The sequence below is a fragment of the Kitasatospora misakiensis genome (assembly GCF_042656005.1).
GTDB lineage: Bacteria > Actinomycetota > Actinomycetes > Streptomycetales > Streptomycetaceae > Kitasatospora > Kitasatospora misakiensis.
Genome location: NZ_JBHSOF010000013.1, coordinates 1 through 55,889, shown reverse-complemented (window position 1 = coordinate 55,889; position 55,889 = coordinate 1). Strand labels below are relative to the sequence as shown.

51 protein-coding genes and 1 pseudogene are annotated in these 55,889 nt (G+C 75.4%); 33 read left to right on the top strand and 19 right to left on the bottom strand.

Annotated elements, in window-relative coordinates; genetic code table 11:
- The first annotated feature begins 94 nt into the window (after positions 1-94).
- Complete coding sequence (locus ACFP3U_RS12985) at positions 95-784, top strand: polysaccharide deacetylase family protein (protein WP_380225598.1); 690 nt, start codon at positions 95-97, stop codon at positions 782-784.
- A 56-nt stretch (positions 785-840) separates the two neighbouring features.
- Here the strand turns inward: ACFP3U_RS12985 and ACFP3U_RS12980 are convergent, their stop codons facing one another.
- From ACFP3U_RS12980 to ACFP3U_RS12965, 4 genes are all read right to left on the bottom strand, one after another.
- Positions 841-2,322 carry a hypothetical protein gene (locus tag ACFP3U_RS12980; RefSeq protein WP_380225597.1) on the bottom strand — a complete coding sequence of 494 codons (1,482 nt, stop codon included), beginning with the start codon at positions 2,320-2,322 and terminating at the stop codon, positions 841-843.
- A 38-nt stretch (positions 2,323-2,360) separates the two neighbouring features.
- A complete protein-coding gene (locus ACFP3U_RS12975) occupies positions 2,361-4,397 on the bottom strand; it encodes a hypothetical protein (RefSeq protein WP_380225596.1) in 2,037 nt (678 codons plus the stop codon).
- A 354-nt stretch (positions 4,398-4,751) separates the two neighbouring features.
- Positions 4,752-5,879, bottom strand: coding sequence for a nucleotide disphospho-sugar-binding domain-containing protein (locus ACFP3U_RS12970; protein ID WP_380225595.1), 1,128 nt, complete (start codon positions 5,877-5,879; stop codon positions 4,752-4,754).
- Positions 5,880-6,450: 571 nt separating this feature from the next.
- Complete coding sequence (locus ACFP3U_RS12965) at positions 6,451-7,266, bottom strand: LysR family transcriptional regulator (protein WP_380225594.1); 816 nt, start codon at positions 7,264-7,266, stop codon at positions 6,451-6,453.
- A gap of 169 nt (positions 7,267-7,435) precedes the next feature.
- Between ACFP3U_RS12965 and ACFP3U_RS12960 the strand changes: the two genes are divergently transcribed.
- Together ACFP3U_RS12960 and ACFP3U_RS12955 are read left to right on the top strand one after the other, a co-directional pair.
- On the top strand, positions 7,436-8,131 hold the full coding sequence (locus ACFP3U_RS12960; RefSeq protein ID WP_380225593.1) for an SDR family NAD(P)-dependent oxidoreductase: 696 nt from the start codon (positions 7,436-7,438) through the stop codon (positions 8,129-8,131).
- Positions 8,132-8,253: 122 nt separating this feature from the next.
- Entirely contained in the window at positions 8,254-8,673 is a 420-nt protein-coding gene (locus ACFP3U_RS12955) for a cold-shock protein (RefSeq protein ID WP_380225592.1), read from the top strand.
- Between the two features lie 64 nt (positions 8,674-8,737).
- Here the strand turns inward: ACFP3U_RS12955 and ACFP3U_RS12950 are convergent, their stop codons facing one another.
- Positions 8,738-9,643 (bottom strand): haloalkane dehalogenase, encoded by a 906-nt coding sequence (locus ACFP3U_RS12950; protein WP_380225591.1) that lies wholly within the window; start codon positions 9,641-9,643, stop codon positions 8,738-8,740.
- Between the two features lie 153 nt (positions 9,644-9,796).
- Between ACFP3U_RS12950 and ACFP3U_RS12945 the strand changes: the two genes are divergently transcribed.
- From ACFP3U_RS12945 to ACFP3U_RS12930, 4 genes are all read left to right on the top strand, one after another.
- A complete protein-coding gene (locus ACFP3U_RS12945; RefSeq protein WP_380225681.1) occupies positions 9,797-10,246 on the top strand; it encodes a MarR family winged helix-turn-helix transcriptional regulator in 450 nt (149 codons plus the stop codon).
- A gap of 191 nt (positions 10,247-10,437) precedes the next feature.
- A complete protein-coding gene (locus ACFP3U_RS12940; RefSeq protein WP_380225590.1) occupies positions 10,438-10,857 on the top strand; it encodes a serine integrase family protein in 420 nt (139 codons plus the stop codon).
- Positions 10,858-10,991: 134 nt separating this feature from the next.
- Positions 10,992-13,976 (top strand): ATP-binding protein, encoded by a 2,985-nt coding sequence (locus ACFP3U_RS12935; RefSeq protein ID WP_380225589.1) that lies wholly within the window; start codon positions 10,992-10,994, stop codon positions 13,974-13,976.
- Positions 13,977-14,131: 155 nt separating this feature from the next.
- Positions 14,132-14,320, top strand: a complete 189-nt coding sequence (locus ACFP3U_RS12930) for a hypothetical protein (protein ID WP_380225588.1) — start codon at positions 14,132-14,134, stop codon at positions 14,318-14,320.
- Positions 14,321-14,337: 17 nt separating this feature from the next.
- Here the strand turns inward: ACFP3U_RS12930 and ACFP3U_RS12925 are convergent.
- The 3 genes and pseudogenes from ACFP3U_RS12925 to ACFP3U_RS12915 form a co-directional block, all read right to left on the bottom strand.
- Positions 14,338-14,472 (bottom strand): annotated as a pseudogene (locus ACFP3U_RS12925) (dehydrogenase); the annotation flags it as partial.
- 8 nt (positions 14,473-14,480) lie between these two features.
- Complete coding sequence (locus tag ACFP3U_RS12920; RefSeq protein ID WP_380225587.1) at positions 14,481-15,353, bottom strand: MurR/RpiR family transcriptional regulator; 873 nt, start codon at positions 15,351-15,353, stop codon at positions 14,481-14,483.
- A 129-nt stretch (positions 15,354-15,482) separates the two neighbouring features.
- On the bottom strand, positions 15,483-16,928 hold the full coding sequence (locus ACFP3U_RS12915; RefSeq protein WP_380225586.1) for an aromatic amino acid ammonia-lyase: 1,446 nt from the start codon (positions 16,926-16,928) through the stop codon (positions 15,483-15,485).
- Positions 16,929-17,105: 177 nt separating this feature from the next.
- Here ACFP3U_RS12915 and ACFP3U_RS12910 point away from each other — a divergent pair, with 177 nt between their 5' ends.
- The 14 genes from ACFP3U_RS12910 (at position 17,106) to ACFP3U_RS12845 (ending at position 29,125) form a co-directional block, all read left to right on the top strand.
- Positions 17,106-18,251 (top strand): ABC transporter ATP-binding protein, encoded by a 1,146-nt coding sequence (locus ACFP3U_RS12910; RefSeq protein WP_380225679.1) that lies wholly within the window; start codon positions 17,106-17,108, stop codon positions 18,249-18,251.
- The gene (locus ACFP3U_RS12905; protein ID WP_380225585.1) at positions 18,248-18,901 is read left to right on the top strand and encodes an ABC transporter permease; all 654 of its coding nucleotides are present in this window, start codon (positions 18,248-18,250) and stop codon (positions 18,899-18,901) included. Before ACFP3U_RS12910 ends, ACFP3U_RS12905 begins: the two co-directional genes overlap by 4 nt.
- 7 nt (positions 18,902-18,908) lie before the next feature.
- A complete protein-coding gene (locus tag ACFP3U_RS12900; protein WP_380225584.1) occupies positions 18,909-19,583 on the top strand; it encodes an ABC transporter permease in 675 nt (224 codons plus the stop codon).
- Positions 19,584-19,633: 50 nt separating this feature from the next.
- Positions 19,634-20,584: an ABC transporter substrate-binding protein gene (locus ACFP3U_RS12895; RefSeq protein ID WP_380225583.1), complete on the top strand. Its 951-nt coding sequence runs from the start codon at positions 19,634-19,636 to the stop codon at positions 20,582-20,584.
- Between the two features lie 143 nt (positions 20,585-20,727).
- Complete coding sequence (locus ACFP3U_RS12890) at positions 20,728-21,399, top strand: hypothetical protein (protein ID WP_380225582.1); 672 nt, start codon at positions 20,728-20,730, stop codon at positions 21,397-21,399.
- 119 nt (positions 21,400-21,518) lie between these two features.
- Positions 21,519-21,965 carry a PIN domain-containing protein gene (locus ACFP3U_RS12885; protein ID WP_380225581.1) on the top strand — a complete coding sequence of 149 codons (447 nt, stop codon included), beginning with the start codon at positions 21,519-21,521 and terminating at the stop codon, positions 21,963-21,965.
- 522 nt (positions 21,966-22,487) lie between these two features.
- Complete coding sequence (locus tag ACFP3U_RS12880) at positions 22,488-24,230, top strand: ATP-binding protein (RefSeq protein ID WP_380225580.1); 1,743 nt, start codon at positions 22,488-22,490, stop codon at positions 24,228-24,230.
- Positions 24,227-24,634, top strand: coding sequence for a roadblock/LC7 domain-containing protein (locus tag ACFP3U_RS12875; RefSeq protein WP_380225579.1), 408 nt, complete (start codon positions 24,227-24,229; stop codon positions 24,632-24,634). Before ACFP3U_RS12880 ends, ACFP3U_RS12875 begins: the two co-directional genes overlap by 4 nt.
- Positions 24,631-24,990 (top strand): DUF742 domain-containing protein, encoded by a 360-nt coding sequence (locus ACFP3U_RS12870; RefSeq protein ID WP_380225577.1) that lies wholly within the window; start codon positions 24,631-24,633, stop codon positions 24,988-24,990. The genes ACFP3U_RS12875 and ACFP3U_RS12870 overlap by 4 nt, the downstream gene beginning before the upstream one ends.
- Positions 24,971-25,591, top strand: coding sequence for a GTP-binding protein (locus ACFP3U_RS12865; RefSeq protein ID WP_380225576.1), 621 nt, complete (start codon positions 24,971-24,973; stop codon positions 25,589-25,591). The genes ACFP3U_RS12870 and ACFP3U_RS12865 overlap by 20 nt, the downstream gene beginning before the upstream one ends.
- Before the next feature lie 66 nt (positions 25,592-25,657).
- Entirely contained in the window at positions 25,658-27,229 is a 1,572-nt protein-coding gene (locus ACFP3U_RS12860) for a cytochrome P450 (protein WP_380225575.1), read from the top strand.
- Between the two features lie 134 nt (positions 27,230-27,363).
- On the top strand, positions 27,364-28,008 hold the full coding sequence (locus ACFP3U_RS12855; protein ID WP_380225573.1) for a dihydrofolate reductase family protein: 645 nt from the start codon (positions 27,364-27,366) through the stop codon (positions 28,006-28,008).
- 168 nt (positions 28,009-28,176) lie between these two features.
- Complete coding sequence (locus ACFP3U_RS12850; protein WP_380225571.1) at positions 28,177-28,452, top strand: SCO2583/SCO2584 N-terminal domain-containing protein; 276 nt, start codon at positions 28,177-28,179, stop codon at positions 28,450-28,452.
- A 199-nt stretch (positions 28,453-28,651) separates the two neighbouring features.
- Positions 28,652-29,125 carry a hypothetical protein gene (locus tag ACFP3U_RS12845; RefSeq protein ID WP_380225570.1) on the top strand — a complete coding sequence of 158 codons (474 nt, stop codon included), beginning with the start codon at positions 28,652-28,654 and terminating at the stop codon, positions 29,123-29,125.
- A gap of 66 nt (positions 29,126-29,191) precedes the next feature.
- On the opposite strand, the gene ACFP3U_RS12840 is transcribed toward ACFP3U_RS12845, so the two are convergent.
- Positions 29,192-29,737 carry a hypothetical protein gene (locus ACFP3U_RS12840; protein ID WP_380225569.1) on the bottom strand — a complete coding sequence of 182 codons (546 nt, stop codon included), beginning with the start codon at positions 29,735-29,737 and terminating at the stop codon, positions 29,192-29,194.
- A 178-nt stretch (positions 29,738-29,915) separates the two neighbouring features.
- Here ACFP3U_RS12840 and ACFP3U_RS12835 point away from each other — a divergent pair, with 178 nt between their 5' ends.
- The 3 genes from ACFP3U_RS12835 to ACFP3U_RS37140 all read left to right on the top strand — a co-directional run bounded on the left by ACFP3U_RS12835 (position 29,916) and on the right by ACFP3U_RS37140 (position 33,658).
- Positions 29,916-32,795 (top strand): AfsR/SARP family transcriptional regulator, encoded by a 2,880-nt coding sequence (locus ACFP3U_RS12835; protein WP_380225567.1) that lies wholly within the window; start codon positions 29,916-29,918, stop codon positions 32,793-32,795.
- A gap of 142 nt (positions 32,796-32,937) precedes the next feature.
- Positions 32,938-33,504: a hypothetical protein gene (locus tag ACFP3U_RS12830; RefSeq protein ID WP_380225566.1), complete on the top strand. Its 567-nt coding sequence runs from the start codon at positions 32,938-32,940 to the stop codon at positions 33,502-33,504.
- Between the two features lie 79 nt (positions 33,505-33,583).
- Complete coding sequence (locus tag ACFP3U_RS37140; RefSeq protein WP_464332458.1) at positions 33,584-33,658, top strand: hypothetical protein; 75 nt, start codon at positions 33,584-33,586, stop codon at positions 33,656-33,658.
- A gap of 120 nt (positions 33,659-33,778) precedes the next feature.
- Here ACFP3U_RS37140 and ACFP3U_RS12825 read toward each other — a convergent pair whose 3' ends face one another.
- The 7 genes from ACFP3U_RS12825 to ACFP3U_RS12795 all read right to left on the bottom strand — a co-directional run bounded on the left by ACFP3U_RS12825 (position 33,779) and on the right by ACFP3U_RS12795 (position 43,656).
- Positions 33,779-34,417 carry a GNAT family N-acetyltransferase gene (locus tag ACFP3U_RS12825; protein WP_380225565.1) on the bottom strand — a complete coding sequence of 213 codons (639 nt, stop codon included), beginning with the start codon at positions 34,415-34,417 and terminating at the stop codon, positions 33,779-33,781.
- A 90-nt stretch (positions 34,418-34,507) separates the two neighbouring features.
- Complete coding sequence (locus tag ACFP3U_RS12820; RefSeq protein WP_380225564.1) at positions 34,508-35,011, bottom strand: pyridoxamine 5'-phosphate oxidase family protein; 504 nt, start codon at positions 35,009-35,011, stop codon at positions 34,508-34,510.
- Positions 35,012-35,129: 118 nt separating this feature from the next.
- Positions 35,130-35,564 carry an ATP-binding protein gene (locus ACFP3U_RS12815; protein ID WP_380225563.1) on the bottom strand — a complete coding sequence of 145 codons (435 nt, stop codon included), beginning with the start codon at positions 35,562-35,564 and terminating at the stop codon, positions 35,130-35,132.
- A 122-nt stretch (positions 35,565-35,686) separates the two neighbouring features.
- Complete coding sequence (locus tag ACFP3U_RS12810; protein WP_380225562.1) at positions 35,687-36,262, bottom strand: hypothetical protein; 576 nt, start codon at positions 36,260-36,262, stop codon at positions 35,687-35,689.
- A 126-nt stretch (positions 36,263-36,388) separates the two neighbouring features.
- On the bottom strand, positions 36,389-37,162 hold the full coding sequence (locus ACFP3U_RS12805; protein ID WP_380225561.1) for an SDR family oxidoreductase: 774 nt from the start codon (positions 37,160-37,162) through the stop codon (positions 36,389-36,391).
- Between the two features lie 90 nt (positions 37,163-37,252).
- Positions 37,253-39,715 (bottom strand): SpoIIE family protein phosphatase, encoded by a 2,463-nt coding sequence (locus ACFP3U_RS12800; RefSeq protein WP_380225560.1) that lies wholly within the window; start codon positions 39,713-39,715, stop codon positions 37,253-37,255.
- On the bottom strand, positions 39,712-43,656 hold the full coding sequence (locus tag ACFP3U_RS12795) for a HAMP domain-containing protein (RefSeq protein WP_380225559.1): 3,945 nt from the start codon (positions 43,654-43,656) through the stop codon (positions 39,712-39,714). The genes ACFP3U_RS12800 and ACFP3U_RS12795 overlap by 4 nt, the downstream gene beginning before the upstream one ends.
- A 254-nt stretch (positions 43,657-43,910) precedes the next feature.
- On the opposite strand from ACFP3U_RS12795, the gene ACFP3U_RS12790 reads away from it, so the two are divergent.
- Positions 43,911-44,234, top strand: coding sequence for a plasmid stabilization protein (locus ACFP3U_RS12790; RefSeq protein WP_380225558.1), 324 nt, complete (start codon positions 43,911-43,913; stop codon positions 44,232-44,234).
- Positions 44,235-44,345: 111 nt separating this feature from the next.
- Complete coding sequence (locus tag ACFP3U_RS12785) at positions 44,346-44,507, top strand: hypothetical protein (RefSeq protein WP_380225557.1); 162 nt, start codon at positions 44,346-44,348, stop codon at positions 44,505-44,507.
- Between the two features lie 96 nt (positions 44,508-44,603).
- On the opposite strand, the gene ACFP3U_RS12780 is transcribed toward ACFP3U_RS12785, so the two are convergent.
- Positions 44,604-45,071 (bottom strand): ATP-binding protein, encoded by a 468-nt coding sequence (locus ACFP3U_RS12780; protein ID WP_380225556.1) that lies wholly within the window; start codon positions 45,069-45,071, stop codon positions 44,604-44,606.
- Positions 45,071-45,598 (bottom strand): STAS domain-containing protein, encoded by a 528-nt coding sequence (locus tag ACFP3U_RS12775; RefSeq protein ID WP_380225555.1) that lies wholly within the window; start codon positions 45,596-45,598, stop codon positions 45,071-45,073. Before ACFP3U_RS12775 ends, ACFP3U_RS12780 begins: the two co-directional genes overlap by 1 nt.
- A gap of 279 nt (positions 45,599-45,877) precedes the next feature.
- Between ACFP3U_RS12775 and ACFP3U_RS12770 the strand changes: the two genes are divergently transcribed.
- The 7 genes from ACFP3U_RS12770 to ACFP3U_RS12740 all read left to right on the top strand — a co-directional run bounded on the left by ACFP3U_RS12770 (position 45,878) and on the right by ACFP3U_RS12740 (position 54,291).
- Positions 45,878-46,408: a DUF6328 family protein gene (locus tag ACFP3U_RS12770; protein ID WP_380225554.1), complete on the top strand. Its 531-nt coding sequence runs from the start codon at positions 45,878-45,880 to the stop codon at positions 46,406-46,408.
- A gap of 59 nt (positions 46,409-46,467) precedes the next feature.
- Positions 46,468-47,499: an SDR family oxidoreductase gene (locus ACFP3U_RS12765; protein ID WP_380225553.1), complete on the top strand. Its 1,032-nt coding sequence runs from the start codon at positions 46,468-46,470 to the stop codon at positions 47,497-47,499.
- Positions 47,496-48,629: a carboxylate-amine ligase gene (locus tag ACFP3U_RS12760; RefSeq protein ID WP_380225552.1), complete on the top strand. Its 1,134-nt coding sequence runs from the start codon at positions 47,496-47,498 to the stop codon at positions 48,627-48,629. The genes ACFP3U_RS12765 and ACFP3U_RS12760 overlap by 4 nt, the downstream gene beginning before the upstream one ends.
- 231 nt (positions 48,630-48,860) lie before the next feature.
- Complete coding sequence (locus ACFP3U_RS12755; protein ID WP_380225551.1) at positions 48,861-49,466, top strand: VOC family protein; 606 nt, start codon at positions 48,861-48,863, stop codon at positions 49,464-49,466.
- Between the two features lie 39 nt (positions 49,467-49,505).
- Entirely contained in the window at positions 49,506-50,171 is a 666-nt protein-coding gene (locus tag ACFP3U_RS12750; protein ID WP_380225550.1) for an ATP-binding protein, read from the top strand.
- Positions 50,172-50,238: 67 nt separating this feature from the next.
- Entirely contained in the window at positions 50,239-53,013 is a 2,775-nt protein-coding gene (locus ACFP3U_RS12745; protein WP_380225549.1) for an ATP-binding protein, read from the top strand.
- Positions 53,014-53,205: 192 nt separating this feature from the next.
- A complete protein-coding gene (locus tag ACFP3U_RS12740; protein ID WP_380225548.1) occupies positions 53,206-54,291 on the top strand; it encodes an alpha/beta fold hydrolase in 1,086 nt (361 codons plus the stop codon).
- Between the two features lie 26 nt (positions 54,292-54,317).
- Here ACFP3U_RS12740 and ACFP3U_RS12735 read toward each other — a convergent pair.
- The coding region (locus ACFP3U_RS12735; RefSeq protein ID WP_380225547.1) for a LuxR C-terminal-related transcriptional regulator at positions 54,318-55,889 on the bottom strand (1,572 nt) is incomplete at its 5' end.

Sequence of the window (55,889 nt, the reverse complement as noted above, 5' to 3'; positions counted from 1 at the left end):
CGGTACGGGGGCGGACCGCTTACATTGGACGGAGGGCCGGGGAAGGGGGGCGGGCACCGGGTTCGTTCCGGTTCCGCGGCCGTTGGGAGGACCCGTGACTTCGCCCCGTGCAACGGACCGGCCCCGGAGGCGCCGCGCCGCCCGTCTCGCGATCGGCACCCTGGTGGCGGCCGCCACCGCCGTCGTCGCCCTGCCCGCCGTCCCCGCCCAGGCGGCCGCGAGCAAGGTCGTCTACCTCACCTTCGACGACGGCCCGAGCCCCCGGTACACCCCTCAGGTCCTGTCGGTGCTCTCCCAGTTCGGGGTGCGCGCCACCTTCTTCGAGATCGGCCAGAACGTCGCCGCCAACCCCGCCGTCACCCGCCGGGTGCACGAGCAGGGCCACAGCGTGCAGAACCACAGCTGGTCCCACCCCGACCTGCGGTCCCTCTCCAAGTCCGCCTTCGACTCCCAGGTGACGGCCACCGACGCGCGCATCCGCGCCCAGACCGGCACCACGCCGCGCTGCCTGCGCCCGCCGTACGGCGGGGTGAACGCGGCCGTGCGCTCCGGCGCGGCCCGGCTCGGCAAGAGCGTCCAGATGTGGAGCGTGGACCCGCAGGACTGGGCCAGGCCCGGCCGGACCGCCATCGAGCGCCGGGTCCTCGACCGGGTCGCCCCGGGCTCCGTCGTCCTGCTGCACGACGGCGGCGGCGACCGCAGCCAGACGGTGGCCGCCCTGCCCGGCATCCTGCGCACCCTCAAGGCCCGCGGCTACAGCTTCGCCCTGCTCCCCTGCCGCTGACCCGCGCCGCTCCTTCGGATCACGCCGGCCACCGGACGTGATCCGAAGGAGCGGGCCTACGCGCCGATGGAGCAGTTGATGTCGGGGGCGTGGCCGAGCGGCCAGGCGACGGCGTCCAGGACGGCGTTGCGGGAGTCGGGGTCGAGGTGGACGACGGGTACGGCCTTGTTGTGCGGGTTCCCGTTGCTGTCGAGACAGATCCAGCCGCTCGCGCCGTCCACTCGGATGTCGTTGTGCAGACGGCGCCAGCTCAGGGCGACCTCCCGCAGCCCGGGCATCCTCCCGGAGCTGTCGGTCTCCAGCCGGATCCCGGCGACGGCGGTGGACACCGCGTCGTAGGTGATGATCACCCGGCCGTCGCGCAGGCTGGCGGGCCCGATCCGCTCGGGCTGCTTGGTGGCCTCTTCGGTGAGCCGGCCGGCGAGGTCGGCCATGGCCTCCTTCGAGCCTCCGGTGCTCGCGGTGCTCTGCGGGCCCCAGGCGTCGGGGTGGGCGAGCGCCGTGTAGCGCACGGTGGTCCCGCCGTTCCACTTGAGGGACTCCCACTCCTTCTCGAACTTCTGGTCGACCATCAGTGTCGAGGCGTGCGAGCCGGTGATGACCGTGTACGGCTTGTCGCACTTCCGGTTGGCCAGCGCGACGAGGAACAGCCGCAGCTGGACCGGGCGTCCGGCGAAGAAGAGAGTCCGTGCGGGGGAGTTGCAGATTCCCGGCACCATCCGCTGGAACTCCCCGCCGAGGTTGCCCTCCTGGTTGAAGTCCTCCGGGGACTCGAAGGACTCCGGCTTGTGGGGCGCTCCCTTGGTGAGCCTGGCGAAGGCCTCCCGCAGTGTGGAGATGTAGTTGTCGTTCTTGCGGGTGTCCTCGATCACCAGGCTCTCGGCGGGCTTGATGTCGGCCCCGTAGAAGGTGAGGGCGTTGGCCTGGTCGGTGTTGCTGGGGGCGACCCGGGCCAGACCGGGGAAGCCGTCCGGTTCGGCGGTGGTGTTGGCGATGTCGTCCGCGGTCATCGGGCCCGCGACGACCGGTATGCCGAGCTTCGCGGTCAGGTGACCGACGGCGTCCTTCGCGTTGGTGATGCTGATGTTGATGCCCGTGACCGCCCGCAGGTTCTCCTTGCCCTTGGCGGACCGCGCCAGCTGGTCCGCGACCCGCCTCCACTGCCCGTACCCCTTGCCCGGGTTGGCGAGTACCAGCCGGACCGGTGGCTGGTGGCCGCTGTCGAGGTTGGCCCGGTGCTGTGCCAGGTAGGCGCCCTGGACCTGCTCGACCATCTCGCGCCGCTCGGCCTGCGCGTCCGAGACCAGCGGGATCATCAGGGCGACGGTGACCGGGTTCTTCCCGGCGACACTGTCGTTCTCCTCCTTGATGCGCGCGGTCACCGGCCCCAGGTCGTCGGTGAAGACGTAGGAGCCGTCCGTCACGCCGACGCACTCGTGCTGCACCCTCGTCACGCCGTCGGCGCAACTGTCGTCCGTCCAGACAAGGTAGCCGAAGTAGCCCGTGGTGCTCAGGACGGCGACCGCCAGCAGAAGCACCAGGGCACGGTTCAGGGGTCCTGGGGGCAGAGGCAGTTTCACGGTCGGGAGTCTCCTCGGATCGGAAGGTGGGGAGCCTGGTACCAGCGGTCCCGCAGGAGGTCGGGCCAGGTCTCGTGTGCCCGGAAGAACACCGCCTGGTCGGCGGCCCCGGTGTGCTGGGCGAGGGTGAGCAGCTGCAGGCGGACGGCGTCGATCGGCTCCCGGGCGGGCACCGCGAGCGGGTGCGACTGCACCCACAGGTTGCGCACCAGGAGGTCGACCGCCCGGTGCACCGGGTCGTTGCCGCCCTCGCAGGCCGGGCAGGGCTCGTTCGGCCCGGCGGCGGACGGCAGGGGCCGCGGCGGGTGCGGCGCCGTGCAGACCAGGTTCACCGAGGCGAGCCAGTCGGCGGCGCTCCGCTGGGCCAGCCGCTGGTGGAGGGTGCGGACCACGGCTCCGGTGTCGAGCACGGCGAGGGCGTGGTGCAGGGCCTGGTCGGGCAGCCCGGTGGCGTCCGGCGCGTACCGCGCGCGCAGCGTCCCGTGGAGGTGGCGCCAGGTCCGCATGTCGGCCTCCCGGCCGAGCCGGACGGCCAGGTGGTGGCCGAGCAGCGCGCGCAGGGTCGGGTCCTTCACGAACGGCCCGTCGAAGCCCTGGCCCGCTCCGCCACCGCCGCCGCCCCAGTGGTTGCGTTCGAGCAGCCGCTTGACCTCCTGGACGCCCAGCGTGCCGGGGTCGCCGGGCGGGTAGTTCTCGCCGAGCAGGTCGGCGGCCTCGTCGTCGAGGGCCGGGGAGAAGTGGGCGAGGCGGTCCAGGTTGAGGCTGTCGGGGACCAGGACCCGGAGCAGCCGCTCGTGGACGGCCGTGCCGGGCGCGTCGTGGGCCGGGAGGTCGAGCAGGAAGCGTGGGTCGGCGTTGTCGCCCTGGAGCAGGGCCAGCCTCCCGGCCTGCACCAGGGCGTGGGCGATCCCGGCCCGGCCGGCGCTGAGCCGGTGGATCACCCGGGCGGTGCCGGGCGGCGGGTGCTCCGTGCCGAACATCCGGTTGACCTCGCCCAGGTCGAGCCGGGACAGCGGCAGCCGGAGGATCCAGCCGGCCGCCGTCGCCGGCGGGCCCGGCCGCCAGAACGGGCCCGCGGCGCGGCGGGTCGACGGCGCGACACTCTCGGGGTCGGCGGCGGGCGACTCCTCGGCCAGGAGCGTGGTGACCACGCCGGGCCGCCGCCCGTCCGGCTCCTCGTGCCAGACCCGCGCCAGCGTCCGCAGCACCGGCCCGCCCAGCGGGGTGTGGGCGTTGTCGAGCAGCAGCAGGGGGCGCGGCAGCCGGTTCAGCCGGCGCGTCAGGGTGTAGTGGGCGTCGATGTCCGCCAGCAGGGCCGCCATCAGATGGCCCTCGGCGACCTCCCGGTCGTCGGGGTCGCCGCGGAAGAGCCGGGCGAGTTCGGTCAGCCGGACGTGCGCGTCGTCCTGGCCGGTGAGGGGCCGGGCGGCCCACCAGCGCAGGCCGTGGTTGTGCGCGAGGGGGCCGAGCAGGTCCGGGCCGACGACGTCGACGAGCCGCGCGACCAGTTCGTTCGCCCCGGCCCCCGGCCCCGGCGCGGCGCCCCGCCCCGCTTCGGCCTCCCTGGTCCACCGGGTCACCCGGTCCTGGCGCTCCCGGCCCGCGGGCAGACTCTCCCGGAGCAGGCTCTCCAGGCGCCGGGCGGCCGCGTCCAGTTCGCCGGCGCCCGGGGACTGCCAGCCGGTGACCGCGAGCAGGCCCTGGGTGAGCCGGGGGAAGGCGATGCCCTTGCCGAACTCCTTCGCCCGGCGGCTCAGCTCGTGGCGCAGGTGGAAGAGCAGGTCCGAGGCGTGCGAGGCGTTGCGCCGGGCGGGGTTCTCGTCGTCGGCGGCGAGGGCGAGCTCCGGGCGGCCGAAGTCGGCGCGGCCGAGGTCCGCCAGCGCCCGGGGCAGGTACGCCGCGTACCGCGCGTCCAGGGCCTCCAGGAGGGCGGTCCGGCCGCTGAGCCGCCCGCCCGAGCAGGCGATCAGCAGCGGGGTGCCGTTCGGGACGGGCAGGCGCCTCGTCCTGAGGCGCGGTGCCTCGCCGCTCACTTCCAGGCCGACGAGTGAAGGTACGACCGTCTCGAAAACCGCTGCACGCCCGTGCAGAACCACTGCGACCCCCCAGCCGTGCGGCGAGGCCGTACCTCACCGTGAGCATGGAGGATAGGCGACCGCGCGCGTCCCGTGCAGGGGTACCCCGAACAACACGCCGCCGGTTTTCGAAAGATCCGAATGATCGTCAACTCACCGTGCGTCCACGTCCTTTCGCGTCGGGTGGCACGCAGGTCCACCCCGCCGCCCCACGCCGGGGTGGCGGCGGCGGGGTGGGGACGAACCGTGGGTGGTTGTGTCCGGCCGGCGGTGCTTGCGGTCGGCGGTGCTTGCGGTCAGCGGTGCTTGGGCTCAGCGGTGCGCGGCGACGAGGGCCTCGATGTCGGGGACGACGGCCGCCGGGGTCGGCAGGGCGTCGTTCTCGGCGCGCAGCCGGGCGGCGCCCTCGCGCAGCGCGGGGTCGGCGACGAGCCGGGTGAGCAGCGCCGCGTCGACGTCCGCGGAGGAGGACCGCAGCGCCGCCCCCGCGGCGGTCAGGGCGTCGGCCACCGCGAAGTTGTCGGCGCCCTGGGGCAGCAGCAGCTGGGGCACGCCGGCCTGCAGTCCGGTGAGCGCGCTGCCGGAGCCGCCGTGGTGCACCACCGCGTCGCACACCCTCAGCAGCTCCGCGAGCGGCACCCAGGGCAGCGGGCGGACGTTCTCCGGCAGGGTGCCCAGGTGGCCGAGGTCCGCGTCGCCGACGGCGAGCAGGAACTCGGCGTCGACCTCACCGGCGGACTCGATCAGCGGGGTGATGGCGCCCACGCCGTCGGTCCCGGTGAGCACCGTGCCCAGGGTCACGACGACCCGCGGCCGGTGGCCCCGGTGCAGCAGCTCGGCGGGGACCACCCCGCCGCCGTTGTACGGGACGTACCGCATCCGCACGCCGCCCTGGTCACCGCCGAGCGAGGCCGGGACGATGTTCAGCGGGGTGGTCTCGGCCGGTCCGGCCACGTCGTGCTTCTCGTAGACGTCGGCGAAGTGGACGGCCATCCGGGCGGCCATGTCGAGGCCGGAGCTGAGGCCGAAGTTCTGCAGCGCGGCGGGGATTCCGAGCTTGGCCGCGACCAACTGGGCGGAGGCCAGGCAGCAGTCGTGGACGAGGAGGTCGGTGCCCCAGCCCTCGGCCACGGCCAGCAGGTCGTCCGTGGTGGAGCGCGAGGCGAGGGAGAAGGCCGCCGCGGCCATCTCGATGATCTCGTCCTGGGTCAGGTCCGGCTGGGCGTAGGTCGCCCGGGTGCCGGCGACCTCCTCGAAGGCCTCCCGCACGGGCCGTCCGTCGCCGATCTCGACGATCGGGAACCCGGCCTGCCGAATCTGGTCGAACGGGCGCGGGCTGGCGAACAGCACCTCGTGCCCGGCGGCCCGCAGGGCCTGGGCGGTCGGCACCATCGGGAACAGGTGGCTCGACGCGGCCGGGCCGGTGAAGAGTATGCGCACAGTGGTCTCCTGATCGTTCTCGGGTGGGTCGTCGCCGGATCGCGCACGAGCGATCCGGGTCCCACACACGTCAACTGACGAACAGTCACTTGTCATTCCACGAAGCATCCGCCGTTGGACGCTCCGGTGTCCGGCCCGGGCCCACCGGGCGTACGCGACGGGCCGCGGGGCGACGCCCGGTGCTGCGGCGGGGTGGCAGCCGGCAGCAGGCGGGCCCGGAGGGGCGGCGCGCCGCTATCTGCCGCGGCGCGGCGGGGCGGCGTCCGGCAGTCGGGCGAAGAAGGTGTTCGGCACGGTGCGTCCTCCCACGGCGGTGTCGCGTCCCGCGCGCGGTCGCGCGGCGGGAGGAACGCACCGGACACCCTGGGAGGGAAATACTGGCCGTCGGCTTCCGGCCGACAGCGCCCGGACTACCGACCGGGCTGCGCTTTCGCGCGTTCCGGCGTCGATGCTACGACGAACAGGCCGTCCGCGCACGGTTTTTCGGCGGCGTCCTCGATCGGCCGTCCCGATCGGCCGCCCTGGCCAGCCGCCCCGCCGGCTCGGGCACCGGGTCGAGCACCGGGTCCGATCAGGCGTCCGGCCGGCAGAGCACGGCGGCGGCGATCTCCAGGAAGTCCGCGACCGGGCCCGGGCCGTGGCTCTCCGGCGCCGCCAGGCACGTCCCGACCGGCGGGAAGTCGGTGACGGGCAGGTAGACCAGGTCGGGGCGGGCGTACAGCCGGCTGATGCTGAGCGGCAGGAGCGCGACGCCCTGGCCGGAGGCGATCAGCTCGAACTTCTCGTCCAGCGAGGCCGTCCGCCGCTTCCGGCCGTCGAGGACCGGCTCGCCGTCGAGGTCGGCCATGACGAGCGCGCGCCGGCCCGCCAGCGGGTGGCTCGCCGGCAGGCAGGCGACCTTGGTCTCGTGCCCGACCGGGACGGTGTGCAGCCCCGTGTCGTCGAACGGGTGCCGGAGGAACCCGACGTGCGCCCGGCCCTCCCGCAGCGGCGCGTCCCGCTCCGGCCACGGCAGCGGGAGGACGTCGACCGTCACCTCCGGGTGGCTCGCCGTGAAGGCCCGGATCGCCTCCGCGACGTGCAGGCCGGCCGAGAAGCCGACGACGAGCCGCTGCCCGGGCCGGCCGGCCTCCCGTACGCGGCGCACCGCGCCCGCCACCGTCGCGGTGATCCCGCGCGCCTCCTCGTACAGCTGCCGCCCGGCGGGGGTCAGCTCGACGCTGCGCGTCGTCCGGGTGAACAGCGGGCAGCCCAACTCCTGCTCGAACGCGCGGATCTGGCGGCTGAGCACGGGTTGGGCGATGAACAGCGCCTCGGCCGCCCGGCCGAAGTGCCGGTGCTCGGCCACCGCGACGAAGTACCGGAGCTTTCGCAGGTCCAGATCCATGCCCGCACGGTATCAATGCGCCCGAAAGGGTATTGGACGCCCCGCTCGGGGAGCTCGGAGACTTTCCCCGTGATCGCGCCCGCCGGCCACGTCGATGCGGGCGCCCCGGGACCGCGTCCCGCTCCCGATCCATGAACACCATGAACACCAGGAACAGGACACCCCACCCATGCGTGACACCCGCAGGACCGCCCTCGTCGTCGGCGCCTCCCGGACCCTCGGTCTCGGGATCGCCGCCGAGTACCTCCGCCGCGACTGGGACGTCATCGGCACGGTGCGCGGCAGCCGGCCCACCGCCCTGCACGACCTGCTCGACAAGGCCGAGGGCCGGCTGACCGTCGAGTCGCTGGAGATGACCGACCCCGCCGAGCTCTCGGCGCTCCGCGACCGGCTGGCCGGCCGCACCCTCGACCTGCTCTTCGTCAACGCCGCGATCACCCGTGGCGACCTGCCCATCGGCGAGGTGCCGACGGAGATGTTCACCGAGGTCATGGTCACCAACGCGCTCAGCCCGCTGCGCGTCGTGGAGACCCTCCGCCCGCTGGTCGCGCCGACCGGCACCATCGGCGTGATGTCCTCCAGCCAGGGCAGCGTCTCCCTGAACACCTGGGGCGGGCAGGACCTCTACCGCGCCAGCAAGTCCGCGCTCAACCAGCTGATGCGCTGCGAGGCCGCCCGGCACGCCGAGGACGGCCGGACCATGCTGCTGATGGACCCGGGCTGGGTGCGCACCGAACTCGGCGGCCCGGAGGCCGAACTGAGCGTCGAGGAGAGCGTGCCCGGCGTGGTCGCCACCATCGAGAGCCACCGCGGCGCGGGCGGCCTCCACTTCGTCGACCACCTGGGCGAGACCGTGCCCTGGTAGCCGCGGCAGACCGTGCCCCGGTAGCCGCGTCGGGCCCGTGACGATGCCCGTCCTCGCCCGGTTCCTCTATCCTCTACCTCAGGTGTCGGGCAGGGGGCCCGGGTTGTCCTTGGGGGTGTGTTGTGGTCACCGGTCGTGTGGTGCGGTACGACAGTGTGCGGGGTTACGGGTTCATCGCTCCCGACCACGGCGGGGAGGACGTCTTCCTGCACGTGAACGACATGCTGATGCCCGAGTCGGTGGTGCACTCGGGCCTGGTGGTCGAGTTCGAGATGGAGGAGGGTGACCGCGGACTGAAGGCCTCGTCGGTGCGGCTGCCCAAGGGCGCGCTCACCCGCCCGGCCGCTCCGGCCGTCCCCGTCGCGCGGGTCGCGGTCGACGGCGACGACGTGGAGTGCGACGTCCTCACCTCCGCCGAGTTCCTGCTGGAGGTGACGGAGCTGCTGCTGGAGCACGCGCCGTCGCTCACCGGCGATCAGGTGCTCAAGGTGCGCAACACGATGCTGCAGCACGCCAAGGACCACGGCTGGGCCGAGGGCTGAGCGGTACCCCGGGCCCGCCGGTCGGCGGCCCCGGGGTGCCGGGTGGCGCGGGATCGGCCTTCGATCAACCGGCCCGCGCCGCAAGCGCGTTGCCATCGGCGAGCCCGTGCACCGCGAGCCAGTCGGCGATCGCCCGGCCGATCGCCGCCGGCTGGTCCTCCGGGGCGTGGTGCCCGGCCGGACCGCAGTGCTCGACGGTCAGCGCGGCGATGTGCTCACGCGCCCAGGCGACCATGGCCTCCCCGACGAGCAGGGTCGGCGAGGAGTCGAAGGTCAGCAGCAGCTTGGGCACCTCCGGAGTGCCGGCCAGCCACCCGCCGTACGCGTCGACGCGGGCGACGACCTCGGCCGGGTCGCCGTCGATCGGCGTCATCCGCGACCAGGCCAGCATCGGACGCCGACTGCGCGGCGTCGGGAACGGCTCGCGGTAGGGCCGGACGTCCTCCTCGCCCAGCGGGTTGAGCACCCCGCCCTTGAAGGCGGTCTCGATGAAGATGTTCCGCTCCAGCACGAGGTCCTCACCGATGCCGGGCGTGCGGAACGCCTCGGCGCGGGCCCGGGCCGCCGGCGGCAGCTCGTCCCCCACCAGCGGCTTGAGGAAGGTCTCCAGCAGGACGACCCCGGCCACACTGCCGGGGTGCCGGGCCGCCCGGTCGAGGGCGAGCGCGCCGCCCCAGTCGTGACCGACCAGGACGGCGCGGTCGAGCCCGAGCTCCTCGAACCACGCGTCCAGGTAACGGGCCTGGTCGTCGAAGCTGTAGTCGATGTCCGGCTTGCCGGAGGCCCCCATCCCGATCAGGTCCGGGGCGAGCACCCGGGCCCGGCCGGCCACCTCCGGGACGACGTCGCGCCAGAGGTGGGAGGAGGTCGGGTTGCCGTGCAGGAAGACCACCGGCGGTCCGGCGCTGTCGGCGCCGGACGCGGTGTCGAGGTAGGCGAGGTGGGAGTCGATGACGTGGGCGGTGAACATCGGGACGGGTCCTCTCGTCGCTCCGCAGGTATCCGTTAGTCGCACTAACGGTTTCGATGTCGACGACCGTATACCGTTAGGGCGACTAACACAATCGCTAGACTGCGGGACGTGAAGAACCACGACGAGCCGACCACCGACTCCCCCGGCGCCATGCCCGACCGCGCCGCGTCACCCCGGGTCCGCGGCCTGCCCAGCAGACTCCTGGCCGTCAACGCGATGCACGCCGACCGCCTGGTGAACGAGGGACTCGCCGCGGAGGGCGCCCGCAAGTGGCACTTCGCCGCCCTCACCGCGCTCGCCGAGGGCGGCCCCGCCAGCCAGTCCGAGCTCAGCCGGCGCACCGGCATCTACCGCAGCGACATGGTCGCGGTCGTCAACGAACTCGCCGAACGCGGCCTGGTCGAGCGCACCCCCGACCCGGCCGACCGCCGCCGCAACGTCATCACGGTCACCACCGAGGGCCGCACCCACCTCCGCCGCCTCGACACCGTCGTCGACGCGGCGCAGGAGGCTCTGCTGGCTCCCCTCACCCCCGCCGACCGCGCCCACCTCACCGACCTGCTGACCCGCCTCCTGGACCACCACGACCACACCACGTGAGCGGCCCGCGCGCGGCCGAGGCGGGTGGGAGGGCGGCCCGGCCGTGGGGTGGGGGCTCGGCGTAGGGGGCCGGGGCGCAGCAATGGGTAGTGGCCCCCATTGTTCCCCCTACTGTTCCGGGAGTCCGCTGGGCATCGGCCCCGGTGCCGCCCTCCCCCGCCCGTCACAGTGAGCAAAGCCAGGTGAACGGCATGCACGACCTCCATGAACCGGCCCGTCCGGTGGTGCGGCGGTGCGCGATGTACCTGCGGTGCCGCCCCTACGACGCGCGGGAGGCCGATTACGTGCGGTCCGCGATGGAGCACCTGGCCGACCGTCTCGCCCTGCCGTTCCCGGACGTGTACAGCGACCACGGGCTGAGCACCCGCGGTCGGCTGCCGGCGCTGGAGAACCTGCTGGTGGCGGCGGAACAGCGCTGGGTGGACGTCGTACTGGTCCCGGGGCCGTTCGTGTTCGCGCTCGACGACCGCGCGGCGGCGGCGACCGTCCGGCGGCTCGCCCGGGCGGGCTGCGAGGTGATCGAGGCACCCGGGCGGGTGGTCCGGGCCACCGGATTGCCGCGTCGGCCCGCGGTGGGCGACGGTCCGGCCGCGTACCCCCAGGCGGTCTGAGTGCCACCGCGCCCGCCGGCCCGCCCGGCGCCGACCGGCCCGGCGCGGGCATCATGGGGCATGCCCGCTGAGACTGGATCCGCCCGAGGCCGGGGCGCCGGCCGCCGTGCCGGACGCGGCCGGGCGCGGCGCCGATGACCCCGTCGCTGCCGCCGAGCGCGCCGCAGGGGGAACCGGCGGAACCCGCCTTCGTCGGACGGGCCCGTGAGCTGGCCCGGCTGACCGAGGCCCTGTCCCGGCCCCCGGCCGTGCTGCTCGTCGAGGGTGAGGCGGGCAGCGGCAAGTCCCGGCTGGTCGCCGAGGCCGTCCGGGCCCTGGGCGGGTCGGGCCGCCCAGTCCTCCTCGGCCGCTGTCACCCGTTGCGCGACCCGGAGCCGTTCGGCCCGGTGGTGGACGCGCTGCGGGACGCCGCCGCCCTGCTGCCCCCGCCCGCCGACCTGCCGCCCAGCACCGGGGCGCTGCGCCTGGTGCTGCCCGACCTCGCCGCCCAGCTGCCGGCCGCACCGCCGGACGGCGGCGAACTGCTGCCCGCGCGCCGGCTGCTCGCGCAGGGCGTACGGGCGCTGCTCGCGGCCCTCGACGACCCGGTCCTGGTGGTCGAGGACCTCCAGTGGGCCGACGACGCGACCCTCGACCTGCTGCTCCGGCTGGCCCGTGAGCTGCCGCCGCGACTCGCCCTGGTGGTCACCTACCGTCCGGAGGACCTGCCGCCCGGCGCCCCCGCGCCCGGGGCCGTCCTCCGTCCCTCGCCCGTCCGGGCCGGTGGACGGGCGGCGGGCGGCGGGCTCGTGCGGCTCGGTCCGCTGGACGAGCCGGCGGTCGAGGAGCTGGCCCGGGCGGTACTCGGACCGGCGGCGACCCCCGAGCTCACCCGGGTCCTGCACGAGCGGAGCCAGGGCATGCCGCTGGCCGTCGAGGAGGACCTGCGGGCCCTGGCCGAACGCCCTCCCGCCGCCCCCGACCGGCCGACCCGTGACCGGCCGACGTACGACAGGCCGCCGTACGAGCGGGAGGCCCGCGACCGGCCGACGTCCGACCCGGTGGCCGAACTCGCCGCCGCCGAGCTCCCGCGCGCCCTGCGCGACGCGGTGACCGAGCGGCTCGCCCGGCTGGGCGAGCACGGCGCCGCCGTCGTGGCCGCCGCCGCCGTGCTCGGGGTGCCCGCCGACGAGGAGCTGCTGACCGCCGTCGCCGGACTGGACGCCGAGGCCGGCGCGGACGGTCTGACCGAGGCGCTGCACGCCGCCGTCCTGCGGGAGACCGCGCCCGACCGGTACGCCTTCCGCCGTCCGGCGGACCGCCGGGTCGCCCACGACCGCGTCCCCGGCCCGCGCCGCCGGGTCCTGCACCGGCGGGCCGTGGCCGCGCTGGAGACCAGGGAGCCGCGGCCGCTCGCCCGGATCGCCGAGCACACCCTGGCCATGGGCGACCGCCCGGCCTGGCAGGACCTCGCCCAGGCCGCCGCCGACCAGGCCGTCGCGCTCGGCGACGCGGGCGGCGCCCGCCGGATGCTGCGCAGCCTGCTCGACGAGCCCGACCTCGACCCGCGCCGGCGCGGCCGGGCCGCCCTGGCGCTGGCCCGACTGGCGGCCGACGACGTCGACCCGGCGGCCAGCGCGCAGGTGCTGAGCGGCATGGTCGCCGACCCCCGGCTGCCGGTCGCCGACCGCGGCGAGATCCGGCTCGCGCTCGGCTTCCTGATGGCGATACACAGCGGCAACCGGGCCGGCTTCGACCGGATCCGGGAGTCCCTGGAGGAGTTGGAGGAGCGCCCCGTGCGGGCGGCCCGGGCCATGGTGGCGATCGCCATGGACGAGCGCGACGGCGCCGGCCGCCACTCCGGGGAGTGGCTCGCCCGGGCGGAGGGGCTGCTGGCCGCGCATCCGGACGAGGACGTGGCCGCCGCGGTGCGGGCCACCTCGCTCACCTTCCAGGCCCGGGACGGCGATCCGGCGGTCTGGGACCGGCTGGACGAGCTGCCGCGCGACTCGGAGCGCCCCGAGGTGATGCGGCAGACCACCCGGGCCCTGTACAACACGGGCGAGATCGCGATCGAGCTGGGCAACGACCGCCGGGCCGCGCACCTGCTCGCGGAGAGCCGGCGGCTGGCCAGGCTGACGGCCATCCCGTACCTGGAGTGCTACAGCCGGCTCGCGCTGATCCGGCTCGACATGCTGGCCGGGCGCTGGGACGGCGTGGAGCCGCAGTTCGACCGGCTGGGCGCGGAGTTCGACGACCTGGCGATGGCCGGCGCCGAGCGCTCGCTGCTGTTCGGGCGGCTGGCGGCGGGGCGGGGCCGGCTGACGCTGGCCCGGGAGGAGTTCGAGATCGCCGCCCGGTACGGCCAGCGGGAGTCGCAGGTGACCGTCGCACTGCGGGCGGCCGCCGGGCTCGGCGGCCTCCAGCTGCTGGAGGGCGACACCGCCGGGGCCGCCGGCACGGTCGGACCGGCGCTGGCCGCGGCGCGGCAGGCCGACGCCTGGGCGCGCACCGCCGACCTGCTGCCGGTCGCCGTCGAGACGCTGCTGGCGACGGGCGGCGGGGCCGAGGCCCGGGCGGTCACCGAGGAGGCGGCGGACGCCCTCACCGACCGGGACGCGCCGGCCGTGTCGGCGGCCCTGGACCTCGCCCGGGGGCTGCTGCTGGACGCGGACGGCGACCCGGCCGCGGCGGAGGCGTTCACCCGGGCCCGGGACCGCTGGCAGGACATCGGCCGGCCGTACGAGGCGGCGCGGGCCGACGAGCGGGCCGCCGCCGCGCTGGCCGCGCACGACCGGGCCCGGGCGGCGGAGCAGATGGCCGCGGCCGAGCGGGTCTACCTGGAGCTGGGGGCCACCACCGACACGGCCCGGTGCCGGAAGCTGCGCCGGGACCTCGATCTCGGCGGGATCGGCTCGCCGGGGCGCCGGGGCTACGGCAAGCGGCTGTCGCCGCGCGAGCGGCAGGTGGCGGAGCTGCTCGCGCAGGGGACGGGGAACCAGGACATCGCCCAGGCGCTCTTCCTGTCGCCGCGGACGGTGGAGCACCACGTGGCGAACGTGCTGCAGAAGCTGGGCACGAGCCGGGCCGGGACGGCGCAGGCGCTGGCCCGGGCGGACGCCGAGGACGCGGCGGGCTGACCGGGCGGTCCCGGTTGACGGCCGGTCGGCCCCCAGCGTTCCCCGGAGCCGATAGGTAGTCACCCGCATTGATCCGGTCGGTCGCGGCCGGTTCCCTGGTGGCCGTTGGCGAGTGAGCGGGGCAGCCGCTCCCCGACCAGGAGGGAACCCAGGAGATGAGTGCACGTCACCACGCGCCGAGTGCGACCGCCGTCCCGGCGACGGACGGCCCGGCCCCGGCCGAGGCCACCGTCCGGCTCTCCCCGTCCCCCCGCAAGGCCGGGCACCACCCGGTCGCCCTGGTCCGGCTGGCCCGGCTGAGCCGGACGGGCCCCGGAGGCAACTGGGCGCACTGGGCGCACTGAGCACCAACCGGGGCCGGTCAGCCGGCCGAGCGGGGCTCCATCCGCAGCCCGAAGGCCGCCGTTCCGGGGTCCAGGGCGGTCACCCCGCCGTCGACCGTGAGGACCGCGCCGTTCACGTAGCCCGCCGCCGGGGAGAGCAGCCAGCCGATCCTGGGGCCGGCTACTCCAGGAAGAGGTCTCGGGCCGCCGCCGACTGCTCGATTGCCTCCAACCTGGCTTCCGCACCGGGAAGTTCGTCACACATGGCCTGCAGCAGTACGCGCCCGAGCAGCATCGGCGCGCACGCGGTGTCGAAGACCAGATCGGTGCCGACGGCCGCCGGGAGCAGCAGGTCGGAGAGCTCGGCCACGGGCGCGAACGCGCTGTCGGCGACGGTGATGACGGTCAGGCCGCAGTCCCGGGCGACGGTCAGCGCGTCCATCAGCTCGCGCGGGTAGCGGGGCAGCGCGAAGCAGAGCAGCGCGGTGGCGCCGGCGGCGGTGGCCTGCTCGATCCGGTCGGCGACCATACTGCCGCCCGCGTCCAGCAGCCGGATGTCCGGGTGCAACTTGGCCGCGAAGTACGCGAAGCCGTGCGCCTGCGGGGAGGACGCGCGCAGGCCGAGCACCGGCAGTGGACGGGACGCCGCGAGCAGCGCCGCCGCCCGGGCGATCGGTTCGGGATCGGAGAGCAGGTCGGCGAGGTGGCGCAGGTGGTCGATCTCGGCGAGGACGGCTCGCTGGTACTGGTTGCGGGGCGTCGCACCGCGCGGCTCCGGTACGGGGCTCTCGCCGCCGGCCCCGAGGTCGCGCAGATGCCTGCGCAGCGCGGGGTAGCCGTCATAGCCGAGCGCGATCGCGAAGCGGGTCACCGAGGGCTGGCTGACGCCCGCGAGTTCGGCGACCCCGACGCTGTTGAGGAACGGCGCTTCGCCGGCGTTGCGGACCAGCGCGTGGGCGATCCGGCGCTGCGTAGGAGTGAGGCGACGGCCCTCGAAGAGCTGGAGCACTCGGACGGAGGGGCCGACGGCGCCGGCTTCTTCTTGGACGGTCATCAGTGGAACCTATCTCGAATCTCCCTCGACCGACCCGGGCTTGCCCGCCCAGGGGCCCGAGGCCCAGGGCCCGGACCGGAGCGGCCAGGACCGGAGCGGCCAGGACCGGCGCAGCCTGGAACGCGGCACTCACAGCTCGGCGAACAGGTCCAACACCCTCGCCGCCGCAGCGACGTCCCCGGTGAGCGGGCGGTCCGCGCAGTCCGGGTCGAGCACCTCGGCCGCGAGCGCGAAGGCGCGGCCGATCGGCAGCCCGGGGTCCGGGGTCAGGCCGTGCTGGCGCAGCGCCCGTACGGCGGCGACCAGTTCGCAGCCCAGCACCAGTCGGTAACGCTCCGCACAGCGCAGGGTCTGGCGCGCCGCCAGGGAGGCGAAGCTGGCCAGTTCCTCGACGCCGCGCGACAGCACCGTGTGGCCGAGCGAGGCGGGCCCCGCGAGGGCGCGCAGTTCGCCGAAGGCCGCCCCTGCGGCGTACTCCAGGATCATCATGCCGGAGCTCGCCGAGGCTCCCTCGGCCAGGAACGGCCGGAGCCCGGTGAGGCCCGGCTCGGCGAGGGCGGCCAGCCGGGCGGTGGACAGCCGCGCGGTCGACAGCAGGGCGAGGCGGAAGTGGTCGAGGGCGAAGCCGATGTCGGCCGCGAAGAAGTTGCCGTGGTGGTAGGCCGCCTGGTCCTCGACGCTGATCAGCGGGTTCTCGGCGGCGGCGTTGAGTTCGACCAGCAGCACCCGCTCCAGGGCGTCGGCCGCTTCGAGTGCGGGGCCGTGTATCTGCGGCAGGCAGCGGAAGCCGTACGGGTCCTGGATCCGGCTGCCGGTCGGTCTCGGGGGGCGGGCGGGAGCGCCGAGCAGTCGTCGCATCCGGGCGGCGCAGGACACCGCTCCGGGGTGCGGGCGGGCCACGTGCACCGGTTCCGCGTAGGGTTCGAGGGAGCCGTCGACGGCGAGCAGCGAGAGCGCGGCCACCACCTGGGCGGCGGCCATCAGGCCGCGCAACTCCTCCAGCGCGAGGCAGGCCTGACCGATCGTCAGCGCGTTGCTGCTGATCAGGGCCAGGGCGTCGTTGCTGTCCAGGTCGAGGCGCCCGGGCGGGGTTCCGCCCTCCCAGCGGCCTTCCCCGGCCAACGCGAGGCCGGTCTGGGCGAGCGCCCCCAGGTCACCGGTGCCGACCGAGCCGTACTCGTGGACCACGGGGTACGCGCCGCTGCCGAGCGCCTCGGCGAGGGCCTGCACGACCGCGGCCCGGAGTCCGGCACCGCCCGCCAGCAGCTGGTTGGTCCGGACGGCCAGCATCGCCCGCACCTCGCGCCCGGGCAGCGGCTCCCCGATCGCCCCGGCGTGGCTGCGCAGCAGCCGCAGTCCGTGGGCCCGCTCGTCGTCGGCCGCGACGTCCACCGTGCGGTTGGCCCCGACGCCGGTGCTGCGCCCGTAGACCCGCCCGGTGGCCACGAGCTCGCCCGCGAGCCGGCAGGACCGCGCCATGCGGTCGAGGGCGGCGGGGTCGATTTCCGGCCGCGCCGCCCCGGCAGCCAATCCGACCACATCGGCAGGGGAGAGATTATGCCCGTCAAGGAGCATGGCTGTGACCCCCGCGTCCACATTCTGAGATTTGAGCACCGGTAAAACCCGCCCTTCCGGGACACCCCGTCTCGGATGTTGGTTAACGCCGTGAAAAAGATTCGGGCAATCCGTTGACTTCTATTCAGCGTCCGAGCACTGTGCATCATCACATGCGGAATCGACAAGGGGCTGATGATGATCAAATTCACCGCGGTCAACAAGAGCTTCCCGAATGGGACAACCGCAGTGCACAATCTCACCGAGGAGTTCCCCGAGGGTGAGATCACCGTCCTCGTCGGATCCTCGGGCTGCGGCAAGACCACCACGCTGCGCATGGTCAACCGGATGGTCGAACCCACCTCCGGCACGATCCACCTCAACGGCCGCGACATCCACGACGTCGCCGCCCCCGAGCTGCGGCGCGGCATCGGCTACGTGATCCAGCAGGCGGGGCTCTTCCCGCACCGGACGGTGCTGGACAACATCGCCACCGTGCCGCTGCTGCTGGGCTGGGGCCGAAGCAAGGCCCGCAGCCGCGCGGCCGAGCTGCTCGAACTCGTCGGCCTGCCGCCCGAAGCCGGCAAGCGCTACCCCCACCAGCTGTCGGGTGGCCAGCAGCAGCGGGTCGGGGTCGCCCGCGCACTCGCGGCGGACCCGCCGGTCCTGCTGATGGACGAACCCTTCGGCGCCGTCGACCCCGTCGTCCGGACCCTGCTCCAGGACGAGTTGCTGCGACTTCAGCGCGACCTGCGCAAGACCATCGTCTTCGTCACCCACGACATCGACGAGGCCGTCCGGCTCGGCGACCGCATCGCGGTGTTCCGCCCCGGCGGCCACCTGGTCCAGTGCGCCGCGCCCGCCGAGCTGCTGGCCCGCCCCGCCGACGATTTCGTGGCCGACTTCCTGGGCAACGAGCGCGGACTGAAGCTGCTGTCGCTGACCACCGTCGCCGACGTCCCCCACCAGCCGATCACCACCGTGCGCGCCGACGACACCCGCGCGGCCGCCCGCCGCGCGACCGGGCACTACGGCCCACTGCTGGTGGTCTCCGCCAAGGGCGAGCCGCTGGGCTGGGCCGACCCCGGTGCTCTGGACGCCCTCGCCGACCACGAGCCGGTCGGCGGCGCCGCCCTCACCCCGGCCCGAGGCGTCACCGACGCCGACTCGCTGCTGACCGCGCTCAACGAGGCGGTCGCCTCCCCCGCCGGGCTGGTGGCCCGGGTGGACGGCGCCGGCGTCCTCAAGGGCGTCTCCTCGCGGAGCGACATCAACGACCGGGCCGGCGCCTGGCACGCCGCCGTCTCCACGGGGGCACCGGTCCCCGCCGGGAGCGCCGCATGATGATCGACTGGTCGTGGTTCCCCAGCCACACCGACCTGCTCTGGTCGCTCACCCTGGACCACCTGTCCACCACGGTGCCGGCCGTCCTGTTCGGGCTGCTGCTCGCGCTGCCGCTGGCCGTGGTCGCGCACCGGGTCCGCCCGCTGCGCGGACTGCTGCTCGGCCTCTCCAACCTGCTGTTCACGGTGCCCTCGCTGGCCCTGTTCGTGCTGCTGCTGCCGTTCACCGGCCTCACCAAGACCACCGCCGTGATCGGCCTGACCGTCTACACGCTCGTCGTGCTGCTGCGCAACACCGTGGAAGGGCTGGACAGCGTGCCCACCCGCGTCCGCGAGGCCGCCATCGCCATGGGCACGGGGCGGCTGCGCACCCTGCTGACGGTGGAACTCCCGCTCGCCTTCCCGGTGATCATGGCGGGGGTCCGGGTGGCCACGGTGATGACCATCTCCCTGGTCAGCGTGGCCGGCTACATCGGCTACGGCGGCCTCGGGCAGCTCTTCATCACCGGCTTCCAGCGGAACTTCCCCACCCCCGTGCTGGCCGGCGTGGTCCTGACCCTGCTGCTCGCCCTCGCCGCCGACGCACTCCTCGTCGCCGTCCAGCGCCTCTGTACGCCCTGGACCCGCACCCAGACCGGAAAGGGAGCGTGACGGCACCATGCTCGAACTCCTCCACCAGCTGGCCGGCTGGTTCGGCGATCCCGCCCACTGGTCCGGCCCCGACGGGATCACCGCACGCCTCCTGGAACACCTCCAGTACTCGCTGCTCTCCACCGTGCTCGCGGCACTGATCGCGCTCCCGGTGGGCCTGCTCATCGGCCACACCGGACGCGGCGCCTTCCTCGCCATCAACCTCTCCGGCTTCGGCCGCGCGCTCCCGACCGTCGGCGTCGTCATCCTGGTGTTCCTGCTCAGCGGGCTGAGCATGACCCCCGTGTACGTCGCCCTGGTGGCCCTGGCCCTCCCCGGCATCGTCACCAACACCTACGCGGGCATGGCCGCCGTCGAAGCCGACATCAAGGACGCCGCCCGCGGTATGGGCATGACCGGCCTCCAGGTGCTGTGGAAGGTCGAGGTCCCGCTCGCCGCTCCGCTGATCATGACCGGGCTGCGGATCGCCGCCGTCCAGGTCGTCGCCACCGCCACGATCGCCGCGTACATCAGCTTCGGCGGGCTCGGCCGCTACCTCTTCGACGGCCTGGCCCAGCGCGACATGGTGCAGGTGCTCGGCGGCGCGGTGCTGGTCGCCGCGCTCGCCATCTCCATCGACCTCCTGCTCGCCGGACTGCAACGGCTGGTCTTCGCCCGCCGCACCGCGACGACGACCCACTGACCCCCCGCTTCCCCCGTTCCCCCACCTGCTCAACGCTCCAGGAGACCCCCATGCACCTCTCCCGCAGAATCCTCGTCACCGGCGCGCTCTCCCTCTGTGCCCTGCCCCTGGTGGCCGCCTGCGGCGGCGGCACCACCAGCCTCGCCGGCTCCGATTCCGGCTCGGGTTCCGGCTCGGGTTCCGGCTCTGGCAAGGGCGGCTCCATCGTCATCGGCACCGCCAACTACAGCGAGAACGAGATCCTCGGCAACCTCTACGCGGAGGTGCTGAAGCAGGCCGGCCTCAAGGTGACCGTCAAGGCCAACCTGGGCTCCCGGGAGATCATCATCCCGGCTCTGCAGCACGGCGACATCGACCTGCTGCCCGAGTACCAGGGAAGCCTGCTGCTCTACTTCGACCAGAACGCCACCCAGAGCAGCTCCGACGAGGTGCAGACCGCCCTGGCGGCCAAGCTGCCCAGCGGTCTGAAGATCCTGCCGCCCACCACCGCCGAGGACGCCGACGTCTTCGCCGTCACCAAGCAGACCGCGGAGAAGTACGGCCTGAGCAGCCTGAGCGACCTGGCCGCCCACAACGGGCAGTTGGTCTTCGGAGGCCCTGCCGAGGACAAGACCCGACAGGTCGGCCTCGCGGGCCTGAAGTCCGTCTACGGCGTCGACTTCAAGGGCTTCAAGGCCCTGGACGCCGACGGCCCGCTGACCAAGGGCGCGCTGAAGAACGGCGACATCGACGTGGCCAACCTCTTCAGCACCGACGCGGACATCGCCACCAACAACTGGGTGGTGCTGAGCGACCCCAAGCACCTCATCCCGGCCCAGCACATCATCCCGCTGATCCGCGCCGACAAGGCCGACGACCAGGTCTCCGCCGCCCTGGCCAAGCTGAACTCCGCGCTCACCACAGCGGATCTCACCAAGCTCGACTCCCAGGTCGACACCGACCACCAGGACCCGGAGACCGTCGCCCACACCTGGGCCAAGGCCCACGGCCTGGCCGGCTGACCCCGCACCACCACGGCATGCCCCGATGGCCGGGCCCTCGCGTCCGGGTCCGGCCGCCGGGGACGGCTGTCGTCAGTGGCGGGTCGTAGATTCGGCGCGACCGAGCACCAGTTGAGCGATCCGCGAACAGGACTCCGAGCCCGATGAACCCCGTCACCCCGATCCCTCCGATCCCCCCGGCCGACGCGCACGGCGTCGCGCTCACCGAGCGCGTCATCGCCTCCGTCGAGGCCGGCCCGCACCGGCCGATCCTCAACTACGGTCCGTGGGCCGGGCCCTGGCTGACCGGCGAGCCCGAGCCGCTGCCGCCGGCCCTGCTGGCCGAGGCGGTCTTCCCGAGCGGGCGGCCCCTGCCGCCGAGCCTGCGGCGCTGGCTGTCCTTCGACGCCGGACTGCTGCGCCGGTTCGGCTGGCTGGACGGCGACGGCCGCTTCACGCCCCGGTCGCTGGGCGAGCTGGCGCTGGACGAACTCGGCGACCTCTGGGGCTCCTGCTTCGACACCGTCTCGGACCGCTTCGACGAGTGCTTCCTGCTGCCCGGCGGATCCGACTCCCGCCGGGTCCTGGCGACCGGGGTGGCCGACGCCCACGGCGAGTACCCGGTGTTCGCGCTCGACGTCGACGACATTCCGTGCGTCGAGCTGATGTACCCGGGCCTGGACGTCTACCTGGCCGACACCTGCGGCCTGTTGACGATCGAGGGCGACGGCTACTCCGTCCTCGCGGCGGACCCCGTGTACAGCCGTCGGATGCTCACGCACGCGCACCACGTGTTCGGCGGCGAGTTCGCCGAGGAGTGCCTGCCGGACCTCTGAACGGAACGGCCGCGGGACCGAGTGCGGGACCGGGGGCTGCCCCCGGTCCCGCGGCCGCTCTCCCCCGCGTCCGCCCACCCGCCGACCGCTCCGTCGGCTTCGTGCCAGACTGGCCCGCCATGGGTGAGAGCGACGCGGGCGAGGCCGCGCGGGGTCTGCCGCTGCTCGTGGTGGACGGGGCGAACGTCGTGGGCTCGGTGCCCGACGGCTGGTGGCGGGACCGGCGCGGTGCGGCCGAGCGGCTGCGGGACGCGCTCGCGCCGCTCGCCGGCCGCGGGCTGCCCGGCGGCGAGCGGGCCGATCTGCCGGAGTGGGCGCGGACCGGTCCGCTGGAGGTGCTCCTCGTCGTCGAGGGCGCCGCCCGGGGCGTCACGGCGACGCCGGAGGTCCGGGTCGAGGCCGCGACCGGCAGCGGTGACGACCTGATCGTGGACCTCGTCGCGGCGGCCCTGACCGCCCGCCCCGGACGGAACTGCCTGGTCGTCACGGCGGACCGCGGGCTGCGCGCCCGGGTCACCGCGCTCGGCGCCGTCGTGACCGGGCCCCGCGCCGTCCGCCCCGTCTGACCCCGGCCCCACCGCAACACCCCCTCACCGCGTCCCCGTCCGGTCGGACGTGCACGCCCGCGTGCCCCCCGTCACCCGGCGGCGACCTGTTCGACGGGGTCATCCTTTCGATGGACAGGCGCCGGAGCGGCGTGACGCCGTCGACGGCCGCCGCCCGGCGCCCGGCGGGTCGGGCCGGTCCCCCGCCCCGCGCCGCCGGGGCCTGGGGATGTCCGGGCCCGGCGCCGTCCTTAGCACGAAGTCGCCCGTGCTCGTGGCAAGTTCACCCGGAGACCGCTCGCATTGGCGAACCGGGCGCGTGCGCCGCTTCGGGGCGTACGGGGCGCGGTAAACCTGGTGCCATCACCGGCCCGCCCACGGGTCCGGGAGTCCGGCCGGACCGCTCCCGCCGGTGCGCGAAGCGCTCCGAACCCACGGGCCCACGGGCCGCTCGCCCGTCCCTGTTCCCCCACTCTTCCGATCGTTTGAGGATGCTGAATGCTAGGTGCTGGTTCGTCACCCGGACGCCGGCGCTCCGCCCCCGTGCTCGTCTGGCTCCTGCCCACCCTCGTCACGGCGGCCGTCGCCGCCGTCGCCGTGGCCACGGTCTCCGCCGACTCCCGCGCCCAGGTCGCCGTCTGCGCGGCGGTGGGCACCCTGGCCGTGGTCCTGGTCGCCGCCGAGGCCGCGCGCCGGGGCCGGGCGACGGAGGAGCTGCGCGCTCGGGCCGTCCAGCGCGAGGGTGAACTGATCCGCCGGCTGACCCGGCAGGAGAGCGAGTACATCCGGCTGGCCAAGTCCGTCCTGCCCGCCGCCATGACCCGGCTCACGCACGGCGAGGGCCTGGAGGACGTGGTCAACGCGTACACCCTCCAGGACGTCACCGTCGGCGCCGAGTTCCGGACCGCGCAGCAGACCCTGCTGCGGGCCGTCCTGGAGACCGTCGAGAACGAGGAGGCGCTGCGCGAGTCCTCCCGGCGCTCCTTCGTCAACATCGCCCGCCGCGTGCAGGCGATCGTCCACCGGCAGGCCGCCGAGCTGCGCAGCATGGAGCACCGGCACGGCAACGACCCGGCCGTCTTCGACGACCTGCTGCTGGTCGACCACGGCAACGCCCTGATCGGCCGCCTGGCGGACAGCATCGCGGTGCTCGGCGGCGCGCGCCCGGGCCGCCAGTGGAACCGGGCCGTGCCGCTGTACAGCGTGCTGCGCGGCGGTATGTCGCGCATCCTCGACTTCCAGCGGGTCGAGCTGCACCCGGTCTCCGAGGTGGCCGTCGTCGGCCCGGCCGTCGAGCCGCTCATCCACGCGGTGGCCGAGCTCCTCGACAACGCCACCCGCTACTCGCCCCCGCACACCAACGTGCACCTGACCGCCGTCGAGGTGCAGACCGGCATCGCGATCGAGATCGAGGACGGCGGCCTGAGCCTCAGTGAGGAGGGCCGGGCCCGTGCCGAGCGGATGCTCCTGGAGGCGCAGGCCGGCATCGACCTCAACGAGCTCGGCGAGACCCCGCGGCTCGGCCTCGCGGTCGTCGGCCGGCTCTCCCGGGCGTACGGCTTCCAGGTCTCGCTGCGGCCCTCGGCCTACGGCGGGGTGCGGGCCGTGCTGGTCGTGCCGCAGGAGCTGATCACCACCGCGCCGGCGACCGGGCGCGCGCACGGCATCGGCGTCACCGGTTCGTCCGGGCCGGAGCCGGTGGACGACCGCCGGTCGCACACCTCGCCGCCGCCGCGCCGGCCGCTCTCCGGCTCGCTGCCGGGGCCGCTCAGCGGTGGGGAGGAGGCCCCGGTGGTGACCGAGCGGACCGCGACCGGTCTGCCCCGGCGGCGCCGGCACGCCGCGCCGATCGGCCGGTTCGGCGCCCCGACCACCCGTACCACCACCACCCGCACCGTCGGCACGGCCGGCCGGAGCGGGACGACCGGTACCGGCGGTACGGGCGGCAGAGGCGGCGGCACCGGCGCGCCCGGCACGACAGGCACCGGCGGCACGACAGGCACCGGCGGTACGAGCGGCCGGTCCGACGGGCGCGAGGGACGCGACGGGCGCGACGGCTCGGGTGGCGTCAACGGCTTCGGCGGCGGCACCCACGGCCGGGCCGACGGCGCCCAGGGCCGGACCGGCGGCCCACCCGGCCGCCCCGGCGCCGCCCCCTCGGACACGACGGGGGCGGTGCAGCCGGGCCTCTGGCTGGCCGCCTTCACCGAGGGGATCAACGGCGCGGGCACGGCCGACCACGACAACGGAGATTCGAGCGGGACGACGGGGAGGGACCAGCGGTGATTCAGCCACGGACCAACATGGACTGGCTGCTCAAGCAGCTGGCGGACGAAGTCCCGCACGTCCGGAACGTCATCGTGCTCTCGGCGGACGGCCTGCGGATGGCCCAGCACGGCACCGAGACCGACACCGCCGACCGGCTCGCCGCCGCCTGCGCGGGCCTGCAGAGCCTGGCGGCGGCCGTCGGCCACGAGTTCCCGCACGGGGACGGCCGGATGCGGCTGGTGGTGATCGAGATCGGCGGCGGCTTCTTCTACCTCATGGCGGCCGGCGCCCGCGCCTTCCTCGCGGTACTGGCCGACGAGGGCGTGGACGCCGGACTGATGGGCCAGCGGATGCGCGACCTGGTCGCCCGGATCGGCGAGCACCTCAGCACGCCTCCCCGAAGGGGCGAGCCAGTCGCATGAGCACAACCGGCCGGGACTGGGGCGAGGACGCCCCGGAACGCTTCTACGTGATCACGCGCGGCCACACCCAACCGGCCGGACGGGCCGCGTTGGACCTGGTCACCCTGATCGTCTCCCGTGCGGAGCCCACCCCCTCGATGCCGCCCGAGCACGCGGCGATCCTGCGCCTGTGCGGATCGCCGCTCTCGGTGGCCGAGATCTCCGCCTATCTGCGGCTGCCGGTCAGCGCGGTCACCGTGCTGCTGGCCGACCTCGTGGCCGAGGAACGGGTCGAGGCGCGCGCCTCCGTCCCGGCCGCGCTTCTCCCCGACCGTGCCCTGTTGGAGGCGGTGATGCATGGACTTCAGCGGCTCTGACGCGGTGCTCGGGCCGGCGAACGAGGATCTCCTGCCGGACTCGGCCACCGCGGCCGTCAAGGTGGTCGTCGTGGGTGGCTTCGGCGTCGGCAAGACGACCCTGGTCGGGGCGGTGAGCGAGATCCGCCCGCTGACCACCGAGGAGACGATGACCCAGGCCGGGGCCGGCGTCGACGACCTGGCCGGGATCGAGCGGAAGTCCGAGACCACGGTCGCGATGGACTTCGGCCGGATCAGCATCAGCGACGAACTGGTGCTGTACCTGTTCGGCACCCCGGGGCAGGAGCGGTTCTGGTTCCTCTGGAACGGCCTGTTCGAGGGGGCGCTGGGCGCGGTCGTCCTGGTCGACACCCGTCGGCTGGAGGTCAGCTTCGACGTGATCGGGCGGCTGGAGGACCGCGGCGTGCCGTTCGTCGTCGCCGCCAACGTCTTCCCCGGCTCGCCCGCCCACCCGGACCAGGAGCTGCGGACCGCGCTGGACCTGCCGCCGGAGGTTCCGATCGTCGCGTGCGACGCCCGGATCCGCGAGTCCGGACGGGACGTGCTGCTCGCGCTCATGCACTACCTCTACGACCTCGCGGAGGCGCCCCCGGCACGCTGACCGCGCCCCGCCTTCACCCCCACCGCCCCCACCCCCCTGCACCGCCGACCGACCTCCGGAGACACCGTGACCACCCCGTTCCGCGACGACGCCACCCTCGTCCCACCCGCCGGCTGCCCCGCCCACCTGGCGGGCGCCCCGGGCGCCCCGGAGGACACCGACCTCGACGCCACCGGCCCGGCCGACCCGGAGGGCCACGAGCCGGGCCTCGACGAGCTGCCCGTCGCGGAACTCCGCCGGCTCTACGGCCCCGAGGCCGAGGCGGACCCGGCCGGCCTGTACGAGAAGCTGCGCGCCGAGTACGGGGAGGTCGCGCCCGTCCTGCTGCACGGCGACCTGCCGGCCTGGCTGGTGCTCGGCCACTCCGCCAACCTCACCGTGCTGCGCACGCCCTCGCGGTTCTCCCGGGACTCGCGCCGCTGGACGGCGTTCCAGGAGGGCCGGGTCGGTGCGGACTCGCCGCTGATGCCGGTCATCGCCTGGCAGCCGCTCTGCGTCTTCGCCGACGGCGCCGAGCACCGCCGGCTGCGCGGCGCCGTCACCGACGGCCTGAACGGCACCGACCGGCGCGGCGTCCGCCGCTTCGTCACCCGCTACACCGCCGAGCTGGTCGCGGAGTTCGGGCCGACCGGCCGGGCCGAGCTGGTGAGCCGGTTCGCCGAGCACCTGCCGATGCTGGTGATGACCCAGCTGGTCGGCATGCCCGAGGAGTACGGTCCGAAGCTGGTCGAGGCCGCGCGGGACCTCATGAAGGGCACCGAGACCGCCATCGCCAGCAACGAGCACGTGGTGGCCGCGCTGCGCCGGCTGGTCGAGCGCAAGCGGACCGACCCCGGCGCCGACCTCTGCACCCGGCTGATGCAGCACGAGGCCGGGCTGACGGACGAGGAGGTGCTGGAGCACCTGCGGGTGGTGCTGCTGGCGGCGAACGAGACGACCGTCAACCTGATCGCCGACACCCTGAAGATGATCCTCACCGACGAGCGGTTCCGGGCGCACCTGTCGGGCGGTCACATGACCGTGCCGGACGGGCTCGACCAGGTCCTGTGGGACGCGCCCCCGATGTCGCTGGTCGCCGGCCGCTGGGCCACCGGGGACACCCTGCTCGGCGGCCGGCGGATCCGGGCCGGCGACATGCTGCTGCTCGGCCTCGCCGCCGGGAACGTCGACCCGGTCGTCCGGCCCGACCTGGCGAAGCCGCTGCACGGCAACCGCTCCCACCTGTCCTTCGGCAGCGGCCCGCACGAGTGCCCGGGCCAGGACATCGGGCGGGCGATCGCGGAGACCGGCATCGACAGCCTGCTCACCCTGCTGCCGGACCTCCGGCTCGCCGTCCCCGAGCCGGAGCTGACCTGGACCTCGGCCTGGCTGTCGCGGCACCTGGTCGAGCTGCCGGTGGAGTTCACCCCGCGCGAGCCGGAGCCCGCGGCGGAGCGCGGTACGGCGTCGGCCGCTGCGTCGGCCCCGGCTGCTACCCCGGCTGCTACCCCGGCCGCTGCGTCGGTCGCTGCGTCGGTCGCGCCCCCGGTTCCGGTGGCCCCCCGGCCCGGGCCGACGCCCGTCGGGCCCTCCCCCGCCCTCGACCCCCGGGCACGGCGCGGCTGGTGGGCCCGGCTCACCGGGTGGTTCCGCCGCTGACGGGCGCCCCGTACCCTTCCGCGCGGTTCCGCGCGGGCGCGTTCCCAGCGGAACCGGGCGGGCGCCGATAGAGTCGGCGCGAGCCGGACGCGCCCCGTCGCCGCTCCGGAACCCCGACCGCCGGAGGGTGTCCCGTGTCCCTGGTCCGCGTCCACAACTTCTCGGTCTCGCTCGACGGCTACGGCACCGGCGAGGGACAGAGCCTGGAGTCGCCGTTCGGTCACGCGGGCGAGCGGCTGCACCGCTGGTTCTTCCACACCCGGACGTTCCGCGCCATGCATGGCGAGGAGGGCGGGGAGACCGGCGTGGACGACGCGATGGCCCGCGCCTGGGGCGACGGGATCGGCGCGGAGATCATGGGGCGCAACAAGTTCGGCCCGCAGCGCGGCCCGTGGCAGGACCACGAGTGGAACGGCTGGTGGGGGCCCGATCCGGTCTTCCACACCCCGGTCTTCGTCCTCACCCACCACCCCAGGCCCACCGTGGAGATGGCCGGCGGCACCACCTTCCACTTCGTCGACGGCTCCCCGCACGAGGTGCTCGCCCGGGCCCGGGAGGCCGCCGGCGGGCTGGACGTCCGGATCGGCGGCGGGCCGAGCACGATCCGCGCGTTCCTCGCCGCGGACCTCGTCGACCATCTGCACGTGGTCGTGGTGCCGATCCTGCTCGGCCGCGGGGAGCGGCTCTGGGACGGGCTCGAAGGTCTGGAGGAGCGGTTCCGCATCGAGGCCGTGAGCAGCCCGAGCGGGGTCACCCACCTGACCTTCACCCGGCCCTGAGCCTCCCTCCGGCCGCCGCTCCTCCGAGGTCCCTCCACCGCAACCGCCCGGCCCCGGCGAGGAGTTCCCGGGCCTTCGGTCCGTGCGCGACCCATGCCGGTGGCCGAGCGGCCGAGCTACCGGCGGCCCCGCGCGGGGCGTGTCGGCGGCCCCCGGCATACTGGCGCCGTGCCGATAGCCGATGACCCCCGCCCCAACCCGTCCGACGAGCCCGGGCGCGACCCGTTCGACGATCTCGTCCTGGATGAGCGCTTCGTCCGGGCCGCCACCGTCAAGGAACCGACGGCGCGCACCCGGATGCTGACGGCCCGGTGGCGGCACCAGCCACCGGTGGACCCGGGCGGACGCCGCTGGTCGCCGGCCGCCGGCGACGTCCTGACCGCCGACAACCACCTCCCCACCGACCTCGCACCCACCCGCCCCCAGTCCGCCCGCCCGGTCTGACCGGGCGGGCGGGTCCAGGGCCTGTCCGGTCGATCTTGGCGGATCAGCGCGCGGCTCCCCAGCCTCCGGCCGGGCCCCAGCGGGCCGTGCTTCCGTGCGCCGGGTTTACCACCCCCGGTGGCGGTGCCATATCCGAGGCTGCAAGCCGGATCCGGTGACGGGACGTCGGATCCGGCCCACCGAGGAGGGGACACCGCCCATGACAGACATCCAGCGGCCGGCGCTGCGGTACACCGCGGACATCACCGTGGCGGACATCGACGGGCTGGCCGGGTTCATCGAGCGGCGGATCGTGCTGCTGCGGGAGGCGGCCGACGGGCCCGGGGGCCAGGAGGAGCTGATCGGGGAGGCGCTGTCCCACACGGTCACCGCCCTGACCGGGAGCGCGCGGGAGGTGCTCGGCACGCTCGCCGGGCGGGCGGCGGAGGTGGCGGCCGCCGGGGCCGCGGAGGCCGCCGACGGTCGCGGGACGCACGGGGAATTCCTGGCCTTCGACGAGGAGTTGGAGGAGCTGATGGCCCGGCTCAGCCGGCTGTGGCGGTATCTGCTGACGGCCGCCGAGGCGTGGAGCCACCTGCCGGAGTACGACGTGGCGCGCTGGCGGCTGGACGGCCAGCTGGACGCGGAGCACGAGGCGCGGGCCCGGTGGCAGGGAGCAGGCGAGGCCTGGTAACCGGCGTACGGGAGGCCGACCCCCGCCCCAGGTGGGCGGGAGCCGGCCGCTGTACGGTGCCGCAGGTCAGTTCCAGGGGTTGGCGTTCTGGTCGTTGATGTACGTCCAGAAGCGCACGCCCTGCGGGAGGCTGCCGGAGGCCCAGAAGGTCCAGCCGCCGGTCTGGGCGTAGTCGGGGCCGTAGCGGCCGTCGTGGAACTCCGCCTGTCGCCAGGTCCGCCCGAAGGTCGAGCGGCAGACCTCGTTGGCCGCCGCCGGGCTGGTCAGCTCGGAGCCCTTGACCGGGCGGCTGAGCGCCACACTGCCCAGGGCCCAGCCGTTGTAGAAGTCGAGGCTGATGCCGGCCGGCGCGGACCGGCCGTCCCGGTTGAGGCAGAGGACCGGGAGCGAGGCCCACGGCGCGGTGTCGCCCTGGTAGGCGTTGCTGGCGCTGCCGCCCGGGCCGCCGACCTGGACGGTGCCGCCCGGGCCGTAGTTGAGGACCTCCCAGGTCATGCCGTAGTGGGTGGCGTCGGAGGCGGTGGCCTGGGCGGCCGGGGCGACGGCCAGCGGGGCGAGCGCGGCCACGGCGGCGGCGGTCGCGACGGCGGCGAGGCGCTTGATGCGGGTCATGGGCCTGTTCCTCCAGGGAACTCCGGGGAAAGAGACTGAGCACGGCACCGGTCCGGCTCCGGACCGATACGTCCGACCTTCTCAACCGAGCGCACGATTCTGGCATGATCTGGTCATCGGTTCGTCACCAAACGCGACGGTCCGACAGCGGCGTGCAGGACCCTGGGGAGGGGCGCGCATGGAGTTCGCGATTCTGGGACCGCTGGAGGTCCGCACCCGCGCGGGGAGCCGGGTCCGACTGGGGGGCGCCCGGCAGGAGCGGCTGCTGGCCGCCCTGCTGCTGAACGGGGGCGGCGCCGTCCCGGTGGCCCGGCTGGTGGACGCGGTCTGGGAGGACCGGCCGCCGGCCACCGCCGACCGCCAGGTCCGCAACCTCGCGGGGCTGTTGCGCCGCGGCTTCCGCAAGGCCGACCCGACCGGGCCGCCCGTACTGCTCACCGACGGACGCGGCTACCGCATCCCGCTCGACGACCACGGGTTGGACGCCCGGGTCTTCGCCGACACGGTCGCCCTCTCCCGCCGGACGGCCGCCGCCGGGCAGCAGGCGGCCGCCGCCGCCGGCCTGCGCCAGGCCCTCTCGCTCTGGCGCGGGCCCGTACTCGACGGGCTGGACGGGCAGTTGATCGACGCGGGGGCCGTGCCGCTGGACGAGCTGCGGCTCACCGCCTGGGAGGACTGCCTCGATCTGGAGGCGGCCCTCGGCCGGCACCGGGCCGGCATCCCCGAGCTGACCGGCCTGGTCGCCGACCACCCGCTGCGGGAGCGGTTCGTCGGGCAGCTGATGCGGGCGCTGCACGCCTCCGGGCGGACGGCCGACGCCCTCACGGTGCACCGGCGGTTCGCCGACCGGCTCGCGGAGGAGCTGGGCCTCGACCCCAGCCCGGAACTCAGGCGCCTGCACCTGGAGTTGCTCACCACCGAGGCGAGTCCCACTCCAAGTCCCAGCCCCAGTTCGAGCCCTGAGCCGGACCGGGGCGAGCCGACCGTCGCCCCGGGCGAGACCGACCGCGGACCCGAGCCCGGCCGCCACCCGGCCGTACCCGTACCCGCCCAACTGCCGCCCTCGCTCGCCACGTTCACCGGCCGCGACGCGGAACTCGCCGTCCTCGACGCCTTCGCCGCGGCGGCGACCACCGTCGGCGACCGGGACCATGCGCCCGCCCCCGAACCCGGCGGAGCGCGAGCCGGGCAACCCTGCCGGCCGCCCGACGCCCGGATCTGCGTGGTCTCCGGCAGCGCCGGGATCGGCAAGAGCACCCTGGTCGTCCAGTGGGCACACCGGGTCCGCGCCCGCTTCCCCGGCGGCCAGCTCTACGCCGACCTGCACGGCTTCTCCGCCGAGCCGCCGCTGGCCCCGCACGCCGTGCTGGCCCGGTTCCTGCGCGCCCTCGGGGTGCCCGGCGAACGGGTGCCGACCGTCCCCGAGGAGGCCGCCGCGCTCTACCGGTCGATGCTCGCGGACCAGCGGGTGCTGGTCGTCCTGGACAACGCGCGCAGCGCCGACCAGGTGCGCCCGCTGCTCCCCGGCGCACCGGAGTGCCTGACCGTGGTCACCAGCCGCTCCGGCCTGGCCGGGCTCACCGCCCGGGACGGCGCCCGCCCGCTGCCCCTGGACCTCATGCCGGCGCCCGACGCCGTCGCACTGCTCGACCGCGTGATCGGTGCCCGGCGGGCCCGCTCCGAGCCCGCCGCCGTCGCCGAACTGGCCGCCGTCTGCGGCCGGTTGCCGCTCGCCCTGGCCATCGCCGCCGGCCGGCTCGCCGAGCGCCCCGGCCGCACCGTCGCCGACCACGTCGCCGAGCTGCGGGACACCGGCAACCGGCTCACCGCGCTGGCGATCGACGACGACGCCGGCTCGGCCGTCCGCGCGACCCTCGACCTCTCCTACCGCGCCCTGCCCGCCACCGCGCGGACCCTGTTCCGGCTGCTCGCCCTCGCGCCCGGCTCCGGGCTGACGGCCCCGGCCGCCGCCGCGCTCTGCGGCGAACGCGTCGCCGTCGTCCGCCCCGTCCTGGAGCAGCTGACCACCGCCCACCTGCTCACCCACGAGGGCGGCGACCGGTACCGGCTGCACGACCTGCTGCGCCTGTACGCCGCCGAACGCGCCGCCGCCGAGACCGGCCGGGCGGTGCGCGCCGCCGCCCTCGAACGGCTCGGCACCTGGTACCTGCACCACGCCGACGCCGCGGCCCGGCTGCTCACCCCGCACCGCCGGCGGGTCCCGCTCGACGCGCCCGGCGCCTGGTACGAACCGCCGGCCTTCACCACCGCGGCCGGGGCGCAGCGCTGGTGCGAGAGCGAGCACACCCGGCTGCTGAGCACGATCCGCGCGGCGGCCGAGCACGGTCCGGACGGTCTGGCCTGGCGCCTGCCGGTGGCGCTGTGGAGCTACTACTTCACCAGCCCGCACCTGGACGAGCGGGAGGAGGCGGCCCGCCTGGCGGTGGCGGCGGCCGTCCGGGCGGGCGACCGGTACGGCGAGGGCCATGCCCGCAACGATCTGGCGACGGCGCTCGCCGCGCTCGGCCGCCATGACGAGGTGCTGGCCGAACTCCGGCGCGCCCGGGCCCTGTTCGCCTCGATCGACGACCGCGCGGGCGAGGCGCAGGTGATCGGCAACCTCGGCGACCACTGCCTCAGCACGGGCGCGTACGGGCAGGCCCGACTGCACTTCCAGGGGGCGCTGACGCTGTTCCGGGCGCAGCCGGAGGAGAGCCGGGACGACTGGGCGATCCGGGTCTGCGAGACCAACATCGGGGTGACCGCCATGCTGACCGGCCGCGCCCGTGAGGCGGGCGAGTACCTGCACCGGGCGCTCGACCGGCACCGGTCCACCGGCGATCCGGTCCTGGAGAGCATCACCCTCTACCACCTGGGCGACCACCACCGCCGGCTGGACCGCCCCGAGCAGGCGGTGGAGCGGCTGCGGCAGGCGCTCGCGGTGCTCGACGACACCACGCGCAATCCCCGGCTGCGCGCCGAGGTGCTGACCGCCCTGGCCCGGCTGGGCGAGGCCGCCGGCCCCCGCGCGGAGGGCCCGGCCGCCGAGCGGCGGTGACGTCCCCGACGGGTCGCCCGGGCGGGTGGTCGTCGCCTCGGGGCGGCACGGCGGGTGGCGGGGTGGGGGGTGGTGCGTGGTCGGATGGTCCGTCGGTGGTGCGGCCGGGCGGGCGTCGACGGCGGGGAGGCGGGGCGGTGCGGTGCGGCGGCTGAGGGTGGTGGCGGCGGTGGCGGCGGCCGCGGTGCTCGGCGCGGCGGCGGCGACGCCGGGCGAGCCGCCCGGCCCGGGTGGCTCGGCGGCGGAGCGGGCGGTGGACGGGGACCGGAGCGGGGACGGCGGGCTCGGCGGGTTCGGCGGGCTCGGGGCCGTCGGCGGGGTGACCGGCCTCGGAGGCCCCGGCGGGTTCGGCGGCCCCGGCGGCCCCGGTGCGGGCCGCTTGCGGACGCTGGCCGGCGTGCTGCGGCAGGACCGTCCCGGCAGCGGCTGGTACCTGGTCGGCGGGGCGCACCTGGCTCTCGGCCTGGAGGTCGCGTACGCCGACCACCAGCAGATCGTGCTGCGCTTCCCGCCCGCGCGCCGGGTGGTGTCCGTACTCTGCGGCCCCGACGAGACGTACGCACCGCTCGGCTACTCCTGCGGCGCGTCGGTGTCGCTGGACGAGGTGAGGGTCCGGCTGGGCCGGGGCGGGCGGCTCGCCGACCCGACGGCCACGGCCGCCGGCCGGTACGCGAACTTCTGGCTGTTGGGGATCGTCGAGCAGCGGTGAGCGCCCCGGAACTCGACGACGCGACGGCGGGCCGTCGGTGTGAGACCTTGGACGGGGGCGAACCCATCAAGGAGGCCCGATGTCCTCGAAGCGCCGCCGCAAGAAGAAGGCCCGCCGCAAGGGCGCCAACCACGGCAAGCGGCCGCAGTGCTGAGCCGGTACCGGTAGCCGGTGCCGAACCGCCGCCCGCCCCGGACGCGTGTCCGGGGCGGCGGCCGTTCCTGCGGGCCGGGCCCGGCGCGGCGCGCGGTCACGCCTCGGCGGACTCCCCGGGCTACGGCGCGTAGTAGAGGCTCGCCATGGTCGCCCGGACCGTCCAGCCGAGGGCGCTGTAGAGCGCCCGCCCGTCCGGCGTGGCGACCAGGATCCCGGTGGTCGCTCCGCCGCGGTGCCCGGCGTCCTGCAGGGCCCGCATCACCACCGAGCCCAGACCCCGGCGGCGGTGCTCGGGGGCGGTCTCGATCTGGTCGGCGACGGCGGTGGCCCCGGCGAGCCCGAGCTGCCCGCGCGCGGCGAAGTGGCCGTCCTCGGTGCGGACCAGCACCCGGACCACGCCGCCGCGCTCCCAGGAGGTGAGGGTGTACCCGGCCGGGACGGTCGGACGCCCGGCGGCGAGCGGCAGGGTCATCAGGTACCCGGGGACGTCGTACCGCCACCCGGGGCCCAGCCAGGGGCGGACGGTCTCGTCGTCGGCGAAGAGCTTGAGCCAGGTCCCCGGCGCGGTGGTGGCCGCCACGAGCTTGCGCACATCGGGCTCGGTCGGCGCGGGCAGGACGTGCCGCGCCACCTGCTTCACCTGCCCGACGTCGACCGTCCACCCCCAGGGCTCGTCCACCGGATCGGCCGCGCCGCGCGAGACGATCCAGCCCCCGATCCACTCCCGCACCAACGCGTTGACGGTGAGCTCGCCCATCCCTGACCCCCGGTAATAGTCCCTAACGGACTTCATACATTACCGGATACCGCCGACAGGCGGACCGCGGACGGAGTAGCGGCGCGGGCCTCAGTGCCCGAGAGGCGCGTCGGCGAGCGTGCCGGCGAGGGGGCCCTGCTCCAGCCAGGTTCCGTCGCGCATGATGACCCGTCCGGAGTGTTCCTGCTCGCCCCGCCAAGCGCGTACCGTCTTCGGCACCACGCGCACGTACAGGTACGGCCCCTCCTCCGCGCGGGGGTCCCATCCGAACTTGTCGGCGAACGCCTGGGCCGCGTCCGCGGGCACGTCCCGGGCCGGGAAACCCTCCGCCTCGCCCTGGATGAGCACCACATCGAAGGTGTCCGGCAGCGCCAGTCGCACGCGCGGCTCCTCGCGGACGTTGCGCGCCGTCACCGAGGTGCCGCCGGTGCACATCCACACCGCCCGCCCGTCCCACCGGAACCACAGGGGTACCTGGTGCGGCCCGCGCTCGGGGGCGGCGGTCGACACCCAGATGTCCCGCTCGGTGGTGAGCCGTTCCAGAGTGTCGCGTACGCGCTCCGCCGTCTGGCGTCGAATGCTTGCCGTTTTCATGATCGACGATCCTAGCCACGGGGTTTCGGACGCACCTGAGGCGAGCGACCTACGACCAGCGGCCGATGAACCGCTCAGCCCTCGCCCCCTCGCTCGACCCGAGCGAGGGGGCGCCGGGTCAGCGCGGCGGAAGGTCGACTTCGAACCAGACCACCTTGCCGGGCCCGTGCCGGTACCAGCCCCAGCGCCGGGACAGCCTGGCCAGCAGGAACAGCCCGAGGCCCCCGGCGTCGGTCGGGTGCCGGCCGTACCGTATCCGGGGCGGCCGGGGGCTGCGGTCCGTCACCTCGACGCGCAGCAGGCGCCGCTCCCGGACCAGCAGCAGCGCGTCGGGCCCGCCCGCGTGCCGGACGGCGTTGGCGACCAGTTCGGAGACCAGCAGGACGACGTCCCCGACGACGGCGCGGTCCACCGTGCCGGCGAGCGACTCCGTGGTGAAGGCCCGGGCCTCGGCGATGACTCCGGGCCGGGCCGACAGGGGGAGCCACCGGGATCGCACGGCGCGGTCGACGCCCGGGGCGGACCGGGTGGCGCTGGGCATGGGCATGGGCATGCGGTGGCTCCTCCTCGATCCGGGGTGGCCGGGTCGGTCGGGTAGGCGGAGGCTGTCGGGTCGGCGGGGGTTGTGGTGGCGGCGGGACCGGGCGGCGGCCGTCGCCGTCACCAGGCTCGGGATCAGCGGTCCGGCGTCTCGTGCAGCCGGCTCCGGTGCGAGGGCTCGCGCGGCATTCCCGCGGCCCGGTCGCCGATCGGCTCCTCGGCCGCCGGCGCGGGCGGCTCCGCGTCCCCGGCCACCGGAGCGTCGGGGACCGGGGTCCTGGCGGCGGGCTCGTCGGAGATCCGGTCGTCGGCGACTCGTCGCTCCATGATCAGCTCGTCGGGCCGCTTGGCCGGGGCCCGCTCCTCCGGGTGGCGCTCCTCCGGGTACCGGTCCTCGGTGCGCGGCGCCGCCGTCTCGCGGGCGGTCTCGGCCTCCGCCGGGTAGGCCGTGGCGGGAGCGGCCGGGCGCGACGTCCTCGCCGCCCGGGCCGCCCGGACCCTGTGGAGCGACCAACCCATCAGCACGAGGCCGAGGCAGAACAGCAGTCCGAGGGCCAGCCCGGCGAGGAAGATCCCCAGGCTGTCGAGCCTCACCAGGTCGTTGCCGAGAACGGTCACCTGGTACTCCGGCCCGCCGGACAGGTTGTCGGCGATCAGCAGGCCGGTGAAGGCCCCGGTCGCGGCGACCAGAAGGAGTCCGAACAACAGCATGGCGTGTCCCTTCGGTCCGTACCCCCTCGGTGTCCGATCCCCTCCAGTGCGTCGCGCCTACCCGGCCGCGCCCGGGCCTAACACGCCCCGGGCAGCCGCCCGCGCGGCCGGCCGGGGCGCCGGGGATCAGGAACCGGCCAGCCACTTCTCCAGGGTCGGGCCGGCGAGCGTCGTGGCGGGACCGGCCACGAAGGCGCCGCTCTCCAGGAGTTCGCGGTCGGGGGTGCCCGGGTCGCTGACCTCGACGACGGTGACGCGTTCGCCGCGGGCGGCGTAGACGAGCTCGGCGGCCTTGGCGAGGTTCTCCTCGCGCGGGCCGGCGATCTCGGGGTACGGGGGCAGCGCGGTGCCCGGCGCGGGTGCGGGGGCCTCGGCGAGGTCGACGAGCGCCTCGGCCACGACGGCGCCCGCGACGAGCTGGGTGCGCATCAGGGGCACGTACACCGTGTCACCCTGGCGTCCCCAGCTGACCAGGGGCTCGACGAACTCGTGGAACTGGGCGGCCCGCAGGATCTGCACCGGCAGCGGTCCGGCGGCGAGGGCCTTCTCGTGCGCGACCTTGGCGCGGTAGTAACCGCCGGTCGACGCGTCGATGCCGATGATGGACACCGAGACGAGGCGCTCCACGCCGGCCCGCGCGCCCGCCGCGTGCAGGTTGGCGGCGGCCGCGGTGAAGAACGCGGTCGCCTCCTTCTCGTCCGCCGAGGGGGTGCCCGAGGTGTCGATGACGATGTCGACCCCGGCCAGCGCCTCCGCGAGTCCCTCGCCGGTGACGACGTCGACGCCCGCCGAGCGCGAGAGCGTCACGACCTGGTGGCCGCGCTCCTCCAGGACGCGGACGACGTGGCCGCCCAGCCGCCCGGTCGCGCCGACCACCGCGACGGTCCTGCGGTTCGCCATGCTTGTTCTCCTTCGTGGTGGATCCCAAATGATCTTCAGCGATCGAATCTAGGCCAGCGCGGCGCCCGGCGGTGGACAGGCCGCGCAAGATCACTCGTCAATCCGTGCAATCCCGCCGGGTGGGACCTGCTCCGGCTGCTCGATGCGGACGGCGACCAGGCAGGTGTCGTCGTCGGTGTCGGCCGGGCTCAGCTCCAGCAGCAGGTCGAGGTAGCGCTCCAGGTCGGGCCCGGGTCGGCCCGCGGCCCGGATCAGGTGGTCGACGGACTCCTCGACCGGCCGGTCACGCCGTTCGACCAGGCCGTCGGTGTAGAGGAGCAGCACGTCGCCCGGGTCGAGGCGGGCGGTGTACTCCTCGTACTGGGCGTCCGCCAGGGCGCCGAGCAGCACCCCGTGCGGCAGCGGCAGTACCTCGGCGCCGCCCGGGCCGAGCCGGATCGGCGGGAGGTGGCCGGCCCGGGCCCAGCGCAGCGAGCCGTCGTCGGGGCCGAGCTGCACACAGACGGCGGTGGCGGTCACCTGGCCGGGCTCGCGCAGGGCCACGGTGTTGGTCCACTCCAGCAGCCGGCCCGGGCCCGCCCCGGTGACGGCCAGGCCGCGCAGCGCGTGCCGCAGCGCGACCATGCCGGTGGCCGCCCCGACGCCGTGCCCGGCCACGTCGCCGACGGCGAGCAGCACCTGGCGGTCGGGCAGCACCAGCACGTCGTACCAGTCGCCGCCGACCCGATCGCGTTTGGCGGCGGGCCGGTAGCGGACGGCGGCGCGCAGTCCGGGGGCGCCGAGCGGGGGCGGCGCGGCGGGCAGGATCGCCTGCTGGAGCCGGAGCGCCAGCCGCTCGCGCTCGGCCGCCTCCTGCTCGCTGTCGGCCAGCCGGGCCCGGGTGGCGCCGAGCGCGACCTCCGTCCAGTGCTGGGCCGACACGTCGTGGTAGGCGCCGCGGATCGCGCCCAGCCGGCCTTCCTCGTCGAGGACCGGTTCGGCCACCACCCGGGTGTAGCGCTGCGTGCCGTCCGGGCGGACCAGCCGGAACACCGCGGAGGCGGTGCGCAGCCGGTGCTGGACGGTGTCGACGAGTCGGCGGACGGCGGGCTCGTCGTCCGGGTGGACGTGCCGGGCGAGCCGGGCGAGCGGCACGACGGCGTCCGGCGGCAGGCCGAACAGCTCGGTCAGGCCCTCGTTCCAGAGGATCCGGCCGCTCCCGGGCTGCTCCTCGAAGCCGGCCACCCGGGCCAGCCGCTGGGCCTGGCGCAGCAGGTCGGCCTGATCGGCCTGATCGGACTCGCCGGGCCGGTCGGTGTCCCGCTGCCAACTGAGCAGGAGCCGCGGGCCGAGCGGGGTGACGGCGATCCGCAGAGCGGTGGGCAGGGCGATCCCGCCGCCCTGGAAGACCAGGCGCAGGCGGTCGTCGGTGCGGGGCTCGCCGGTCTCGTGGGCCCGCAGCAACGGTTCCAGCAGCCCGGTGGCGCAGGCCATCGGGTAGGCCTCCAGGAGCGAGGTGCCCTCCAGGCCGCTGCGGGGGCGGCCGAGCGGGTCCCGGAACAGCCGGTTGGTGCGGAGGATCGTGAAGTCCACGACCCGGTCGTCCCGCAGGACGGGGGCGAGCAGCAGGGCGGGGTCGAGCAGGCCGTCGAGCAGTTCGGCCTGGCGGTCGGGCGGGACGGGGGGCTCGGGGTGGCCGAGGACGGTGGCGCAGAGGTCCGCGAGGGCGCGGAGCTGCCGGCACTCGCGCGGGGCGAGGGCGGGTGCGGCGCCGGGCCAGAGCACTTCGAGCGCGCCGAGGCGGCGACCGTTGGCGAGCAGCGGGAGCACGGCCCGGGGTGTGTCGGCGCCCCCGGCGACGGGACCGGCCGGCGCCGGTCGGCCGGAGCCGTCGGGCGGGTCGGGCCGGTCGGGCCAGTGGTCCTCACCGGTCGCGACGGCCCGCTGGGCGGGGGTGTCGACCCCGGGCGGGACCCGGCTCCAGGCCTCGGCCTCGTCGGCGGGCAGGCCGGCCTGGGCGGCGAGGGCGAGGCTGCCGTGGGGCAGCCGCTGCCAGACCAGCACGGCGTGGGCGCCGAGGGGCGCGGCGCCCTGCCGGAGGACGGCCTCGACGGCACCCACGAGGTCGGGCACGGCGGCGAGCGCCCGGGCGGGGGCGGGCGGCTCGGACGGGACGGGTGGGACCGGTGGGACGGCTGCCTCGGGCGGCGCGGAGTCGTCGGACGGGCCTGCCGACCGGCCGACGATGTCGGCGGCCAGAGTGGTGACCGGCACGCCGGCCTCCTGGGCGAGCCCGGCCAGCCGGGCGGCGGCCTCGGCGGGCGGGACGGCCAGCCGCTCGACGAGCATGCCGGTCGCGAGGTCGACGAGCGCGCGGGTGCCCTCTTCGGCGCGCATCCGTTCCATCACGTGCTGAAGCCGCCGGACGGCCCCGGCGAGCTGCCGCGCGACGGCGTCCTCGGCCGAGCCACCGGCGGGGCCCTCAGCGGGGTCGGCCGCCGGGTCGATGCCCGGCGAGTCGCTGCCGGGCGACGGCGAAGCAGGCGAACCAGCGGGCCGGCCGTCGGAGGTCATGACACGTCCAGCCAGTGCCGCATCCGCTCCAGCAGCAGCTCGGTGTCCACGGGCTTGGTGACGTGGTCGTCCGCGCCGGCGGCGAGGCTCTTGGCGCGGTCGCCGGCCATGGCCTTGGCGGTCACGGCGACGATCGGGATCCGGGCGAACCGCTCGTCGGCCCGGATCGCGGCGATGGTGGCGTAGCCGTCGAGGCCGGGCATCATCACGTCCATCAGCACCAGGTCGGTCTCGGGCCGGCCGCGCAACAGGTCGAGGCCGGCCCGGCCGTCGGCGGCGTGCAGGATGGTCAGCCCGTGCAGTTCGAGGGCGGCGGCGAGGGCGAAGACGTTGCGGACGTCGTCGTCGATGATCAGCACGGTGCGACCGGCGAGCGGTTCGGCGGCCGGGACGGCGCTCTCCCCCACGTCGGACACCGCGTCGGACACCGCGTCGGACACCGCCTCGGGCACCGGCTCGGGCGCCGAGGGGTGGCGGCCGCCGAACAGGACGATCAGCCGTTCGCGCAACTCGTCCAGCCCCGAGGGGAGTTCCAGGCCGACCACGGCCGCGGCGGTGAACTCGGCGGAGCCGCCGTCGCCCCGGTGGCCGAGGACGGGTGTGCCCTCGGGGAGCGCGGTGAGCAGCAGCGGGACGAGCTCGCCGGTGTGGGCGAGGTCGACGACGGCGCACCGGTACGGGCCCTCGGCGATGGCGGCCCGCAGGTCCGACTCGTTGCCGGCGCTGCGGATCGCCACCGGGGGGTCGTCGCCGTGCGCCTCGGCGGCGGTCCGGGCGAGGAGGGTGAGCAGGGCCGGCGGGTCGGCCTCGACCACCAGGACGCGGGTCTCGCCGGCCGTCGTGGCGGTCGGGCGGCCCCGGCGGGCGAGCGGCAGGTAGAAGCTGAAGCGGCTGCCCCGGCCCGCGGCGGAGCGGACGGTGAGGGCGCCGCCGAGCAGGTGGGCGAGTTCGCGGCTGATGGACAGGCCGAGCCCGGTGCCGCCGAAGCGGCGCGCGGTGGTGCCGTCGGCCTGCTGGAAGGCGCCGAAGATGGTGTCGAGGTGGGCGGGGTCGATGCCGATGCCGGTGTCCTCGACGTGGAAGGCCACCGCGGCCTCCGTCCGGCCTAGCTCATCCGGGAGTCCGCCGGCCTCGACGCGTTCGATGCGCAGCTCGACCCGGCCCGTGTCGGTGAACTTGATCGCGTTGGAGAGCAGGTTGCGCAGCACCTGCCGCAACCGGGCCTGGTCGGTGACGAGTTCACCGGGCACCTCACCGCCGACGCCGATCCGGAAGGCGAGGCCCTTCTGGTCGGCCAGCGGTTTGAAGGCGGACTCAACGTACGTCAACAGCTCCTGCACGGAGAAGGGTTCGGGGCTGAACTCCATCTTCCCGGCCTCGACCTTGGACAGGTCGAGGATGTCGTTGATGAGCTGGAGCAGGTCGGAGCCGGCCGAGTGGATGACGCCCGCGTACTCGACCTGTTTGGGCGTGAGGTTGCCGGTCGCGTTCTGGGCGAGCAGTTGGGCGAGGATGAGCAGGCTGTTGAGCGGGGTGCGCAGTTCGTGGCTCATATTGGCCAGGAACTCCGACTTGTACATCGAGGAGAGGCTCAACTGCCGTGCCCTCTCCTCCAGTTCCTGCCGGGCCTGTTCGATCTCCAGGTTCTTGGCCTCGATGTCGCGGTTGCGTTCGGCGAGCAGTTTGGCCTGCTCGGCGAGTTCGGCGTTGGAGCGCCGCAGCTCCTCCTGGCCTTCCTGCAACTCCTCGGACTGGGCCTGGAGTTCGGCGGTGAGCCGCTGGGACTCGCCGAGCAGTTCGTCGGTGCGGCCGTTGGCGAGCAGGGTGCCGATGTTGACGCCGCAGGCCTCGGCGAACTGGTCCAGGAAGTCGCGGTGGACGGCGCTGAACGCGTGGACGGAGGCGAACTCCATGACCCCGAGCAGCCATTCCTCCAGGGCGATCGGCAGGATCACCACCGAGCGGGCATGGGTGGTGCCGGCGCCGGAGCCGATGGTCGCGTAGTCGGGCGGCAGGTCGTCCACGGCGATGGTGCGCCGGGTGCGGGCGGCCTGGCCGACCAGCGACTCGCCGAGCCGCACCCGCTCGGGGCTGCCCTCGGTGTCGGTGGGAGGTCCGCCCTCCGTACCGGCGGGAGGTCCGCCCGCGCGCCCGTAGGCGCTGATCCGGGCCAGGACCGTCCCCTCGGCGCTCTCCTCCGCCAGGTAGAACGCACCGTACTGGGCGCCGACCAGCGGGGTCAGCCCGTCGGTGATGAGTTCGGCGACGGAGTGGATGTCGCGCTGCCCCTGCAGGCTGCCGGTGAACCGGGCCAGATTGGTCTTGAGCCAGTCCTGTTCCTGGTTGGCCCGGGTGGTCTCGCGCAGCGACTCCACCATGAAGTTGACGTTGTCCTTGAGGTCCGCGACCTCGCCGGAGGCCTCCACGGTGACGGAGCGGGTGAGGTCGCCGGCCGCGACGGCGCTGGTGACCTCGGCGATCGCCCGGACCTGCCGGGTGAGGTTGCCGGCCAGCTCGTTGACGTTCTCGGTCAGCCGCTTCCAGGTGCCGGAGACGCCCTCGACCTCGGCCTGCCCGCCGAGCCGGCCCTCGGTGCCGACCTCCCGGGCCACCCGGGTCACCTCCGCGGCGAACGAGGACAGCTGGTCGACCATGGTGTTGACGGTGGTCTTGAGCTCCAGGATCTCGCCGCGCGCGTCCACGTCGATCTTGCGGGTGAGGTCACCCACGGCGACCGCCGTCGTCACCTCGGCGATGTTGCGCACCTGGCTGGTCAGGTTGTGCGCCATGAAGTTGACGTTGTCGGTGAGGTCCTTCCACGTCCCGGCGACGTTCGGGACGGTGGCCTGGCCGCCGAGGCTGCCCTCGGTGCCGACCTCGCGCGCGACCCGGGTCACCTCGTCCGCGAACACCGACAGGGTGTCCACCATGGTGTTGATCGCCCCGGCGAGCGCGGCCATCTCGCCCTTGGCCTCCACGGTGATCTTCCGGGAGAGGTCGCCCCGGGCGACGGCGGTGGCCACCTCGGACATCGAGCGGACCTGGCCGGTCAGGTTGGAGGCCATCACGTTGACGTTGTCGGTCAGCCCCTTCCAGGTGCCGGAGACGCCGCGGACGGTGGCCTGGCCACCGAGGTTGCCCTCGGTGCCGACCTCCCGGGCCACCCTGGTCACCTCGTCCGCGAACGCGGACAGCTGGTCGACCATCGTGTTGATGGTCTCCTTGAGCTCCAGGATCTCGCCCCGCGCGTCCACCCGGATCTTCTGGGTGAGGTCGCCCTCGGCCACGGCCGTGGTCACCGAGGCGATCGCCCGGACCTGGGCGGTGAGGTTGTCCGCCATCACGTTGACGGACTCGGTGAGGTCCCGCCAGGTCCCCGAGACGTCCCGCACGTCCGCCTGACCGCCGAGCCGGCCCTCGGAACCGACCTCGCGGGCCACCCGGGTCACCTCCCCGGCGAACGCGGACAGCTGGTCGACCATGGTGTTGACGGTGTTCTTGAGTTCGAGGAGTTCGCCGCCGGCGTCGACCTCGATCTTCTGGGTGAGGTCGCCGCGCGCCACCGCCGTGGTCACCTGGGCGATGTTGCGCAGCTGCCGGGTGAGGTCACCGGCCATCGCGTTGACGGTGTCGGTGAGGTCCAGCCACGTCCCGGACGCGCCGGGGACGCGCGCCTGGCCGCCGAGCCGCCCCTCGGACCCGACCTCCCGCACCACCCGGGTCACCTCGGAGGTCACCCGGGCGAGCTGCTCGACCGTGCCGTTGAAGACGGCGGCGATCTCGCCCGGCACGCCCGGCAGGTCGGGCCCGAGGCGAGTGCGGAAGTCGCCGTCCCGGACCGCCGTCAGCCCGGCGAGCAGCTGCCGCAGGACCTGTTCGGCCTGGTCCGCACGGCCCGCTGCGGCGCCCGGCGCGTCGGCCGGCACCTGGTGCTCGTCCATCCGTCCACCGCCCGGATCGACCGCGCGGCCGGACCGCCCCGCGGCGGCCCCGGCCGGTGGGAGCGGCGGCGCCGCCCCGCCTCCCACTGTGCCACCGTCCTGCGACGGGTGACACGCGGGGCGCCCGGTGCGAGGGTGGACGGTGAGGCGGTCCACCGGTGGTTCGCGGGCCGGGTCCCCGGAGCGGTTTGCGGACGTGCGACCGGGTAGACGCCCTGCGGCAAGGACGCGGATCCCGAAAGGAGCACCCCGCCATGCCCCGAGGATCGAGCCCGAAGCGGGAGCGCCAGTACGAGCACATCAAGGAGAGTGCGCTGGAGCGCGGCGAGAGCGAGGACCGGGCCGAGGAGATCGCCGCCCGGACGGTCAACAAGGAACGCGCCCGGCACGGCGAGTCCAGGACCGCCAGCCGTACGTCCGTCCAGGACATCTCCTCCGGCCGTCGGGGCGGCCTGCGCTCGCACCGGGGCGCCGGCGGGCCGACCTACGACCAGCTGTACAACGAGGCCAAGCACCGGAACATCAAGGGCCGTTCGAAGATGAACAAGCACGAACTGGCCCGGGCGCTCGGCCGGTAGGCCCGTTCGGGTGACCCCGCTCGGACCGGCCCCACCCGGGCGTACCGGAACGCCGGGCCCGCCCGGACGGACCGGAACGACCGGAAACACCGGAAAGGAGGCACGGCCGCCATGACCGTCCCGCCACCCGTCCATCCGGACACCGAACCGTTCCCGCACCCCGATCCCGCACCGCGTCCGCTGCCGGACCCGGTGCCGCCGCCGGTGCCGCCGTTCCCGCCGCCGGACCCCGACCCGGGCCCGCCGCCCGAACCGCTCCCGGCCGACAGCTGAAGCGCGCCGTCCGCGCATGGACGCGCCGATCCCCACCGGGACCCCGTGATTCAGGGGCCCCGGTGGCTTACGCCCGGTGGTTCAGGGGGGCGAGGCTTACGCCCGGTGGTTCAGGGGGGACGACACCTCCAGCCAGACCGACTTGCCGCCGTCCTCGGGCCGCGAGCCCCAGGCGCGGGCCAGCCGGTCCACCACCCGCAGCCCGTGGCCGCCCGGCAGCCCCGGGTCGGCGAACGGGCGCAGTTGCGGCGGGACGGGGCTGCCGTCGCTGACCTCGACCAGCAGCCGGACGGTGTCCCAGCGCAGCCGCAGTTCGCGCGGCCCGCCGGGGGTGTGCAGACAGGCGTTGGTGACCAGCTCGGAGACCATCAGCAGGACGTCCTCGAAGACGGCCACCTGCTCGTCGTCGGGCCACCCGTCGCCGTCGACCGCCAGCCAGTGCCAGTCGAGCAGCGCCTGGCGGCTGAAGTCCCGGCACTGCTGCACGGCGCCCGCGCTGGTGCTCAGCGCCAGCCGCCGGGTCTGGTCCCGGTCCGGCGCCGGAACGGTCTCGGGGCGGGTCATCACGGGCCCTCACCTGCCGTCGGCCCGGAGCCGCCGGAGCCGCTGGAGTCACCGGGGTCACCGGGGTCGGGTGCGGCGGCCCGGCCGCCGTCCGCCGACAGCGCGAGGTCGAGGCTCGGGTGGATCCGCAGGACGGAGTCCGCGCCCGTGACGGCGAACAGCCGGACCACGATGGGGCGCGGCCCGGCGATTTCCAGCCGCACCCCGGCCAGCTCGGCGTCCTGCCGGGCCCTGAGCAGGACGTTCAGGCCGGTGGAGTCGCAGAAGCTCAGCTCGGCGAGATCCACCAGGATCCGGTCCGGACCGCCCTCCGGACCGCCCTCCGGCGGGACCGACAGCGCGGTGCGCAGCCCGTCCGCGGAGTCGTGGTCCAGCTCTCCCCCGACCGACACGATCCGCACCGGGCCGGCGCGGCGCACCGCGATCCGCAGCTCCCCCGGCCGGTAGGCGCCCGGTGGCTCCCGCTCCGTGGCCCCCGCGCCTCCGGCCTTCCCGGCGTCCCCGGCCTCCCCGGCGGGCAGATGCATGGCTGGCTCCCGGTCCGGTCGGAACGGCCTCGTGCCGTCCCGACCATGATGCCGCGCGGCGGGGCGGGTCGCGCGGACGGCGCGGGCCGGGCGGTCGGGTGCCGGGCGGGCCGGCTCCGGCGGCATCCGGGTCGTCTCGTCCATGCCCCGCGTTTGCCCGGGCCCGGTCCGGCTACACGCGAAGCGGGACCCGGGGGGACCAGCCGCCCCCGCTCCCCGGCCGGGGACGAGCGGCGAGGGCGTACGGAACGGAGCCCGCACGCGGCGGAGGTGAGCCGGATGGCCTCGGGAACGACCGGGCGGGACGACGCCGCCCCGGCCCGGACCGGGCGGCGGGAGTCCCCGGAGGAGCGCGCCGACCGGCGCTGGGTCGACCTGCTCCAGGAGGTCCGGGTCGCGCAGACCGGCTCGCAGATCCTGTTCGGCTTCCTGCTGAGCGTCGTCTTCATGCCGCGCTTCACCGAACTCGGCGACTTCGACCGGGGCCTCTTCGTGGTCACCGTAGTCCTCGGCGCGCTCGCCACCGGCGCCCTCACCGCCCCCGTCTCCTACCATCGTCTTTTCGCCGGCCGCCGCCGCAAGCCGCAGTTGGTCGACGCCGCGGCGCGGCTGGTCGCGATCGGGCTGGTGCTGCTGGCGCTGACCGTCGGGGCGGCGCTGCTCCTGCTGCTGCGGGTGGCCACCGGCAGTGCCGCGGCGGCCTGGATCGCGGGCGCGGTGATGGCCTGGTTCGCGGCCTGCTGGCTGCTGCTGCCGGTGCTCCAGCTGCGTCGGCACAACGGCCCCGCGCACCGGCCGCCGGCCGGCTGAACCACCCGGAAGCCCCGCGCGGGACGTTTCGCACCCGCCCACCCGGCAACACGCACGCCATGACCAACCACCGCCGTCCAGCACCACGCACCGTCGTCGTCACCGGGGCCGGCGCCGGGGTCGGCCGCGCCTGCGTGCGGGAGTTCGCCGCGCGCGGTGACCGGCTGGTGCTCACCGCGCGCGGCCGGGCCGGGCTGCGGGCCGCCGTGGCGGAGGCCGAGGCGGCCGGTACCCGGGCCGTGGCCGTCCCCGCCGATGTCGCCGACGCCGAGGCGTGCGAGGCCGTCGCGGCCCGGGCCGAGGAGGAGTTCGGACCGATCGACGTATGGGTCAACGACGCCTTCACCGGGGTGTTCGCGCCCTTCCCCGACATCACCGCGGCCGAGTTCCGCCGGGTCACCGAAGTGACCTACCTTGGGTATGTGAACGGCACCCGCGCGGCGCTGAACCGGATGCTCCCCCGCGACCGGGGCACGATCGTCCAGGTCGGCTCCGCCGTCGCCTACCGGGGCATCCCGCTGCAGAGCGCGTACAGCGGCGCCAAGCACGCCGTCCAGGGCTGGCACGAGGCGCTGCGCTGCGAACTGCTCGCGGCGCACTCGGGCGTGCGGGTCACCATGGTGCAGTTGCCGGCCGTCAACACCCCGCAGTTCGACTGGGTGCTGAACCGGCTGCCCGGCCGGGCCCGTCCCGTCCCGCCGGTGTACCAGCCGGAGCTGGCGGCCCGCGCGATCCGCTACGCCGCCGACCACCCGGGCCGGCGCGAGTACTGGGTCGGGGCGAGCACGGCGGCCACCCTACTGGCCAACGCCGTCGCGCCCGGCCTGCTCGACCGCCGTCTGGCCCGCACCGGCCGGGCCGCCCAGCACGAGGACCGCCCGCACCGCGCGGACGACCCCGCCAATCTCTGGAGGCCGGTGGACGACGTGCTGGACCACGGCGCGCACGGCCGTTTCGACGACGAGGCCCGCGAGCACAGCCCGCAGCTGTGGGCATCCCAGCACCACGGCCTGCTCGCGGCGGCCTCCGGGCTGCTCGGCGCGGCGGCCGGCGCCGTGCTGGTCCGGGAGGCCGGGAGGAGTCGGCTGTGACCGCGCACCCGACGCCCCGGACGGTGCCCACCGTCGGCGTGGAGGAGGAGTTCCTGCTGGTGGACCGGCGGACCAGGCTGCCCGCCGCCCGCGCCCCGCGGGTGATCGCGGCGGCGGCCACGACGCTCGGCGACCAGGTGCAGCCGGAGTTCCTCCAGGCCCAGGTGGAGACCTGCACCCGGCCGGCACTGCGGATCAAGGAGCTGCGCGACGACCTCGCCCGGCTGCGCGCCGTGCTGGTCGCCGCGGCGGCCGACGCGGACTGCCTGCTGGTCGCCTCCGGGGCACCGGTCCTCACCGGGCCGGAGCCCGCCCTGCTCACCGACAACCCGCGCTACCACCGGATGGCCGCGCGCCACCCCGGCGCGGTCGGCGGCTACGGCGCGGCGCTGTGCGGCTGCCACGTCCATCTGGGCACCATCGAGCGCGGCCTCGCGCTGGCCCTCGGCAACCGTCTGCGGCCCTGGCTGCCGGTGGTGCAGGCGCTGGCGGCCAACTCGCCGTTCGACGCGGGCCGCGACAGCGGGTTCGCGAGCTGGCGGTCGGTGCGCTGGGCGCGCTGGCCCACCGCCGGCCCGGCGCCGGTCCTGGACGAGCCCGGCTACGAGGCGCTCGCGGACTCCCTGGTGGCGCGCGGGACCCTGGTCGACCGTCGGATGATCTACTGGTACACCCGGCCGTCCGAGCACCTGCCGACGCTGGAGGTGCGGGTCGCCGACGTCAACGCCGACCTGGAGACCGTCCTGCTGCTGGCCGCGCTGCTGCGCGGTCTGGCGGGCGTCCTGCTGGAGGAGGCCCGGGCCGGGCTGCCGCTGGCGCCGGTGCCACAGGACCGGATGGTCGCCGCCCACCAGCAAGCGGCCAGGACCGGGCCGACGGGCGTGGGGCTCGACCCGTTCACCGGCTCGCCGGTGCCGACGGCCGCCCTGGTGAACCGACTGCTGGAGCGGGCCGCGCCCGGCCTGGCCGCCGCCGGGGACCTCGCCGCCGTCGAGGCCGGTCTTGACCGCCTGCGGCGCCTGGGCACCGGCGCCGACCGCCAGCGCCGGCACCACCACCTACGGCACCGGCCGACCGACGTGGTCGACGGCCTCGCCCGGCTGACCGCCGCGGTTCCGCCGGCCGGCTGACGCACCCCACGAGCCGCCGGACTGATCCACCCGCCGATCCAGCCCACCTGTTCGCCCGCAGGCCCTGCGGGCGAACGGGCGTTCCCGTACCCCGGGGGCCCCGCCCGGGCCCCCGGTGGACACGGGCCCGCGTCACCACCAGTGTCCGACCCTGGGGCGACGGGCCGGTGCTCCCGGGATGGTGGTCGTGGACGCCGATCAGCGTCCACAACCGCGGCGAAGGAGCTGACGATGGTGGATTTCAGGATCGAGGTCGTGGTCGTCCCGGTCTCGGACGTGGACCGGGCCAAGGAGTTCTACACCCGGATCGGCTTCCGGGAGGACGTCGACTTCACCGGCCCGGGTGGGTTCCGGATCGTGCACCTGACCCCGCCCGGCTCGGCCGCGTCGCTGGTCATCGGCAGCGGGGTGACCGACGCGGCGCCGGGGTCCGAGCACGGCGTGCACCTCGTCGTGGACGACATCCTCGCGGCCCGCACCGAGCTGGTGGCCCGCGGCGTCGACGTCAGCGAGGTGTTCCACGACGCCGGCGGGGTCTTCCACCACGCCGGCAGCACCGACCGGGTCCCCGGCCCGCACCCGGCCCGGCAGTCCTACGGCTCGTTCGCGTCGTTCGCCGACCCGGACGGCAACACCTTCGTGCTACAGGAGGTCACGACGCGGCGGCCCGGCCGGATCGACCAGGTGGTCCACCGCTCGGCCGCCGACCTTGAGCGGGCGCTGCGCGTAGCGGCGCTCGCCCACGGCGCGTACGAGGCGGAGCTCGGCCACAAGGATCCGGACTGGCCGTCGTGGTACGCCGCCCACCTGGCCCGCGGCGCCGGCCTCGACGGCTGACACCCGGTGACGGAGCCCGGTCACGAAGGCCGCTGAGAGATGACGGCGGGTCACCCGTCGTCGCCCCCGCCGTCCGGGTACGCCCGGGAGCGGGAGGTGCTCGACCGGCTGCTGCTCGATGTGCGGGCCGGACTCGGACACGCGCTGGTCCTGCGCGGGGAGTCCGCGACCGGCCGGACCGCCCTGCTGAACCATCTGACCGCTCACGCTCCACCCGGCCGCCTCGTCCGCACGGCCGGGGTGGAGGGCGCGGCCGGGATCGCCTACGCGGCGCTCCGGCGGTTCTGCGGACCGCTGCTGAGTCATCTCGGCCCGCTGCCCGCGGTACAGCGGTCCGCCCTGTCGGCGGCGCTGGGCCCCCGCGGCGGCGAGGCGCCCCGGCAGCTGCTGGTCGGGCTGGCCGTGCTCGGCCTGCTCGCCGAGGCCGCCGCCGCCGAGCCGCTGGTCTGCCTCGTGGACGATGTGCAGCGGCTCGACCGGGGGTCCGTGGCCATCCTCGCGTTCGTCGCCCGCCGGCTGGACGCCGGACCGATGGCCAGGGTGGCGCCGGTCGCCCTGGTCCTCACCGTGTCGGCCTCCGCCGCCGGGCCCGCGCCGGCCGTCGTCCGACTCCTCGCGGGCCTGCCGGAGCTGCACGTGGAGGGGCCCGGCGACCGGGACGACCGGTCCGGCGTCCAGCCGGCGGAGCCGCCGCGAGGGATCTGATCGCGGTCGAAGAAATCATCACCAGGACGACCGCTGTCGAAGCGGCTGTCCAAGAGAAGGGGAGGACATGGAATCCAGCACCGTGCCGATGGTGGGACGGGCGGGCGAACAGGCCGAGTTGGCCGCGTTCGTGACGGCCACCGCGGGCCGGGCCCTGGTGCTCCGAGGGGAGACGGGCGTCGGCAAGACGTCCCTGCTGGGCCACGCCGTCGCGCTGGCGGAGCGGGAGGGCCACGCCGTCGTCCGCGCCGCCGGCGTCGAGGCGGAGTCCGCGCTGCCCTACGCCGGCCTGCACCAGCTCCTCCATCCGCTGCTCGGCGAGGTCGCGCGCCTGGACGACGGGACCCGTGCCGCGTTCGACGCCGTCTTCGGCCGGACCGAGGAGGAGCCGCCGTCGGTGATGCGGCTCGGCATCGCCGTCCTCGGCCTGCTCTCCCTGGCGGCGGCGCGGCGGCCGCTGCTGGTGGTCCTGGACGACGGGCAGTGGGTGGACGACGCCAGCGCCGACGTCTGCGGCTTCGTGGGCCGGCGGCTGGCCGGCAGCCCGGTGCGGCTGCTGATCGCCGTCCGCTCCGACACGGCCTCGCGGTTCGACACCGCCGCGCTTCCCGAGCGGTCCGTCGCCGCCCTCGGCACGGAGGACGCCGCGCTGCTGCTGGACCGGCGGTACCCGCGACTGGGCCGGCAGGTCCGCCGGACGGTGCTGGAGCAGGCCCGGGGGAACCCGCTGGCGCTGCTGGAACTGCCCGCCCAGCTCGGCGACCGGGCGGACGGCCGGGCGGACGACCGGGCGGTGGACGCCCTGGTCGGCGAGCACGGCGTGCCGCTGCCCCGGCGGCTGCAGCAGTTGTACGGGGCCCGGATCGCGGCCCTCGGCGAGCGGGTACGGGCCGAGCTGCTGCTGGGTGCCCTCGACGGGGTCGCCACCGTCCCCACCGGCGGCCCGTTCGGCGCCCGCTACCGGATGCGCGACGCCGACGAGGCCGTGGCCGCCGGGCTGCTCGACGTCGAGCCGGGCACCGGCGACCTCACCTTCCGGCATCCGCTGGTGCGCTCCGGCGTCGTGCGGATGGCCACCGCCGACCAGCGCCGCTCCGCCCACCTGGCGCTGGCGCTGGTCCACCGGGAGCACCTCGAACGCCGGGCGACCCACCTGGCCGCCGCCACCGTCGACCCCGACGAGGAGGTGGCCGCGATCCTGGAGGCCGCGGCCGGGTCGGCGACCCGGCGCGGCGGCGCGCTGACGGCCGTGGCCTGGCTGACCCGCGCCGCGGAGCTGAGCGAGGACGACTCCGGACGGTCCCGGCGGCTGGCGGACGCGGCGTTCGTCGCGGGCCACGCGGGCCGCCTCGGCCAGGCGCAGCGGCTCGTGGTGTCCGCCTCCGCCCCCGGTCGGGCGGCGCCGCCGGCCGCCGTCCTGGCCTCCGCCTACCAGGCGTTCTACCAGGACGGCGAGGTCCGGTCGACCGGGCGGCAGGTGACGGCCGCGATCGAGCAGCTGCGGGACGCCGGGAGCGGCGGGTCCGACGAGGTCCTCGCCCGGCTGGTCACCCTCCTGCTGGCGATCAGTCAGTACGCCGGGGAGCGCCCGGCCTGGGAGCGCGCCCACGCGCTGCTCGCCTCGCTGGGCGACCGCGTCACCGGCCGCACCCGGATCCACGGCGCCGCCTGGAGCGATGTGGTCCGGCACGGCACCGGGTGCGCCGCGGCGGTGGAACGCGCCACCGCGGACCTGCCGGTCCTGGAGCCCTGGGAGGTGACGCGGCTGGCCGTCTCCGCGTACCACCTCGACCTGCTGGGCCAGTACCGCCCGCACCTGCGGCGCGTCGTGGACCGCGAGTTGGAGACCGGGGCCGTGGCCAGCGGCATGGTCATGCTGCACCTGATCATGCTCGACCAGCTGGCGGTCGGCGAGTGGGACAGCGCCGAGGCCACCGGGCAGCGGGTGCTGGACCTCGCGGAAGACCACGGGCACGCGCTGTTCGCGGCCCAGAGCCGCGCCTACCTGGCCCAGCTCGCGGCGCTGCGCGGGCAGCTCGCCCGGGCGCGGGACCTCCGGGCCGAGGTGGACGCCTGGGCACGGCCGCGCGGCGTGGGGTTCCTCACCCAGCTCGCCGACGCGGCCGGCGCGACCGCCGCGCTGAGCGCCGGCGACCACGAGGCCGCCTACCTGTACGCCATCGGCATCACGCCGCCGGGCACCTTCCGCCGCTACACCTACCAGGCCTCCCGCACCCTGCTCGACCTCGTCGAGGCCGCCCTGCACACCGGCCGGGTCGAGCAGGCCAGGGCCCACGCCCTCGCCGCGCGCGACGCCGGACTGCCGGAGCTGTCCCCGCGGCTGGCGCTGGTCACCTACGGCGCGCTGGCGATGACCGCGGAGAGCGAGCCGGAGGCCGCCGAGATGTTCGCGCGGGCCGTCGCGCACCCGGACGCCGCCCGCTTCCCGTTCGAGCTGGCCCGGATCCGGCTGGCCCACGGCATCCGGGTGCGCCACGTGTCCGGCCGGGTGACGGCGCAGCACCACCTCGTCCCCGCCGCCGAGGCGTTCGAGCGGCTCGGGGCCGCCGGGTGGGCCGAGCGGGCCCGGGCCGAGCTGCGGGCCGCCGGGGCCGTACCGCGCGCCTCGACGCCCCGTCCCGTCCCGTTGACCTGGCAGGAGCGGCGGATCGCCGACCTGGCCGCCGGGGGGCTGACCAACAAGGAGATCGGGACGCGGATGCACCTGTCGCCGCGCACCGTCAGCTCGCACCTGTACCGGGTCTTCCCGAAGCTGGGCATCACCACCCGGGCGGCGCTGCGCGACGCCCTCAGCCGGACCGAGGCGGTCGCGCCGGTGTGACGGACGGCCCGCCCGGAGACGTCGTGGGGACGCCCTCCAAGGGTCGTCGACCGCCGGCGCCGGCGGAACAGTCGGATGACTGAACCCGCCGGACCGGCCCACTGCCGCATGTCGCGGCGTCAAGTGACCGATGTGCTCGCGCCCCGGTGGGGCGACAGTCGAGCGTCAGCAGGCGCTCAGGAAGGATCGGACATGATCAACAGGCGTACGTTCTCCAAGGCGGTCGGTCTGGGCGTGGGCGCCGTGGCCGCGTCCGTCGGCGCCACCGGCACGCCCGCGGCCTTCGCCGCCTCCTCCTCCACCGCCTCCTCCGCCTCCGACGGGCCCGGCCACCCCGGCCTGGTCGTCCCGGCCGTCGCCCCGGGCACGCACACCGGGTTCGGCGCGCTGAAGCAGGTCCGCGCCGGCGTGCTCGACATCGGCTACGCCGAGGCCGGCCCCGAGCACGGCCCGGTGGTCATCTGCCTGCACGGCTGGCCCTACGACATCCACAGCTTCGCGGACGTGGCCCCGCTGCTGGCCGACGCCGGCTACCGGGTGATCGTGCCGTACCTGCGCGGGCACGGCACCACCGCCTTCCTCTCCCCGGCGACGGCCCGCAACGCGCAGCAGTCCGCGATCGCGCTCGACATCCTGGCCCTGATGGACGCGCTGAGGATCCGCCGGGCGGTCCTGGCGGGCTTCGACTGGGGCTCGCGCACCGCCGACATCCTCGCGGCCCTCTGGCCGGAGCGGGTGAAGGCCCTGGTGTCGGTGAGCGGCTACCTCATCACCGACGTCCAGGCGCAGCGGAACCCGCTGCCGCCGAAGGCCGAGCACACCTGGTGGTACCAGTACTACTTCGCCACCGAGCGCGGCCGTCGGGCCATGGAGGAGCGGCGGTCCCGCCACGACCTGTGCCGGCTGGTCTGGGACGAGGTCTCCCCGACCTGGGACTTCGACGACGCCACCTTCGAGCGCACGGCCGCGGCCTTCGAGAACCCCGACTACGCCGCGATCGTGATCCACAACTACCGCTGGCGCCTCGGCCTGGCCGACGGCGAACGGTGTTACGACCGCTACGAGACGCTGCTCGCCGCCCGGCCGACCATCGGTGTCCCGACCATCACCCTGGACCCGGCCCTCGACCCCTTCCTGGCCTCGACCGACGGCACGGGCTACCGGAGGTTCTTCACCGGCGCGTACGAGCACCGGGTGCTCCCCGGCGTCGGGCACAACGCGCCCCAGGAGGCCCCGACGGCCTTCGCCCAGGCCGTGCTGGACGCCGACCGGCTGTGACCGGGGGTAACAACAACCCCCGCTCGTCATCCGCCGGACAGCGCGCCGTCGAGTTCGCGACGGGACGCGATGCCCAGCCGGGCGAACACCTTGCGCAGGTGCCACTCGACCGTCCGGGGGCTGATGAACAGCTGGGCGCCGATCTCCGCGTTCGAGTGCCCGGCGACCACGAGCCGGGCGATCTGGGTCTCCTGCGGCGTCAGGGCCGGCGCGTCGACGGTCCGCCGGCGGACGGTCTCGCCGGTGGCGAGCAGCTCCCGCCGGGCCCGCTCAGCGAACGCCTCCGTGCCCATCGCCACGAACGCCTCGTACGCCGTCCGCAGCTCGGTGCGGGCCTCGGCCCGCCGGCCGCGGCGGCGCAGCCACTCGCCGTGCAGCAGCCGCGCGCGGGCCTCCAGGACGCCGACCCCGCCCCGGCCGAAGTGGTCGACGGCCGCACGGAAACGGTCCTCGGCCTGTTCCTGCTCCTGTCCCTGCCCCTGCTCCTGCCCCTGCTCCCCGGCCAGGGCGTCGGCCAGCGCATGCGCGCCCAGCGCCCAGGGGGTGCCGGCCCGGCTCCAGTCGGCCAGCCGCTCGCGCGCCCGCGCCGCCGCGGCCCGGTCGCCGACCCGGGTCGCCGCCTCGACCAGCTCGTGGCAGAGCCAGTGGTGCACGACGAGGTCCTGGTACTCCAGGCCCCGGAGCGCCGCCTCCATCGCGAGCGGATAGTTGCCCAGGCCGTTGTGGAGCACCGCCCGCGCACACGTCGCCATGGCGATCAACCGGCCCAGACCGCGCTGCTCGCCCTCCCGTTCCATGGACTCGAACAGGTCCAGGGCCGGCCGCTCCCGCCCCCGGTACGCGCTCAGCAGGCCCGTCGTGGCCATCCGGGTCGCCGCGCCGGTGACGTCCTCGGTGTTCGCCCCCTCCGCCAGCAGGTCCCAGGCTTCGGGGAAGCGCCCCGCGTAGCCCATCGAGGCCGCCCGGAAGGGCAGCGCCGTCGAGAGGATCGACAGGGCGCCCGTCGTCCGGGCGAACCGGACCGCCCGCTCCGTGACGTCCAGCCACGCCGCCAGGTCGCCGAGCTCCACGGCCGCGTTCGCGGCCGGCCAGAGGACGGCCAGATCCTCGTCGGTGACGGCGCGCAGGGCCCGCCCCATCAGCGGGAAGGCCTTGACCGGCCCGTCGACCGTCCAGGCCACCAGGGCACGCAGGAAGACTCCGGCCGTCTCCTCGCCGGGCGGCAGGCCCTGGGCGGCCTCGGCGGCCCGCCGCAGCCCGCCCGCGTCGAGCCGGCCGGCCCAGCTGGCCGCGCCGAACGCCGCGAGGTAGGTCTCCCGCGCGGCGACGGGGTCGAGTTCCCTGAGCCGGTCCGCCGCCGCGAGCAGGGGCGGTATCGCGCGGAGCCCGGGGTTGGCCAGGGAGGACGCCCTGGCCCGCAGCCGGCTGGCGTCGGCCTGCTGCAACCGGTCCAGCGGCTCCAGCGCGGCGGCGGCGAGCAGGGCGGGCACCCGGGCCGGGGCGCCCGCGGCGAGCTGGGCGTCGTACGCGGCCAGCACCCGCCGGGCCCGGTCGAACCGGTCGGGGCTGAGCGCGGCGGCGCGTTCCAGGAAGGAGGC

Bases quoted from the DNA above. Each gene is read 5' to 3' on its own strand.
- ACFP3U_RS12965 (WP_380225594.1), bottom strand. From the start codon at position 7,266: ATGGATCTGGACCTGCGAAAGCTCCGGTACTTCGTCGCGGTGGCCGAG.
- ACFP3U_RS12960 (WP_380225593.1), top strand. From the start codon at position 7,436: ATGCGTGACACCCGCAGGACCGCCCTCGTCGTCGGCGCCTCCCGGACC.
- ACFP3U_RS12950 (WP_380225591.1), bottom strand. From the start codon at position 9,643: ATGTTCACCGCCCACGTCATCGACTCCCACCTCGCCTACCTCGACACC.
- ACFP3U_RS12945 (WP_380225681.1), top strand. From the start codon at position 9,797: ATGCCCGACCGCGCCGCGTCACCCCGGGTCCGCGGCCTGCCCAGCAGA.
- ACFP3U_RS12940 (WP_380225590.1), top strand. From the start codon at position 10,438: ATGCACGACCTCCATGAACCGGCCCGTCCGGTGGTGCGGCGGTGCGCG.
- ACFP3U_RS12935 (WP_380225589.1), top strand. From the start codon at position 10,992: ATGACCCCGTCGCTGCCGCCGAGCGCGCCGCAGGGGGAACCGGCGGAA.
- ACFP3U_RS12930 (WP_380225588.1), top strand. From the start codon at position 14,132: ATGAGTGCACGTCACCACGCGCCGAGTGCGACCGCCGTCCCGGCGACG.
- ACFP3U_RS12920 (WP_380225587.1), bottom strand. From the start codon at position 15,353: ATGACCGTCCAAGAAGAAGCCGGCGCCGTCGGCCCCTCCGTCCGAGTG.
- ACFP3U_RS12915 (WP_380225586.1), bottom strand. From the start codon at position 16,928: ATGCTCCTTGACGGGCATAATCTCTCCCCTGCCGATGTGGTCGGATTG.
- ACFP3U_RS12910 (WP_380225679.1), top strand. From the start codon at position 17,106: ATGATCAAATTCACCGCGGTCAACAAGAGCTTCCCGAATGGGACAACC.
- ACFP3U_RS12905 (WP_380225585.1), top strand. From the start codon at position 18,248: ATGATGATCGACTGGTCGTGGTTCCCCAGCCACACCGACCTGCTCTGG.
- ACFP3U_RS12900 (WP_380225584.1), top strand. From the start codon at position 18,909: ATGCTCGAACTCCTCCACCAGCTGGCCGGCTGGTTCGGCGATCCCGCC.
- ACFP3U_RS12895 (WP_380225583.1), top strand. From the start codon at position 19,634: ATGCACCTCTCCCGCAGAATCCTCGTCACCGGCGCGCTCTCCCTCTGT.
- ACFP3U_RS12890 (WP_380225582.1), top strand. From the start codon at position 20,728: ATGAACCCCGTCACCCCGATCCCTCCGATCCCCCCGGCCGACGCGCAC.
- ACFP3U_RS12885 (WP_380225581.1), top strand. From the start codon at position 21,519: ATGGGTGAGAGCGACGCGGGCGAGGCCGCGCGGGGTCTGCCGCTGCTC.
- ACFP3U_RS12870 (WP_380225577.1), top strand. From the start codon at position 24,631: ATGAGCACAACCGGCCGGGACTGGGGCGAGGACGCCCCGGAACGCTTC.
- ACFP3U_RS12865 (WP_380225576.1), top strand. From the start codon at position 24,971: ATGGACTTCAGCGGCTCTGACGCGGTGCTCGGGCCGGCGAACGAGGAT.
- ACFP3U_RS12845 (WP_380225570.1), top strand. From the start codon at position 28,652: ATGACAGACATCCAGCGGCCGGCGCTGCGGTACACCGCGGACATCACC.
- ACFP3U_RS12840 (WP_380225569.1), bottom strand. From the start codon at position 29,737: ATGACCCGCATCAAGCGCCTCGCCGCCGTCGCGACCGCCGCCGCCGTG.
- ACFP3U_RS12835 (WP_380225567.1), top strand. From the start codon at position 29,916: ATGGAGTTCGCGATTCTGGGACCGCTGGAGGTCCGCACCCGCGCGGGG.
- ACFP3U_RS12825 (WP_380225565.1), bottom strand. From the start codon at position 34,417: ATGGGCGAGCTCACCGTCAACGCGTTGGTGCGGGAGTGGATCGGGGGC.
- ACFP3U_RS12820 (WP_380225564.1), bottom strand. From the start codon at position 35,011: ATGAAAACGGCAAGCATTCGACGCCAGACGGCGGAGCGCGTACGCGAC.
- ACFP3U_RS12815 (WP_380225563.1), bottom strand. From the start codon at position 35,564: ATGCCCATGCCCATGCCCAGCGCCACCCGGTCCGCCCCGGGCGTCGAC.
- ACFP3U_RS12810 (WP_380225562.1), bottom strand. From the start codon at position 36,262: ATGCTGTTGTTCGGACTCCTTCTGGTCGCCGCGACCGGGGCCTTCACC.
- ACFP3U_RS12805 (WP_380225561.1), bottom strand. From the start codon at position 37,162: ATGGCGAACCGCAGGACCGTCGCGGTGGTCGGCGCGACCGGGCGGCTG.
- ACFP3U_RS12800 (WP_380225560.1), bottom strand. From the start codon at position 39,715: ATGACCTCCGACGGCCGGCCCGCTGGTTCGCCTGCTTCGCCGTCGCCC.
- ACFP3U_RS12795 (WP_380225559.1), bottom strand. From the start codon at position 43,656: ATGGACGAGCACCAGGTGCCGGCCGACGCGCCGGGCGCCGCAGCGGGC.
- ACFP3U_RS12790 (WP_380225558.1), top strand. From the start codon at position 43,911: ATGCCCCGAGGATCGAGCCCGAAGCGGGAGCGCCAGTACGAGCACATC.
- ACFP3U_RS12785 (WP_380225557.1), top strand. From the start codon at position 44,346: ATGACCGTCCCGCCACCCGTCCATCCGGACACCGAACCGTTCCCGCAC.
- ACFP3U_RS12780 (WP_380225556.1), bottom strand. From the start codon at position 45,071: ATGACCCGCCCCGAGACCGTTCCGGCGCCGGACCGGGACCAGACCCGG.
- ACFP3U_RS12775 (WP_380225555.1), bottom strand. From the start codon at position 45,598: ATGCATCTGCCCGCCGGGGAGGCCGGGGACGCCGGGAAGGCCGGAGGC.
- ACFP3U_RS12770 (WP_380225554.1), top strand. From the start codon at position 45,878: ATGGCCTCGGGAACGACCGGGCGGGACGACGCCGCCCCGGCCCGGACC.
- ACFP3U_RS12765 (WP_380225553.1), top strand. From the start codon at position 46,468: ATGACCAACCACCGCCGTCCAGCACCACGCACCGTCGTCGTCACCGGG.
- ACFP3U_RS12755 (WP_380225551.1), top strand. From the start codon at position 48,861: ATGGTGGATTTCAGGATCGAGGTCGTGGTCGTCCCGGTCTCGGACGTG.
- ACFP3U_RS12750 (WP_380225550.1), top strand. From the start codon at position 49,506: ATGACGGCGGGTCACCCGTCGTCGCCCCCGCCGTCCGGGTACGCCCGG.
- ACFP3U_RS12745 (WP_380225549.1), top strand. From the start codon at position 50,239: ATGGAATCCAGCACCGTGCCGATGGTGGGACGGGCGGGCGAACAGGCC.
- ACFP3U_RS12740 (WP_380225548.1), top strand. From the start codon at position 53,206: ATGATCAACAGGCGTACGTTCTCCAAGGCGGTCGGTCTGGGCGTGGGC.